Source organism: Nocardia arthritidis NBRC 100137, from assembly GCF_001612765.1.
GTDB lineage: Bacteria > Actinomycetota > Actinomycetes > Mycobacteriales > Mycobacteriaceae > Nocardia > Nocardia arthritidis.
This window is the reverse complement of record NZ_BDBB01000028.1, coordinates 56,725-106,586: the sequence shown is the minus strand read 5'-3', so window position 1 is coordinate 106,586 and position 49,862 is coordinate 56,725. Positions and strand designations below refer to the sequence as shown.

Annotated in this window: 43 protein-coding genes, 1 tRNA gene, 1 other RNA gene and 1 pseudogene (1 of these 46 running past the window's edge); 22 read left to right on the top strand and 24 right to left on the bottom strand. The window is 69.0% G+C overall.

Translation table 11 applies throughout. From position 1 onward, the window contains the following. Positions 1 to 12: 12 nt before the first annotated feature. Positions 13 to 100, bottom strand: a tRNA-Ser gene (locus NA8_RS21155). A gap of 127 nt (positions 101 to 227) precedes the next feature. Here NA8_RS21155 and ffs point away from each other — a divergent pair. Both ffs and NA8_RS21145 read left to right on the top strand, forming a co-directional pair. Continuing rightward, an RNA gene (gene ffs, locus NA8_RS21150) (signal recognition particle sRNA small type) lies at positions 228 to 322 on the top strand. 242 nt (positions 323 to 564) lie between these two features. Next, on the top strand, positions 565 to 1,854 hold the full coding sequence (locus tag NA8_RS21145) for an aspartate aminotransferase type Ic (RefSeq protein WP_063052097.1): 1,290 nt from the start codon (positions 565 to 567) through the stop codon (positions 1,852 to 1,854). A 104-nt stretch (positions 1,855 to 1,958) separates the two neighbouring features. Here the strand turns inward: NA8_RS21145 and NA8_RS21140 are convergent, their stop codons facing one another. Together NA8_RS21140 and NA8_RS21135 are read right to left on the bottom strand one after the other, a co-directional pair. Further along, positions 1,959 to 2,399 carry an SRPBCC family protein gene (locus NA8_RS21140; protein WP_063052096.1) on the bottom strand — a complete coding sequence of 147 codons (441 nt, stop codon included), beginning with the start codon at positions 2,397 to 2,399 and terminating at the stop codon, positions 1,959 to 1,961. Positions 2,400 to 2,406: 7 nt separating this feature from the next. Next, on the bottom strand, positions 2,407 to 3,213 hold the full coding sequence (locus tag NA8_RS21135) for a methyltransferase domain-containing protein (RefSeq protein WP_063052095.1): 807 nt from the start codon (positions 3,211 to 3,213) through the stop codon (positions 2,407 to 2,409). A 216-nt stretch (positions 3,214 to 3,429) separates the two neighbouring features. On the opposite strand from NA8_RS21135, the gene NA8_RS21130 reads away from it, so the two are divergent. Beyond that, on the top strand, positions 3,430 to 4,005 hold the full coding sequence (locus NA8_RS21130; protein WP_063052094.1) for an HhH-GPD-type base excision DNA repair protein: 576 nt from the start codon (positions 3,430 to 3,432) through the stop codon (positions 4,003 to 4,005). A 26-nt stretch (positions 4,006 to 4,031) separates the two neighbouring features. Here NA8_RS21130 and NA8_RS35230 read toward each other — a convergent pair whose 3' ends face one another. Further along, the gene (locus NA8_RS35230; protein WP_245663933.1) at positions 4,032 to 4,280 is read right to left on the bottom strand and encodes a hypothetical protein; all 249 of its coding nucleotides are present in this window, start codon (positions 4,278 to 4,280) and stop codon (positions 4,032 to 4,034) included. Between NA8_RS35230 and NA8_RS21125 the strand changes: the two genes are divergently transcribed. Both NA8_RS21125 and NA8_RS21120 read left to right on the top strand, forming a co-directional pair. Continuing rightward, a complete protein-coding gene (locus NA8_RS21125) occupies positions 4,186 to 4,842 on the top strand; it encodes a DUF8020 domain-containing protein (RefSeq protein ID WP_245663932.1) in 657 nt (218 codons plus the stop codon). The genes NA8_RS35230 and NA8_RS21125 overlap by 95 nt on opposite strands. Positions 4,843 to 5,184: 342 nt before the next feature. Beyond that, positions 5,185 to 6,459, top strand: coding sequence for an ROK family transcriptional regulator (locus tag NA8_RS21120; protein WP_063052092.1), 1,275 nt, complete (start codon positions 5,185 to 5,187; stop codon positions 6,457 to 6,459). 59 nt (positions 6,460 to 6,518) lie between these two features. Here NA8_RS21120 and NA8_RS21115 read toward each other — a convergent pair whose 3' ends face one another. After that, entirely contained in the window at positions 6,519 to 8,150 is a 1,632-nt protein-coding gene (locus tag NA8_RS21115) for a DUF2207 family protein (RefSeq protein ID WP_063052091.1), read from the bottom strand. A 355-nt stretch (positions 8,151 to 8,505) separates the two neighbouring features. Here NA8_RS21115 and NA8_RS21110 point away from each other — a divergent pair, with 355 nt between their 5' ends. Beyond that, on the top strand, positions 8,506 to 9,348 hold the full coding sequence (locus tag NA8_RS21110; RefSeq protein ID WP_245663930.1) for a neutral zinc metallopeptidase: 843 nt from the start codon (positions 8,506 to 8,508) through the stop codon (positions 9,346 to 9,348). 15 nt (positions 9,349 to 9,363) lie between these two features. On the opposite strand, the gene NA8_RS21105 is transcribed toward NA8_RS21110, so the two are convergent. The 4 genes from NA8_RS21105 to NA8_RS21090 form a co-directional block, all read right to left on the bottom strand. Beyond that, positions 9,364 to 10,680 carry an ammonium transporter gene (locus NA8_RS21105; RefSeq protein ID WP_063052089.1) on the bottom strand — a complete coding sequence of 439 codons (1,317 nt, stop codon included), beginning with the start codon at positions 10,678 to 10,680 and terminating at the stop codon, positions 9,364 to 9,366. 85 nt (positions 10,681 to 10,765) lie between these two features. Next, on the bottom strand, positions 10,766 to 11,455 hold the full coding sequence (locus tag NA8_RS21100) for a TetR/AcrR family transcriptional regulator (protein WP_063052088.1): 690 nt from the start codon (positions 11,453 to 11,455) through the stop codon (positions 10,766 to 10,768). Beyond that, a complete protein-coding gene (locus NA8_RS21095; RefSeq protein ID WP_063052087.1) occupies positions 11,452 to 13,698 on the bottom strand; it encodes an MMPL family transporter in 2,247 nt (748 codons plus the stop codon). The genes NA8_RS21100 and NA8_RS21095 overlap by 4 nt, the downstream gene beginning before the upstream one ends. 78 nt (positions 13,699 to 13,776) lie before the next feature. Continuing rightward, positions 13,777 to 14,595 carry a hypothetical protein gene (locus NA8_RS21090; RefSeq protein ID WP_063052086.1) on the bottom strand — a complete coding sequence of 273 codons (819 nt, stop codon included), beginning with the start codon at positions 14,593 to 14,595 and terminating at the stop codon, positions 13,777 to 13,779. A 447-nt stretch (positions 14,596 to 15,042) separates the two neighbouring features. Here NA8_RS21090 and NA8_RS21085 point away from each other — a divergent pair, with 447 nt between their 5' ends. The 4 genes from NA8_RS21085 to NA8_RS21070 all read left to right on the top strand — a co-directional run bounded on the left by NA8_RS21085 (position 15,043) and on the right by NA8_RS21070 (position 22,730). After that, entirely contained in the window at positions 15,043 to 17,706 is a 2,664-nt protein-coding gene (locus tag NA8_RS21085; protein WP_063052085.1) for a DNA polymerase III subunit gamma and tau, read from the top strand. Positions 17,707 to 18,037: 331 nt separating this feature from the next. Then, positions 18,038 to 19,252 (top strand): acetyl-CoA C-acetyltransferase, encoded by a 1,215-nt coding sequence (locus NA8_RS21080; protein ID WP_063052084.1) that lies wholly within the window; start codon positions 18,038 to 18,040, stop codon positions 19,250 to 19,252. Between the two features lie 115 nt (positions 19,253 to 19,367). Then, a complete protein-coding gene (locus NA8_RS21075) occupies positions 19,368 to 21,518 on the top strand; it encodes a 3-hydroxyacyl-CoA dehydrogenase NAD-binding domain-containing protein (RefSeq protein WP_063052083.1) in 2,151 nt (716 codons plus the stop codon). Between the two features lie 114 nt (positions 21,519 to 21,632). After that, complete coding sequence (locus tag NA8_RS21070; RefSeq protein WP_245663929.1) at positions 21,633 to 22,730, top strand: esterase-like activity of phytase family protein; 1,098 nt, start codon at positions 21,633 to 21,635, stop codon at positions 22,728 to 22,730. On the opposite strand, the gene NA8_RS21065 is transcribed toward NA8_RS21070, so the two are convergent. Continuing rightward, on the bottom strand, positions 22,727 to 23,197 hold the full coding sequence (locus tag NA8_RS21065) for a MarR family winged helix-turn-helix transcriptional regulator (RefSeq protein WP_063052081.1): 471 nt from the start codon (positions 23,195 to 23,197) through the stop codon (positions 22,727 to 22,729). The two genes, NA8_RS21070 and NA8_RS21065, sit on opposite strands and share 4 nt — an antisense overlap. Positions 23,198 to 23,290: 93 nt before the next feature. On the opposite strand from NA8_RS21065, the gene NA8_RS21060 reads away from it, so the two are divergent. Then, positions 23,291 to 23,743 (top strand): SgcJ/EcaC family oxidoreductase, encoded by a 453-nt coding sequence (locus NA8_RS21060; RefSeq protein ID WP_063052080.1) that lies wholly within the window; start codon positions 23,291 to 23,293, stop codon positions 23,741 to 23,743. Positions 23,744 to 24,072: 329 nt separating this feature from the next. Continuing rightward, on the top strand, positions 24,073 to 27,654 hold the full coding sequence (locus NA8_RS21055) for a serine/threonine-protein kinase (RefSeq protein WP_063052079.1): 3,582 nt from the start codon (positions 24,073 to 24,075) through the stop codon (positions 27,652 to 27,654). Between the two features lie 10 nt (positions 27,655 to 27,664). Here NA8_RS21055 and NA8_RS21050 read toward each other — a convergent pair whose 3' ends face one another. Beyond that, positions 27,665 to 28,981, bottom strand: a complete 1,317-nt coding sequence (locus tag NA8_RS21050) for a class I SAM-dependent methyltransferase (protein ID WP_063052078.1) — start codon at positions 28,979 to 28,981, stop codon at positions 27,665 to 27,667. Continuing rightward, a complete protein-coding gene (locus NA8_RS21045; RefSeq protein WP_063052077.1) occupies positions 28,978 to 30,420 on the bottom strand; it encodes an FAD-binding oxidoreductase in 1,443 nt (480 codons plus the stop codon). The genes NA8_RS21050 and NA8_RS21045 overlap by 4 nt, the downstream gene beginning before the upstream one ends. Positions 30,421 to 30,619: 199 nt before the next feature. Between NA8_RS21045 and NA8_RS21040 the strand changes: the two genes are divergently transcribed. Continuing rightward, positions 30,620 to 31,054, top strand: coding sequence for an SRPBCC family protein (locus NA8_RS21040; protein ID WP_063052076.1), 435 nt, complete (start codon positions 30,620 to 30,622; stop codon positions 31,052 to 31,054). Between the two features lie 77 nt (positions 31,055 to 31,131). On the opposite strand, the gene NA8_RS21035 is transcribed toward NA8_RS21040, so the two are convergent. Genes NA8_RS21035 through NA8_RS21025 form a run of 3 tightly spaced genes read right to left on the bottom strand, consistent with a single transcriptional unit; the run spans position 31,132 to position 32,986 of the window. Continuing rightward, positions 31,132 to 31,479: a VOC family protein gene (locus NA8_RS21035; protein WP_063052109.1), complete on the bottom strand. Its 348-nt coding sequence runs from the start codon at positions 31,477 to 31,479 to the stop codon at positions 31,132 to 31,134. Positions 31,480 to 31,490: 11 nt separating this feature from the next. Next, positions 31,491 to 32,303, bottom strand: coding sequence for a MerR family transcriptional regulator (locus NA8_RS21030; RefSeq protein WP_063052075.1), 813 nt, complete (start codon positions 32,301 to 32,303; stop codon positions 31,491 to 31,493). Positions 32,304 to 32,353: 50 nt separating this feature from the next. Further along, entirely contained in the window at positions 32,354 to 32,986 is a 633-nt protein-coding gene (locus NA8_RS21025; RefSeq protein WP_063052074.1) for a hypothetical protein, read from the bottom strand. A gap of 191 nt (positions 32,987 to 33,177) precedes the next feature. Between NA8_RS21025 and NA8_RS21020 the strand changes: the two genes are divergently transcribed. The 3 genes from NA8_RS21020 to NA8_RS21010 all read left to right on the top strand — a co-directional run bounded on the left by NA8_RS21020 (position 33,178) and on the right by NA8_RS21010 (position 34,812). Then, complete coding sequence (locus NA8_RS21020) at positions 33,178 to 33,510, top strand: YbaB/EbfC family nucleoid-associated protein (protein ID WP_062972321.1); 333 nt, start codon at positions 33,178 to 33,180, stop codon at positions 33,508 to 33,510. A gap of 13 nt (positions 33,511 to 33,523) precedes the next feature. After that, on the top strand, positions 33,524 to 34,132 hold the full coding sequence (gene recR, locus NA8_RS21015; protein WP_063052073.1) for a recombination mediator RecR: 609 nt from the start codon (positions 33,524 to 33,526) through the stop codon (positions 34,130 to 34,132). A gap of 62 nt (positions 34,133 to 34,194) precedes the next feature. After that, positions 34,195 to 34,812, top strand: coding sequence for a LysE family translocator (locus NA8_RS21010; protein ID WP_063052072.1), 618 nt, complete (start codon positions 34,195 to 34,197; stop codon positions 34,810 to 34,812). Positions 34,813 to 34,818: 6 nt separating this feature from the next. On the opposite strand, the gene NA8_RS21005 is transcribed toward NA8_RS21010, so the two are convergent. Then, on the bottom strand, positions 34,819 to 35,463 hold the full coding sequence (locus tag NA8_RS21005; RefSeq protein WP_063052071.1) for a hypothetical protein: 645 nt from the start codon (positions 35,461 to 35,463) through the stop codon (positions 34,819 to 34,821). Between the two features lie 21 nt (positions 35,464 to 35,484). Beyond that, the gene (locus NA8_RS33005) at positions 35,485 to 35,688 is read right to left on the bottom strand and encodes a hypothetical protein (protein WP_062972314.1); all 204 of its coding nucleotides are present in this window, start codon (positions 35,686 to 35,688) and stop codon (positions 35,485 to 35,487) included. A 156-nt stretch (positions 35,689 to 35,844) separates the two neighbouring features. Here NA8_RS33005 and NA8_RS21000 point away from each other — a divergent pair, with 156 nt between their 5' ends. Together NA8_RS21000 and NA8_RS20995 are read left to right on the top strand one after the other, a co-directional pair. Further along, positions 35,845 to 38,850 (top strand): circularly permuted type 2 ATP-grasp protein, encoded by a 3,006-nt coding sequence (locus tag NA8_RS21000; RefSeq protein ID WP_245663928.1) that lies wholly within the window; start codon positions 35,845 to 35,847, stop codon positions 38,848 to 38,850. Next, entirely contained in the window at positions 38,847 to 39,761 is a 915-nt protein-coding gene (locus NA8_RS20995) for a transglutaminase family protein (protein ID WP_063052070.1), read from the top strand. The genes NA8_RS21000 and NA8_RS20995 overlap by 4 nt, the downstream gene beginning before the upstream one ends. Positions 39,762 to 39,822: 61 nt before the next feature. Here the strand turns inward: NA8_RS20995 and NA8_RS20990 are convergent, their stop codons facing one another. Together NA8_RS20990 and NA8_RS20985 are read right to left on the bottom strand one after the other, a co-directional pair. Further along, entirely contained in the window at positions 39,823 to 40,743 is a 921-nt protein-coding gene (locus tag NA8_RS20990; RefSeq protein WP_157106814.1) for a hypothetical protein, read from the bottom strand. A 550-nt stretch (positions 40,744 to 41,293) separates the two neighbouring features. Beyond that, positions 41,294 to 41,548 (bottom strand): hypothetical protein, encoded by a 255-nt coding sequence (locus NA8_RS20985; RefSeq protein ID WP_157106813.1) that lies wholly within the window; start codon positions 41,546 to 41,548, stop codon positions 41,294 to 41,296. A gap of 143 nt (positions 41,549 to 41,691) precedes the next feature. Here NA8_RS20985 and NA8_RS20980 point away from each other — a divergent pair, with 143 nt between their 5' ends. The 3 genes and pseudogenes from NA8_RS20980 to NA8_RS35925 all read left to right on the top strand — a co-directional run. Then, a complete protein-coding gene (locus NA8_RS20980; protein ID WP_063052106.1) occupies positions 41,692 to 42,021 on the top strand; it encodes an ArsR/SmtB family transcription factor in 330 nt (109 codons plus the stop codon). Next, entirely contained in the window at positions 42,021 to 42,713 is a 693-nt protein-coding gene (locus NA8_RS20975; RefSeq protein ID WP_063052107.1) for a cation efflux transmembrane domain-containing protein, read from the top strand. The genes NA8_RS20980 and NA8_RS20975 overlap by 1 nt, the downstream gene beginning before the upstream one ends. Positions 42,714 to 42,778: 65 nt before the next feature. Continuing rightward, positions 42,779 to 42,895: pseudogene (locus NA8_RS35925) on the top strand (DUF3703 domain-containing protein); the annotation flags it as partial. A gap of 59 nt (positions 42,896 to 42,954) precedes the next feature. Here NA8_RS35925 and NA8_RS20970 read toward each other — a convergent pair. The 5 genes from NA8_RS20970 to NA8_RS20950 all read right to left on the bottom strand — a co-directional run bounded on the left by NA8_RS20970 (position 42,955) and on the right by NA8_RS20950 (position 49,107). After that, positions 42,955 to 43,665: a type 1 glutamine amidotransferase gene (locus NA8_RS20970; protein WP_157106812.1), complete on the bottom strand. Its 711-nt coding sequence runs from the start codon at positions 43,663 to 43,665 to the stop codon at positions 42,955 to 42,957. Next, positions 43,659 to 44,897: a MurT ligase domain-containing protein gene (locus NA8_RS20965; protein ID WP_063052066.1), complete on the bottom strand. Its 1,239-nt coding sequence runs from the start codon at positions 44,895 to 44,897 to the stop codon at positions 43,659 to 43,661. Before NA8_RS20965 ends, NA8_RS20970 begins: the two co-directional genes overlap by 7 nt. 65 nt (positions 44,898 to 44,962) lie before the next feature. Then, positions 44,963 to 45,586 (bottom strand): pyridoxamine 5'-phosphate oxidase family protein, encoded by a 624-nt coding sequence (locus tag NA8_RS20960; protein WP_063052065.1) that lies wholly within the window; start codon positions 45,584 to 45,586, stop codon positions 44,963 to 44,965. A gap of 556 nt (positions 45,587 to 46,142) precedes the next feature. Beyond that, positions 46,143 to 47,915: a hydroxysqualene dehydroxylase gene (locus tag NA8_RS20955; RefSeq protein WP_063052064.1), complete on the bottom strand. Its 1,773-nt coding sequence runs from the start codon at positions 47,913 to 47,915 to the stop codon at positions 46,143 to 46,145. A gap of 241 nt (positions 47,916 to 48,156) precedes the next feature. After that, positions 48,157 to 49,107: an EamA family transporter gene (locus NA8_RS20950; protein ID WP_084466964.1), complete on the bottom strand. Its 951-nt coding sequence runs from the start codon at positions 49,105 to 49,107 to the stop codon at positions 48,157 to 48,159. 102 nt (positions 49,108 to 49,209) lie between these two features. Between NA8_RS20950 and NA8_RS20945 the strand changes: the two genes are divergently transcribed. Then, positions 49,210 to 49,862 carry the 5' portion of a LysR family transcriptional regulator gene (locus NA8_RS20945; RefSeq protein ID WP_063052105.1) on the top strand. 283 nt of this gene lie beyond the right edge of the window, so the window shows 653 of its 936 coding nt (coding positions 1–653); it begins with the start codon at positions 49,210 to 49,212; its stop codon lies beyond the right edge, outside the window.

The window sequence follows — 49,862 nt, the reverse complement described above, 5'->3', positions numbered from 1 at the left end:
CCCGGCCTTTCGTGGCGGAGGATAGGGGATTTGAACCCCTGAGGGCGTTAACCCAACCCGCGTTCCAGGCGAGCGCCATAGGCCACTAGGCGAATCCTCCGTGGAGCAGCATACCGGTAGCCCCCCGTCGGTCGCCAAACAGGGTGGGGGAAGGGGAGTGAATGCCTGCTCGGGTGGGGCGATGGACCCGGAAGGTGGTGTTGCGGGCAGGAGGCGCTACACTGGCCGACGGATCCCGCGCGGCGCGCATCCTGTGAACTCCCCCAGGGCCGGAAGGCAGCAAGGGTCAACGGGCTCTGCCGGGTGCGCGGGGTCCCCTATTCTACGGCTCGCGCGGAGGATGCGCGGTCGCCGAGCCTTCGCTCGATCGATGCGGACTGGGCGTGGCCCCCGGTTCCGGCGGACCGCCGTCCGTCGGCGGATAACGCCTCCAATTCCGGGCACCACACGGGTAACGTGAACACCGTCCGTGGATGCACGTGCGTCTGCATGGACAACTGTTCGGTCGCCGCCCATCGGTCCGGCCAGACCATCGTCCCCTAGCTGCTTGAAAGGCTGCCCAGGATGCCCCGGCAAACGCAGATCGGTTTGATGAGCCATGAGGAGCTCGTGCTCGAGCACGACACCCAGACCGCGAACTACGCGACGCTCAAGACCGAGAAGCTCACGCTGGACCTGACCCGGGGAAAACCTTCGCCGGAGCAACTCGACCTGTCCGCCGCCCTGCTGCACCTGCCCGGCGAGGGCGATTTCCGCGACGGCGCAGGCACCGACTGCCGCAACTACGGTGGCCTGCAAGGTCTCCCGGAGTTGCGCGCGATCTTCGGCGAGCTGCTGAACATCCCGGTGGACAATCTGCTCGCGGGCAACAACGCCAGCCTCGAGCTGATGCACGACGTGATCACCTACGCGATGCTGTACGGCACCAATGATTCCGAGCGCCGCTGGGCCGCCGAGGACACCCTGAAGTTCCTGTGCCCGGCCCCCGGTTACGACCGGCACTTCGCGATCACCGAGGCCCTCGGCTTCGAGATGATCCCGATCCCGATGCGCCACGACGGCCCGGACACCCACGCCATCGCCGAGCTGCTGGCGAAGGACCCGCAGATCAAGGGTCTGTGGGCGGTGCCGAACTACGCCAACCCGACCGGCGTGGTGTTCTCCGAAGACGTTGTCCGCGAATTGGTCTCGATGCCGGCGGCAGCCCCCGACTTCCGGCTGTTCTGGGACAACGCGTACGCGGTACACCCCCTCACCGACACCGCCGCGCCGGTGATCGACGTGCTCGGACTGGCCGCCGCGGCCGGAAACCCGAACCGCCCGTTGGTGTTCGCCTCCACCTCGAAGATCACCTTCGCGGGAGCGGGCGTGAGCTTCCTCGGCGGTTCCACCGCGAACCTGGACTGGTATCTGAGCCACGCCTCGAAGAAGAGCATCGGCCCTGACAAGATCAATCAACTGCGTCACCTGCGCTTCTTCGGCGATGCCGACGGCGTGCGCGCGCACATGCAGAAGCACCGTGCCATCCTGGAGCCGAAGTTCGCCCTGGTGCTGAAGGTCCTCGAGGACCGCCTGGGCGCGTCCAAGGTGGCGTCCTGGACCGAGCCCAAGGGCGGCTACTTCATCAGCCTGGACGTGCTGGAGGGCACCGCGGCGCGGGTGATCGCGCTCGCGAAGGAGGCGGGTATCGCGCTCACGGCAGCCGGTTCGGCCTTCCCGTACAAGAACGACCCGGAGGACAAGAATATCCGGATCGCCCCGAGCTTTCCGAAGCTGCCGGAGCTGGAGAAGGCGATGGACGGCTTGGCCACCTGCGTGCTGCTGGCCGCCACCGAGAAGCTGCTCGGCAAGTAGCAGCAGATCGAGAAACATCGATTGCCCGGCACGGATCCGTGCCGGGCGATCGATGTTTTGCGCTCGATCCGACGCCGAAAAGGTGGTACCGCCGCGACAGCCGCCTACCCGGTCTCCAACAGTTCCTTGAGCCGCGCCAGATCCCCCCGGTTCGCCCGCCGCATCGCTGCTTCCAGTACCGGCGCGGCGAGTTTCCCGAATCCGCTCGGCTCGCCGCGGTTGCGCAGCGTCATGCGGGTGCCGCCCTCCGGCGTGTCCGCCCAGGTGTAGGTCGTCTCCATCGGAAACGGCCCCTGCGCGGTGCGCATCACCAGCCGTATGCCGGGCTCGTAGGCGACCACCTCGTAGGTGTAGGTCAGTTTGTTGCCGAGGAAGTGCGCGACGAACGCCATGCGCGAGCCGGCGCCCAGCGGCGGCTCCGTTTCCCAGGTGACGCTGTGGATGCGCGAATACCAGGCCGGAGCGTGCGCCGGATCGGCCGCGTACGCCGCGACCAGCTCGCGGGAGCGGTCGATCACGACGTCGGTGAGCACATCGACGGCCATCGGCGGGTCAGCGCGGCTTGTGCGCGAGGACGGCGAACATGGTGACCGAGAGGTGGATGTCGCCGTTGGCGGCGCCCGCCTCCAAGTCGGTGAGCAGCTGCTCGCGCTGCGCCTCGGTGATCGCGCCGCGCGCGACCGCCATCGCCGAGACCCTGGTCACCAACGATCCCGCGCCCACGCTGCGGTCCTGCACCAAGGCATGTGAACCGATGTCGTCGACCACCAGGCCCGCCTTGGTGAGCAGTCCGGGGAGCCGGCGGCCGGACAACGGATTGGTGGTGGCCGACACGAGAGTGTCGATCACCTCCCGGACGACCTGCCGGTCACCGGGGTGCATGATCGCCGTTCCCCAGTCGCTGTCCACTACGACGACGCGTCCACCCGGCCGGAGCACGCGCGCGATCTCGTTGGCCGCCCGGGCGGGCGCGGTCAGGTGCTGGAAGACTCGTTCGCACAGGACGGCGTCGAAGCTGTCCGCGCCGAACGGCACGCCGTAGGCGTCCCCGGAGTGGAATTTGGCCGTCGAGCCGGCCTCGGCGGCGCGGCGCTCGGCGGAGGCGAGCAGATGCGGGTCGGGCTCGATCCCGACCGCGCTGCCGTCCGGGCCCACCGCTTCGGCGAAGGCGATCACCTCCGTCCCGGTGCCGGAGCCGATGTCCAGGGCGTGCTCGCCGGGCCGCAGCGCGAGCGCTTCGTGCGCCCAGGTGCGCAAGCGCCGGATACCGGGCAGCGCGGCCTGTAGGTCGCGCACGTCTACGAGCTGATCCTGGCCTGCTCGGTCGAACCGGTCGGGGCGCAATGCGTAGGTGTTCATGGGCCCGTGTCCATCCCTGGCCGTTGCCGTCGTCTTGGTGGGTGTCGCCGTCATCTGAGGCATGGTCTGGAGCCTACGCGGCAGGTCATCTACCCGCGCGTACGCAGTGTGAGGTGAGTCACTCTTTACGCTGGGCGGCGACGACCCGCGCCCTCCCGCCCCTCGAGGCCGGTGAGATGATCGACCAGTCCCAGCACACCGAGCAGGAGGTAGGCGATGACTCGCACGCTATGCCTGGCGCAGGACGCCGAGGCGGACAAGCTGCTGACCGAGGACCACTTCGCCACCCTGCTCGGCATGCTGCTGGACCAGCAGTACCCGATGGAGCACGCCTTCCGCGGCCCGAAGAAGATCGCCGACCGGATGGGCGGCTTCGACATCCAACGCATCGCGGAGGCCGACCCGCAGGAATTCGAGGAGCTCGCCGCGACGCCGCCCGCGATTCACCGCTACGGTAGGTCCATGGCCCGGCGCGCGCAGGAATTGGCGCGCTATGTCATCGAGCACTACGACGGCAAGACGGAGAACATCTGGACGGCCGGAGACCCCGACGGGAAAGAGGTGCTGCGCCGGCTGAAGGACCTCCCCGGTTACGGCGAGCAGAAGGCGAAAATCTTTCTGGCCCTGCTGGGTAAGCAGCGGGGCGTGCAGCCGGAAGGCTGGCGCGCGGCGGCGGGCGCGTACGGCGACGAGGGGTCGCGCCGATCGGTTGCCGACGTGACGGACGCCGAATCTCTCGCGCAGGTAAGGGAATTCAAGAAGCAGGCGAAAGCGGCGGCCAAAGCGAAGTGATACGGCAACTGTAACTCTCCGGTTGCCTATTTGAAATCGTCCTGCGTTTTTTCCTCGTTCTCGCACAGCCGGTGCCTGATGCTTTTTCCTGGAACGGCTCCACCTGAGATGAGGGATAGCAGGAACATGAGGATGAGGAAACTCGCCGTGGTGGCGGCGCTGGTTACCATTGCGACCGGAGTGGCGGCGGGAACATCCGGTGCCACGCCGGCGGAAGAAAGCGCCGAAAGCGCAATCAATTTCACCGCGTACGCGACGGAAACCCAGTCGATCATCGAAACCGACGCGGGCTCACTCGCCGTCGAGGACGAGGTGCTCGAAGTGAAGGCATCCAACGGTACCGTGCTCGCGGCACAGCCGTTGCGGTTTCAGCTGGAGGACTTCGAATTCCCGATCGCCGCACAGATTTCCGGTCGTAGCGCGACGCTGACGCCGCTGTTCGACCGGGACCACGCGGTCTACAGGCCGGTCGCGCTGCCGTACGAGGACAAGGCGCCGTGGAAGACCGAGTACGACCGTGAGGTCGCCGCCTGGACCCGCCTGACCAGCACGATCACCGCCGGTGCGACTATCGGCACGCTCGTCGGCGGCATCGCGGGCGGTGCTGTCGGTTGCGTGCTCGGCGGCATCGCCGGCGCCACCGTCGCCTCCGCGGCGATCGTCGGCCTGTTCGGCGCGTTCATCCCGGCCGCCGCCATCGGCTGCCTCGGCGGCATCGTCGCCGTCGGCGCCCTCGGCACTCTCGCGGGTCAGCTACTGGTCACCGCCCCGGTCGCGATCGGCGCCGCGATCCAGTACTTCACGACGATCAATCAGCCGTTCAACGCTCCGAAGTAATCCTTCCGAGCGAAAATACCCCGCCCCTGTGGAGCTCTCCGGGCAGCGGGGTCTTTTCGCGTGCCCGCGACCTGCGAAAACAATGTGCCTGTGCGCACAACGGCGCGTCGAGGGTTGGTGCGTCGCGGAAATCGGTGTTAATTTTGATGACATGTCTGCCGGCCGATCGAACCTCCTGCGCGTCACTTACGTGACCGCCGCGCTGGGTCTGCGGCTGCCATTGACGCGCGAACTGTGTCGCCTCTCTTGCTGCAGCTGAGCGGGTTTTCCTGCTCATTTGCTGCCTCGCCGCCCATGTAGGCATGCCCCGTCGATTACGGGACTTCAGCAAGGATCCGCACAATGCCCCTTCCTACCCTTGAACGATCCGTCTCCAGGGTTGCCAACGGCCGCGCCCGCGTCCAGCGTCCGGTTGTCGCTCCCGAACTGCGCCTCGCCGACAACCCGGCGGCCGCGGTCCTGCGCGCCGCCACCGCAGGTCCCGTTTCCCGCGACAACGCCGCGCGCACAACGGGTTTGAGCATCGCCACGGTCAACCGCCAGGTCTCCGCGCTGCTCGCGGCCGGCCTGCTGCGGGAACGCCCCGACCTGACGGCCTCGGGCGCGGTCGGACGCCCCCGCGTCCCCTTCGAAATCGACCACGACGCCTACCTCACCATCGGCATCCACATCGGCGCCGCGGTCACCAAGATCGTCGCCGCCGATCTGCGGGGCCGCATCCTCGGTGGCCTGGCCATCGCCACCCCGCAGACCGGACAGGAATTCGCCACCACCACCGTCGCCCGCAGCGCGAAGGCGTTCCTGCAGCGCTGGCACCGGCGCAAGGCGCTGTGGGCCGGCGTCGCGATCGGCGGCCGGGTCGATCCGCTGACCGGCGTCGTCGACCATCCGAAACTGGAATGGCGTGGGGCGCAGGTCGGTTCGGTCCTCGGCGAGGTGCTGGAGCTGCCCGTCTCCGTGGCGCCGCACGTGGAGGCGATGGCAGGCTCGGAGCTGTTGCTGCCCACCGGCGAGCCCAAGGACCAAGCCCGCCTCGAGCGGGGCAGCAGCCTGTACTTCTACGTGCGTGAGACCGCGGGTGTCGCGGTGACCTTGGACGGTCGCGTGCACACCCCGAGCAACGGACCCGGATCGATCGCGCATCTACCCACGGGTTCGGACGTGGAATGCACCTGCGGACGGCGTGGCTGCTTGGAGGTGACCGTCGGTGATCGGTCACTGCACTCGAGGGCCGTCGGGCGCGGCATCATCCCGGCGCACAACGGCACCGCGGGCTCGACCATCGCCGACCTGTACCGGGCCGCGGAAGCCGGATCGGAGTCCGCGCGCGAACTGCTCGCCGAGCGGGCCACCATCCTCGGCCACACCGTGGCGATGGTGCGCGACATGCTCAACCCCGATCGGGTGATCCTCGGCGGACAGGCTTTCACCGGCTACCGCCCCGCGGTCGCGCATGTGGCGCGGGCGTTCAACCAGGGTTCGACACTGCCGCCCACCGATATCCGGATCAGCGGTTTCGGCGGCAAGGTGCAGGAATACGCCGCGGTGGTGACCTCGCTGAGTGTCCTCTACGCCGATCCGCTGGCCGCGGTACGGCGAACCGCATTGCACGACTGAGTAATACGACGAAGGGCGATCGGCCGCAGCGGCCGATCGCCTTTCTCGTGCGTGTGACGCTAGCGGTGTGGATCGCCCGCGATGGCGAAAAGCCCCTCCAGGGCGGTGATGAAGAACGGGAAGTGGCCCGCGAAGCGCTGCAGGTTGCGGTCGCGTTCGAAGCCGCCGAACCAGTAGAGGCCGGGTTGCGCGTCGGCCGAGGGGTCCAGGTCGCGGAAGGCGCGGATCCAGTTGTCGGCGCGTGCGCCGAGCACCATGAACGGCAGGGCGCGGGAGAACACGGTCTCCTGGTCGATCGGCGGGATCTGTTCGCGCCGAGTGGTTTCCAGGCCGCGCTGCAGCGCGCGGATCTGTCTGGCGAGCTCCAGTCCACGCGCCGTCCGCATCGGCAGGTACTTCGGCGAGAGCAGGGTCGCGACACCTCCGAGCGCGATGGCGACACCGACCAGGGCATGGCCGGAGGTGAGCGCGAGCGCCACGGTCGCCGCGACACCCGCGATCACCAGCGCCCCACCGAGCCACAGGGCGAGGCCGGGACGGCGGCGATCGAGGAAGTTGCCGCGGGCGACGGCGTCGGCGACCAGTGCGGCGCGTACCGGTTCGGAGGCCACGCGCCCCGGCTTGCGCAGCTCGCCCAATGTCACCGCGTCGGCGCCTTCGGGCAGCAGCGCCTGGTAGACGGTCTTCTCGTAGTCGCGCAGTTGGTCGTCGAGGGTGTTCACCCGGGTGATCCGCCAGTCGCTGTCGCTGAGCGGCGTGATCCGGATGTACCGGCGTACCGCGAGATCCACCACGGTGGCGGCGATGTCGACCGGATCGACATGTCCGTCCAGCAGCAGCCCGGCCTCACCGGGCAGCGTGCCCTCGGGCGAGGTGAACTGCACGCGATCACCCTCGCGCAGCAGCGGATCGATCGTCGCGGAACCGCCGCCCACCATCGCGTCCAGGCGGCGAGCGCGCAGCACGAAGGCGGCCAAGCCCGCCAGCGCGAGCAGCAGCACGCCGAACGCGACGAGCACCGGGGTGGTGATCGCGAAGGGGCCCGCGTCGCCGCTGTCGCGGACGTCGGCATTGCTCGGCACGGTGCCGGGCGGCAATTGCAGCGTCAGATCGATCGCGTCGCCCTTGTGCAGGTCGGTCTGCTCGAGAAAGAGGACGCCGTCGGTCTCGATCTTGACATCGGCGCACGGGCGGGTGTTACCGGGCGGGCCGAGTTTGCAGTCCACGATGCCCATTTCGAAGCTCGGGCTGATCAGCGAGGCGCTGATGGACGCGATGTCGGTGCTGAGCACACCGAGCCAATGGAAGACCTGGCTGCCCCGCGCGTCGCTGACGGTGTTCTGCACGGAGTACCGGAAGGTGGATTCGCCGGGCCGGGCCTCGATGGTGAACTGGTCGTTCGCGACCGTCGCGGTGCCCGCGCCCTCGGTGTCCACGTCGGTGACCCGGAAGACGCGCTCGGCGTCGTCGCTCACCCGCAGCCGCAGCGGAAGTGACATCCGGAACGAGCCGTCCGGCGGCACCGAGATCTGTTCGACCACTTCGAGGACGCCCTCGCGGCTCAGCTTCAGATCGGCGGTGATGGTCACGCCGTCCGGCGCGGGCTGGGCCTGGGTGACCGGGACCGTCGCGAACATTCCCGCGATGGCGAGAAGCAGCGCGCCTAGGGCGGCCCCCCGAAAAGTCAGCATGGCTGCCTACTCTAGACAGCTTGCTATCCTGCGTCAGCGGCTGTCGGCGATCACTGAGACGAGGGGGTACGGGGGCGTGACACAACCACCGTACGGACACGGACCGGTCCCGCGCGGGGGGCGTCCGGTGCCTCCGCCGCCAGGCTACGGTGCGCCCTACGGCCCGCGCCCGAATTACGGCCCGCCGCCTGGGTACGGTCCGCCTCCCGGATACGCCCCGCCGCCGGGATACGCGCCGCCTGCCTACGGTCCGCCACCGGGTTACAGCCCGCCGGTCCCACCGCCGATGCCCTATGGCCCGCCCGGGCGCCCGCCCTACCCGCCGCCACGCAAACGCGGAGGCGGCGGATGGGTCGTGCTGCTGGTCGTCGTCGTATTCCTGGCAGCGGCGGGACTGGTACGCAACGCGATCTCGGTGGGCCGCGACGCGTCCGGTCCGCAACCGAGCTTCACGTTCGACACGCAGCCGGACGGCTCGGTCGGACCATCGGAAACCGGCAACAACCCGCTGCTGACCGACCCCGACGCGACGCTGATTCCGGCGCAGTGCGACTACTCGCCGTGGGGCACCCAGGTGGACGCCGCCCGCAAGTTCTTCGAAAGCGCCGCGTCCTGCCTGGAAGCGGCGTGGAAACCGGTGCTGCGCAAGGCGAATCTGCCGTTCCAGCCGCCGTCACTGAACGTCAGCGCGACAACGACGGGCATCACCACCCCGTGCACCGGCTCGACCAGCAATTTCGCCGCGTTCTACTGCCCGGCCAACAAGACCGTCTACATGCCGATCAGCCAGTTGCAGACGGACTACTTCAAAGACAACTGGGTGGTCTACCTGTCGGTTTTCGCGCACGAGTACGGACATCACGTGCAGGCGATGTCCGGCATCTTGCGCAAGGCCAACAGCGAGCGGGCCGACGTGGGGCCGCGCAGCGCCAAGGGACTGGAGCTGTCACGCCGAGTCGAATTGCAGGCCAACTGCTTCGACGGCATGTACCTCTCCTCGTCGTCGAAGGGCGGTTCGCTCACCGACCCGCAGCTCACTCTGGCCCGCAAGGACGCCTACGGGCGCGGCGACCAGGCCGGGGACATGCGCGACCACGGGTCGTCCGAGAACGGCGGGCAGTGGTTCGAGACGGGTTTGGACAACAACCGTGCGGCCCAGTGCAATACGTTCACCGCGTCGGCGAGCTCGGTGAGCTGAGGCGCGACGCAGCGCTCATGCCGTCGGATCGTCGTCGAGCGGGCGCTGGGCGTGCGGGCGCCCGAGATGCCCCTCGCCGAGGCGGCGCGGCGCGTGGCCGTGCACTCCTTCCGCATACGCCGTCTCGGCGTGCAGGGCGAAGTCGATCCCGGCGGTCTCGTCCTCCGTGCTGACCCGGAATCCGACGAGCCGGTCGATGCCCTTGCCGAGCGCGAACGAGACGCCGAACGCGTAGGCCGCGACGACGAGCACCGCCACCAGCTGCTTGCCGAGTTGAGCGAGCCCGCCGCCGAAGAACAGGCCCTCGACGCCGCCGGTCATCACCTCGGTGGCGAGCAAGCCGATCAGCACGGTGCCGACGATGCCGCCGACGAAGTGCACGCCGACCACGTCGAGCGAATCGTCGTAGCCCGCCTTGAATTTCCAGCCCACCGCGAACGAGCACAGCACGCCCGCCGCGAGCCCGACCAGCAGCGCACCGAGGGTGTTGACCGATCCGCACGACGGAGTGATGGCGACCAGACCGGCCACCACGCCGGACGCGGCGCCGAAGGTGGTCGGCCTGCCGTCGCGGATCTGCTCCACCGCCAGCCAGCCGAGCATGCCGAGGCAGCCCGCCACCAAGGTGTTGAGGAAGACGGCCGCGGCCAGGCCGTTGGCCGCCAGCGCCGAACCGGCGTTGAAGCCGAACCAGCCGAACCACAGCAGGCCCGCCCCGAGCAGCACGAAGGGCAGGTTGTGTGGGCGCATCGCATCGACCTTGAACCCGATGCGCGGGCCGAGCACCAGCGCGAGGGCCAAGGCCGACGAGCCGGAGGCGATCTCCACCACCAGGCCGCCCGCGTAGTCCAGCGCGCCGAACGAGGCGAGCCAGCCGTCCGGGCCCCACACCCAGTGGGCGATCGGCGCGTACACCACCAGCGCCCAGAGCGGCACGAAGATCATCCACGCCCCGAACTTGGCCCGGTCGGCGATGGCGCCGCTGACCAGCGCGGCGGTCAGGACCGCGAAGGTGAGCTGGAACGTCGCGAACAATAGCTCAGGCACCGAGCCGCGCACCGAGGTCGGATCGATGCCCGCCATGCCGAGGTGGCCGAGGCCGCCGATCAGGCCGCCGCCCGCGTCGTCGCCGAACGCCAGGCTGTAGCCGAAAAGTAGCCAGATCACCGTCACCAGCGGGATCGCGATGAAGTTCATCATCAGCATGTTGAGTACGCCGGTCGAGCGGACCATGCCGCCGTAGAAGATGGCCAGGCCCGGGGTCATCAGCAGGACGAGGGCCGTGCTGACCAGCAGCCAGGCGGTAGCCGCGGGGTCGATGGTTGAAGACACGGGTTCACTCCTTCCGCGCGCGTGCGCTGCGAGGAAGCTACCGAATGGTCGCTCGGGGGCCGACAGCCGATCGGTCGAAAGGCGGTCAGGCCGGGGACGGGCCCTTCCTGACGCGGCGCAGCCACGCCGTCACCGTGTCCGGTGTGGGCGGGTCCGCGCCCACCAGGTCCAGCACGCTGTAGCCGAGGCATGCCGCGCCCATCACGCGCGAGGCGACGGCTTCCGCGTCGGCCCAGGGCAGGAAGGGCTTGGCGAGCAGCAGGGAGGCGATGCCGTGGGCGACCGACCACAGTTCCAGCACGATCGGCAACGGGTCGCGCTGCGCCATCGTCCCGTCGTCCATGCACTTGCGTACGGTGGCCGTGAAATGCTGGAAGGCGCCGCTGGTGAGCACTTCGTCCACCACGCCCCCGGTCTCGGTGGGCGCGGTCGCGAGCCGGTATTGCTCGGGATGCTCGAGCGCGAAGCGGACGTAGGCCATGCCTTGATCGTGCAGCTGGTGCACCGGAGAGGTAGTGGGGTCGGTGGCCGCTCGCATCGCCTCGGCGAGGTCTTCGAAGACCTGGGCGACAACGGCGTCGATGAGCTCGTCCTTGTCCGCGAAGTGCCGGTAGATCGACGGCGCGCTCACCCCGACCTGCTTGCTCACCGCCCGGATCGAGACGGCGTCGGCATGCCCGGTCGTGGTGAGCAGTTCGGCGGTGGCCCGCAGGATCTCCTCGCGCAGCTGGGCGCCGGAGCCGCGCGGCGATCGCGGGCGCCTGTCACCGATCACGCGCGCCCCGCGGTTTCCAGCGGGCGCGCGGCGGCGTCCGGCTCGTCTTCGGTCAGCCCGATCTTGGCGTGCAGGCGGGCCAGCGGTGCGGGCGCCCACCAGTTGGCCGGACCGAGCAGGCGCATCAGCGCGGGCGCGAGCAGGCCGCGGATGATCGTGGCGTCGACGAGCACGGTCAGCGTGAGGCCGAGGCCGAGCAGTTGCATGAACGACACCTTCGCGGTCACCAGCGCGCCGAGCACGATGGCCATCAGCGCGGCGGCCGCGGTGAAGATCCGGCCCGTGCGAGCCAGGCCGACCGCCACCGCACGGGTGTTGTCGTGGGTGGCCAGCCACTCCTCGCGCACCCGCGACAACAGGAACACCTCGTAGTCCATGGACAGGCCGAAGGCAAGGCAGAACATCAGGATCGGCATGGTCGGCACCAGATAGCCGACCGCCGTGAAGTCGAGCAACCCGGACAGATGGCCCTCCTGGAACACCCACACCATCGCGCCGAAGGCGGCGGCCAGCGACAGTGTGTTCAGCACCAAGGCTTTGATCGGCAGCACGACGCTGCCGGTGAACAGGAACAACACGATGAAGGTGGTGAGAGCGATGAGGGCTGCCGCGAGCGGAAGGCGGGCGGCCAGCGCCTGCAGGGAGTCGGCGTTGGCCGCCGCGGCGCCGCCGTAGAGCGCATCGCCCGGGGCCGGAACCGCCCGGATCGCCGTCAGCTGACGGTCCCCGGCGGGGGAGAAGGGATCGAGCTTGGTCGCGACATTCAGGTAGGTCCCGGTGTCGTTGGCCATACCGGGCGGAGCAGGCGCGACTCGCGCGCCTGTCGCGTAGACCCCGGCGGCGGACAGGACCGCGGGCACGCCCTCGACCTTCGACAGTTCGGCGGCGTACCCGCCGAGCGCCGCGTTGTCGCCGTGGTAGCCGTCCAGCACGATCGTGGTGCTCGCGACCGGATCGGCTTGCGGGAACTCGGTGCGCAGGGCGTCGCCGACCTGGCGGCTGGTGGCGCTGACCGGCAGCACCCGGTCGTCGGGATAACCGAACTTCACCGACAGGAACGGTGAGCCGAGCGCCAGCAGCAGCGCGATGATCACGATCGCGACCGGCGCCGCGTGCCGCATCACCACGCCGGCCAGCCGATACCAGCCGCTGTCCTCCGGCGCCCGCGGGCCGGGTGCGGGCGCGCTGCGGCGGAACAGGCGGCGCAACGGAGCCCGCAGGTCGAGGGAGTTCACCCGGTGCCCGAGCAGGACCAGCGCCGCGGGCAGCACGACGATCGATGCGGCCGCCGCCGCGGCGACCACCGCGACGCCCGCGTAGGCGAAGCTCTTCAGGAAGTACAGGTCGAAAACGCTCAAGACGGCCAGCGAGAGCGCGACGGTGAGTGCGGAGAACAGCACGGTGCGCCCCGCGGTCTGCACCGACCGGATGGTAGCGGCGGCCGGATCCAAGCCGCGCGCCAGTTCCTCACGGAAGCGGCTGACGATGAACAGGCTCGAATCGATGGCCAGCGCCAGTCCCATCGCCGTCGTCATGTTCAGGGCGTAGATCGAGACGTCGGTGAACAGCGTGCACAGGCGCAGCAGCGCCAGCGTCGCCAGGATGGCGAACATCCCGATGGTCAACGGGAGGGCCGCGGCGACCAAACTGCCGAACACCAGGACCAGCACGATCATCGACAGCGGTACCGCGACGCCCTCGGCCAGGGTGAGGTCGCGGGTCGTCTGCTCGGTGACGTCGTGGTAGATCGCGGCGATGCCGCCCTGGCGGACCGTGATGCCGTCGGAGACGCCCGAGAACTGCCGTTTCAATTCACTCGCGGTCTGCTGGACCTGCGTTTCGTCGCCGTCGAGGTAGGCGACGACCAGGGCGCTCTTGCCATCGGCGCTGCGCAACGCGTTCGCCAGCGGCTGCGGCGTGGTCCAGTAGGACTGCACGCCTCGCACGTCGCCGCGGGCCTTCAGCGAGTCGGCCAGCCCGATGCCCGCCGCCTTGGTGGCCGGATCGTCCGCGCCGGCGTCCGAACCGACCAGCAGGACGAAGTTGGGCGCGGCGCCGGCGAAGTTGTCGGCGATCAGCTCATTGACGAGGGCGGATTCGGCGTCGTGAGAGGTGAACCCCCCGGACTTCAAGTGCGTGGGCGCGGTGGCGCCGAAGACGCCGCACAGCACGGCGACGGCGAGCGCCGCGGCCAGCACCGCGCGCGGAGATCGGGTGATGAATCGGGCCATCCGGGTCAGCATCGCGGCTCCACTCGATAGGTTAACGGCGTTAGGATAACGTCGTTAACCAAGGTGTCGGGCCCGCGGGAGGCGCCCGAGTCAGCCGCGGGACTTACGGATGGCCCGCAATCCCCTCCGTCCGGGCACGGGCAGATCGTCGCGCATCTCCACCCACTCCGCGGTGGTCAACCAGAGTTGCTGGGCGCGGGCATCGGCGGTGTTGTGGAAAATCCGGCGGCCGCGGTCGTCGCGCAGTTCTTGCGCGACCACCGACCAGCGTGGCGCGCGGCCGTGTTCGTCGAGGTAATCCGCCAGATAGGCCGCGATCGCGGTGCCGATGGTGTTCACCGGACGCAACGAGACCCGGTTGCCGTACTGGGCCGCGTAGAAACGGCGGGCCGCGCACAGAGACCGGGGATTGGCGTTGGAGGCGATCCATCCCGCGCGCTGGGCCCGCTCGATCAGCCAGAGGTGTTTGACCGCCGATGGGGCGATGTTGCCTACGCGGGTGCGGATCAGCGTCATGATCTGCTCGGTGCACAGCACGTCGCGGCGGGTGGGCCCGTAGCCGTGCGCGGTCCAGTGCGCGTCGGCCAGTTTGGCCAGCACCCGGCCGAAGTCATCGATGCTGCGCTGGGCGCGGCGGCCGAGACGTTCGATGCGCTCGGCCTCGCGGCGCATCTCGTTCTGCGCGGTCAGTGTGCGGATCGCGGCCATGGTGGGCACCTGGCCGCGTTCGAGGAGTTCGAGGATGGCGGCTGCGGTGGCCGGATCGGCTGCCGCGGTGACCGGCAGCGAGTCGCGTTTGATCGCGAACTCCTGCGGGCTGATGGCGCGGCTCAAGAGGGCGACGGCGGAGCGGTCGCCTGCGAAATCGGTGCTGGACAGCCAGGCGGCGGCGATGTCGTCACACGACACGGTGGACGGTCCTCCGGTGGAAGTGGGGGAATTGGCGCTGTTCACCCGTGGTGCTCTGAGGTTGTGCCCCGGTCGGGATGAGGGACCGGCCGGGGTCACCAACCTGATGAAGGTTTGGCTACCGAAGTTGCCGACTGCCACGTTAGCCAGACGATTGCATCGATGTCACCCATGGTTGCGGTTTCGTTATCTCCGAAAAGTCGAGGTAAATCGGGGTGTGGGTCCATATTCTCCGGCCTGCGCGGGGTGCCGTGGCGGCTGTGTCCGGACTTCGCTCGTGCAGCGTGAGCGATAGCTCAAGGGTTGCTATCGTGCGTGCGAGGGGTGGTCGCCGAAGAAGGCGTGGCGCATGTTGTGACTTGGCTCACACTTGTGCGTGTGTATCGCCCGCGAACGGCGCAGCGGGCGGGCATGTCCTTTGTCGGAGGTCGCCGGTAACCTCTGGCCGTGGCTCTGTACCGGAAGTACCGACCGGCAACGTTCGCTGAGGTGGTGGGTCAGGAGCACGTCACCGACCCGCTGAGTATCGCGCTCGACACGGGGCGGATCAGTCATGCCTATCTGTTCTCCGGTCCACGCGGCTGCGGTAAGACGTCCTCCGCGCGCATCCTGGCCCGATCGCTGAACTGCGTGTCGGGTCCCACCTCGACGCCCTGCGGCACCTGCCCGTCCTGTGTGGCGCTCGGGCCGGGTGGTACGGGCAACCTGGATGTCATCGAACTCGACGCCGCGAGCCACGGCGGCGTCGACGACACCAGGGAATTGCGGGACCGCGCCTTCTACGCACCCGCCGAGTCCAGGTACCGGGTGTTCATCGTCGACGAGGCGCACATGGTGACCACCGCAGGATTCAACGCGCTGCTCAAGATCGTCGAGGAGCCGCCTGCCCACCTGATCTTCATCTTCGCGACCACCGAGCCGGACAAGGTGCTGCCCACCATCCGCTCGCGCACCCACCACTATCCGTTCCGGCTGCTGCCGCCCGCCACGATGCGCGGACTGCTCGGGCGGATCTGCGAGCAGGAGCACGTGCCGGTCGAAGAAGCGGTGTACCCCTTGGTGATTCGCGCGGGCGGTGGTTCGCCGCGCGATAGCCTCAGCGTGCTCGATCAGTTGCTGGCGGGCGCGGGCCCCGAGGGTGTCACGTACGCCCGCGCGGTCTCGCTGCTCGGCGTCACCGACGTGGCGCTGATCGACGACGCGGTCGAGGCGCTGGCCGCCGACGACGGCGCCGCGTTGTTCGGCACCGTCGACCGGGTGATGGAGGCGGGCCACGACCCGCGGCGATTCGCCGCCGACCTGCTCGACCGCTTCCGTGACTTGATCCTCATGCGCGCGGTGCCCGACGCCACCGAACGCGGCCTGGTCACCGGCCCGGGTGACGTGCTCGACCGGATGCGGGACCAAGCCGAGCGATTGGGTTCGGCCACCCTGACCCGTTACGCCCAGCTGCTGCACGAGGGGCTCGGCGAGATGCGCGGCGCGACGGCGCCGCGACTGCTGCTCGAAGTGGTCTGCGCGCGCATGTTGCTGCCCACGGCGTCCGACGCGGAATCCGCCACGCTGCAACGCTTGGAACGGCTCGAGCGCGGTATGGCCGGGGGCTCCTTCACCGCCGCTCCCGCCGCGTCTCCGGCGCCCGCTCCCGCCGAGCCCACGGCCGGGGCCGGGTCGCCGTCGGAGTCACCGCGTCGCCGAGGTGCCGAGGCGCTGGCCGCGATTCGTCGCGACAACCGCGGGGGTGGTCGCTCGGAGGACGCTGCCGAAGCCGGTGGGGCCGATCCCGCCGGCGGTTCGGCGCACACCGCGGGGCCTGCCGCCGGTGCCGGAACAGCTGATCGCCCCGGGCCGATCGGCGGCGGGGGAAGCCCGACTTCCGGTGCGGCGGATTCCACTGTCGCCGCGCCGGGCGGCGGCCACGGGGAATCCGCGGGCGGCGGGCATCGACCGATGCCCGCCGGTGCTGAGTCGTCCACGAATGCGTCGGCGCCGGGCACGGAAGGCGGCGCGGATCCTGTTGCGCCGGTTGCCGAACCGGACGCCGCCGTTGTGCCCGACGGCGGGTCGGCGCGAACGATGCCGGCGGGAGGACCGAGCGCGATCGCCGCGCCGAGTACTTCGAAGGCCGGGACGGCAGGTGCGTCGGAACCGAATCCTGAGGCGGCCGGGGGGAACGCTACCGGGGCTGATTCGACTGCCACGCGGAGTTTCGTGCGCGATCGCGGGGCCGACGATTCGCCCGGCGTGCAGGAGTCCGCCGTCGGTCAGGGCGATCTGGGGCGATCCGACGCACCGCCGCCCCACGCGTCCGCGCAGGAGTCCGCTGCTCCTTCCTCGGCGCCGAGCGGTGATCTGCTGCGCGAGGTGGAAGCCGCTTGGGCCGATATCCGCGCCAAAGTGCGGGAGTTCGGCGCGGCCGTGCAGGCGATGCTCGCCGGTGCGTCGGTCGCCCGGGTGGAGGGCGAGGTCATCGTCTTCGCGCATCAGCACGCGCCGCTGGCCCAGCGCCTGTCCGATCCGCGGAATCTGGAAGCGGTGCGGTCGGCGGTGCGGGCGGTGCTCGGCCGCGATCACGAGGTGCGCTGGGAAGCGGGCGGCGCGGCGACACGGCCCGCAGCGACCCCACGGGCCGGCGGTACCGGGAACCGTGCCCGCGGACAGGCGGCCGGCCAGCCCGGACGTGAATCCGGCAACGCGACAGGCCGTGCTCCGGATGCCGCCGCCCCGCCGAGGTTCTCCCGCCCGAGCCAGGCGCGCACCGCGGGCGGCGAGAAGCCGGGTAACGCGGGTCGCTCTCGCGCGGGTGGCGCCGATCCGCGCCCATTTCCCGCGGAGGACGACATCCCCCCGCCCGACTATCCCGACCTGCCGGACGATCCCGGCCCCGCGGACTATCCGCCGCCCTACGACGCCGCACCGAGCGGAAGCGACGCCGCGAGCGGCCGGGGCTGGAGCAAAGACGGCGTCGTCCCCGCCTCCACGCCGGAAGAGGAGCAGGAGATGATGGCCGCCGCGGCCGATCCGGTGGCTCCCGGCGACCGGCGCGACCCGGACGAGGTCGCCCTCGAATTGCTGAAGAGTGAGCTGGGTGCCACACGGTTGGATGGTTGACAACCACGGTTCTCACGACGTTAAGTTAACCGGAGTTCGCACTCCGCGGTAGTATGTACGGGTAGCCGGGAGCTTCGGTACGCCGACGTTCTATGGTATGCCCAGGCGTACGGGCGACCGTGATGTGCGATCGCTCTTGCCTGCCTGGTTTTGTACAGCGTTAGGAACGGTCGGCCGCAAGGCCGGTCGGCGAGGTCAGCCGCAGCCACGCCGCACCCGCGGTGTCGCCGCACATCAGCGCTCGGACGGACGCATGTCCGGCCCGGCCGCACAGAAGCGCTCGGACGGACGTATGTCCGGCCGCCGCACATTGAGGAAGGAACACTCCGATATGACCACAGAGGCCTACATTTACGAGGCCATCCGTACTCCGCGTGGCCGTGGCAAGAAGAACGGCTCGCTGCACTCGGTGAAGCCGATCGACCTGACTGTTGGTCTGATCCAGGAGCTGCGCGGCCGCTTCCCGAACCTCGACGAGGACCGGATCTCCGACCTGATCCTCGGCGTGGTCGCGCCGGTCGGCGACCAGGGTGCGGACATCGCTCGTACCGCGGTCACCGTGGCCGGCCTGCCCGACACTGTCGGCGGGTTCCAGCTCAACCGCTTCTGCGCGTCCGGCCTCGAGGCGGTCAACCTGGCCGCCCAGAAGGTGCGCTCCGGCTTCGACGACCTGGTCCTCGCCGGTGGCGTCGAGTCCATGTCGCGCGTGCCGATGGGCTCCGACGGCGGCGCCTGGGCGCTGGACCCGGCCACCAACTACGACACCTACTTCGTCCCGCAGGGCGTCTCCGCCGACCTGATCGCCACCATCGAGGGCTTCAGCCGCGACGATGTCGACGCCTACGCGGTGCGCTCGCAGGAACTGGCCGCGAAGGCCACCACCGGCGGTTACTTCGCCAAGTCGATCGTCCCGGTCAAGGACCAGAACGGCATCGTCGTGCTGGACTCCGACGAGCACATGCGCCCCGGCACGACCGCCGAGGACCTGGCCAAGCTGCAGCCGTCCTTCGCGGTGATCGGTGAGATGGGTGGCTTCGACGCGGTGGCGCTGCAGAAGTACCACTTCGTCGAGAAGATCAACCACGTGCACCACGGCGGCAACAGCTCCGGCATCGTCGACGGCGCCGCGCTCGTGCTGATCGGTTCGGAAGAGGCGGGCAAGGCCTCCGGTCTGACCCCGCGTGCGCGCGTCGTCGCGACCGCCACCAGCGGCGCCGACTCCACCATCATGCTCACCGGTCCGACCCCGGCCGCCAAGAAGGTGCTGGCCAAGGCGGGCCTGACCCTCGACGACATCGACCTGGTCGAGATCAACGAGGCGTTCGCGTCCGTGGTGCTGAAGTTCCAGAAGGATCTGAACATCCCGGACGAGAAGCTGAACGTCAACGGCGGCGCGATCGCGATGGGCCACCCGCTGGGCGCGACCGGGGCGATGATCACCGGCACCATGGTCGACGAACTGGAGCGCCGCAACGGCCGCTACGCGCTGGTCACCCTGTGCATCGGTGGCGGCATGGGCGTGGCGACCATCATCGAGCGGGTCTGAGCCCCAACCGACAGCTGAGAATTCACGGCGGCGTGAGCGTCAGGCCCGGAGGCGGCAGCCTGCGTAACCACGCGGGGCCGCGAACGCCGCTAATTCACCTAGGAGACACAGAGCTGTGAGCGAAACCAACATGATCGGTTGGGAGCAGGATTCGGACGGCATCGTCGTACTGACGATGGACGACCCGAACCAGGGCGCCAACACCATGAACGAGCTGTACAAGAAGTCGATGACCGCCACCGTCGACCGGCTCGAGGCGGAGAAGGACAACATCACCGGTGTCGTCCTGACCTCCGCGAAGAAGACCTTCTTCGCCGGCGGCGACCTGAAGAACATGATGAAGGTCGGCCCGGACGACGCCCAGGCGCTGATGGAGGAGCTCGGCGAGATCAAGAGCGCCCTGCGTCGCCTGGAGCAGCTGGGCAAGCCGGTCGTCGCCGCCATCAACGGCGCGGCGCTGGGTGGCGGCCTGGAGATCGCGCTGGCCACCCACCACCGCATCGCGGCGGACGTGCCGGGTTCGCAGATCGGTCTGCCGGAGGCCACTCTCGGCCTGCTGCCCGCGGGCGGCGGCATCATCCGCACCGTGCGCATGCTGGGCCTGCAGAACGCCCTGATGCAGGTGCTGCTGCAGGGCCAGCGCAACAAGCCGGCCAAGGCCAAGGAGATCGGCCTGGTCGACGAGCTGGTCGGCTCGATCGAGGAGCTGGTTCCCGCCGCCAAGGCGTGGATCAAGGCCAACCCCGAGGGCGGCGTGCAGCCCTGGGACAAGAAGGGCTTCAAGATCCCCGGCGGCACCCCGTCCTCGCCCGCGTTCGCGGCGAACCTGCCCGCCTTCCCGGCGAACCTGCGCAAGCAGATCAAGGGCGCGAACATGCCCGCCCCGCGCGCCATCATGTCGGCCGCGGTCGAGGGCTCGCAGGTCGACATCGACAACGCGTCGCTGATCGAGTCCCGCTACTTCGTGCACCTGCTCACCGGCCCGGTCGCGAAGAACATGATCCAGGCGTTCTTCTTCGACCTGCAGACGATCAACAACGGCGGTTCGCGTCCGAAGGACGTGCCGAAGAAGGAGATCAAGAAGGTCGGCGTGCTCGGCGCGGGCATGATGGGCGCGGGTATCGCGTACGTCTCCGCCAAGGCGGGCTACGAGGTCGTGCTGAAGGACGTCTCGATCGAGGCGGCCGAGCGCGGCAAGAACTACTCCGAGAAGATCGAGGCCAAGGCCCTCTCCCGGGGCAAGACCACCGAGGAGAAGTCCAAGGCGCTGCTGGACCGGATCAAGCCGACCGCGGACGCGGCCGACTTCGCCGGCGTCGACTTCGTCATCGAGGCCGTCTTCGAGAACACCGAACTCAAGCACAAGGTGTTCCAGGAGATCGAGGACATCGTCACCCCCGACGCGCTGCTCGGCTCGAACACCTCCACCCTGCCGATCACCGGTCTGGCGACCGGCGTGAAGCGTCAGGAGGACTTCATCGGCATCCACTTCTTCTCGCCGGTCGACAAGATGCCGCTGGTCGAGATCATCAAGGGTGAGAAGACCTCGGACGAGGCGCTGGCCCGGGTGTTCGACTACACCCTCGCGATCAAGAAGACCCCGATCGTCGTCAACGACAGCCGTGGGTTCTTCACCTCGCGCGTGATCGGCACCTTCGTCAACGAGGCGATCGCCATGCTCAAGGAGGGCATCGAGCCCGCCACCATCGAGCAGGCCGGTCTGCAGGCGGGTTACCCGGCCGCGCCGCTGCAGCTGTCGGACGAGCTGAACATGAAGCTCATGCAGAAGATCGCCAAGGAGACCCTGGAAGCCGCGCAAGCGGGCGACACCACCCTGGGCGTCAAGCGGCACCCGGCGCAGGACGTCATCGACTACATGGTGTCCGAGGGTCGTCCGGGTCGCCTGGAGAAGGCCGGCTTCTACGAGTACGACGAGAACGGCAAGCGCACCGGTCTGTGGGGCGGCCTGCGCGAGCACTTCAAGACCTCGGCGGACTTCGGCGTCCCGCTGCAGGATCTGATCGACCGCATGCTGTTCGCGGAGGCGATCGAGACCCAGAAGTGCTTCGACGAGGGCGTGCTCACCTCCACCGCCGACGCCAACATCGGCTCGATCTTCGGCATCGGCTTCCCGGCCTGGACCGGTGGTGTGCACCAGTTCATCGTCGGTTACCCGGGTGGCCAGGAGGCCTTCGTGGAGCGCGCCGACTACCTCGCCAAGAACTACGGCGAGCGCTTCGAGGTCCCGGCCTCGCTGCGTAAGTAGTCTCGGGCCGGAACGCGGGCGGCGAAGCCCGTCACCGCTTTTCGCGGTGGCGGGCTTCCGTCGTTTCCCAGCCTGTGCATGTTCGCCTCCTTCCGGCCGGATAGGTTGGCAGCCGTGCCGAGACGTAGTCGCCATGTTCTGATCGCCAGTTGTGCCCTCGTCCTCGTATCGGTCCCGGTGGCGGGCGCCGATTCCGCGCCCGCGCCCTCGGTGCGCTTGCTGGGCGAGCAGGTGATCGCGTCGGGCCTGGACTTCGAGGGCACCACCGTGGGCGGCCTCTCCGGTATCGATTACTCGGCACGTACGGGTGAATTCGTGGTGATCAGCGACGATCGGTCGAGCAAGAACCCCGCGCGGTACTACACCGCGCGCGTCGAGGTCGGCGAGCGCGGCGTTGGACCGGTGACGATCACCGGCACCCGGCCGCTGTTGACCGCGACGGGCGCTGCCTACCCGCCGATGTCGGTGGACCCGGAGGAGATCCGGGTCGACCCGTGGACCGGCGACTACTACTGGACCCAAGAAGGCGAACGCGACGGCGACCTACTGGCCGACCCATCGGTGCGGATCGCGCACCAGGACGGCTCCTATGCCGGTGAGCTGCTGATTCCGGAGAACGAACGGATGCGTCCCGGCTCCGGTCCGCGGCAGAATCAGGCGCTGGAGGCGGCGACCTTCCTCGCCGCCGGCGCATTGTTCGCGACCGCGACGGAAGGGCCGCTGCTACCGGACGGACCGGCGGCGACCACGACCAGTGGAGCGCTGGCGCGCATCACCGTCCAGGCTCGATCCGGCCCGCTGCTCGCCCAGTACGCGTATCCGATGGAGCCGGTCTTCGCCGAGTCGCGGCCCGAACCCGGCCGCGGCGGCACCGGGATCGCGTCCGTCCTCGCCGCCGATCCGCTCGACCCCATGAAACTTCTTGTGCTGGAACGGTCCTTCTCCCCGGGCACGGCCAACAAGATCCGCGTCTACGAGGCCGACCTGAGCGGCGCGACCGACATCCTCGATGCACCGATCGGCGCCGCGCACCCGGCGGCCAAGCGGCTGCTGGTGGACCTCGACGACGTCGGACTCGCCGCCGTCGACAACGTGGAGGGGATGACGTGGGGTCCCCGGCTGCCTTCCGGCGAGCGAACCCTGGTCTTGGTCAGCGACGACAATTTCGACAGCCGCCAGATCACCCAGGTCATCGTCCTCGCCGTCGCCTAGTCCGCGGGACGCAACTCCTCGGCGGCGGCCTGGTACGCGGCGGCGGCCCTGGCGAAGTAGTCGAACAGCACCTCGCGCTGTTCGGGTGAGTAGCCGCCGATGATCTCGCCGATGCGCCGCCGCGCCGGGGCGAGGACCTCGTCGAGATCAGCGGGCTTGCCGACCAGTTCGACGATCACCTTGCGCCGGTCGCCCGGGACCGGCGCGCGCCGGACGTAGCCCGCGTCCTCCAGCCGGTCGATCAGCCGGGTGGTCGGGCCGGTGGTCAGGCCGCTGCGAGCGCCGAGTTCGCCCGGCGTCATCGGTCCCGTCAGTCCGAGGATGTTGAGCGCGTAGAGGTCGGTGGCGCCCAGATCGACCGCCCGCGCCCCGGCTTGGCCGTGCAGCATGACCGCGCTCAGATAGCGCCGGTAGACCTCATGGGCGTCCGGTCGAAGGCCATGCGACGCGGCCTCGGGTGTTGACACAGGATCCCTCCATTCCTAATCTCTTCTTAGAAGAAGAGACTTCTTCTAAGAAGAAAGCTCTTACAAGAAGTAATCTACCATGGAGGCACCATCATGAGTGGCGACGAGAGCATCGACCGGCGCGGCATCCTGGCCGTTCTCGCCGAGCTGACAGACGCCTGGGGCCGGGGAGACGCCGAGGCGTACGGCGAGGTCTTCACCGAGGACGCCACCTACACCAGTTACCTCGGCACCCATTACCGCGGCCGCGCGGACATCGTGGCTTCGCACCGAGCCCTGTTCGCAGGCGTCCTGAAGGGCACCCGCCTGGCCGACGAGGTGCTGGACATTCGTTTTTACGGTCCGCACGTCGCCGTGGTCACCAGCCGTGGCGACACCTACAAGGGATCGCCGAAGCGCGCGCCGGCCAAGGTGCAGACCTACACCGTCGCCCACAGGGACGGCCGATGGCGCATCGCCGCTTTTCAGAACACCAAACGCAGGAAGCTCATGGAGCGCATGACCTTCTGGTTCACTCCAGCGACACGTCCCGCCCAGGAGCGCTGATCGCTCCGCGAGGGGTAGCTCATGGGCCCGGTTGGCCGGCTCCTCCTCGGGTATTCGTCCGGTGGACCAGGCGTGGCGGAGGTCACGAGCCGAGGCGGCACCTGCAAAGGTGAGCGCGAGAGCCCATTTCGCGCCGGACATCGAGCCCCGACCAGGGCGCTGAGCGGCGCGGATCACATGGTTCGGCGGCACGAGTCGTCCTGTTCGGAAACGTCACCCACCTGATACCGGGCCGCGCTACGTTGGAGTATGCGCAGGCATATCGGACACGGCGTCCGGGGTCGGCGCGGAGATTGGTCGCCGATTCGATGTGAGTTCGAGGTGATCACATGAATCCACAGACGCGTTCGGGCCGGGTGCGCGCCGAATCGACTGCGGCCGAGACGGACACGCGGCGGGAGGCGCCCATCGACATCGCCGACGAGCTGGAGGTGATGGGCCTGTCCGGTGCGGTGGAGATCGGCCGGGGCGGATTCGGCGTGGTGTATCGCTGCGTGCAGACCTCGCTGGATCGGGTGGTCGCGGTGAAAGTGCTCTCCTCGGAGATCGACCAGGAGAGCCGGGAGCGGTTCCTGCGTGAGGAACAAGCCATGGGCAGGCTGTCCGGCCACCCGAATATCGTCGACATCCTCCAGGTGGACGTGACGGCGACCGGCATGCCGCTCATCGTCATGCCGTACTGCACCCATGGGTCGCTCGAGCAGCTCATCCGTGATCAGGGCCCGCTGACCTGGGCGGACTCGCTGCGAGCCGGGGTCAAACTGGCGGGCGCCATCGAGAGCGCGCACCGCGCCCGGATCCTGCACCGTGACGTGAAACCGGCCAACGTCCTGCTCAGCGGCTACGGCGAACCGCAGCTGACGGATTTCGGCATCGCCCGCATCCCGGGCGGGTTCCGCACGTCCAGCAGCATGATCACCGGCTCGCCCGCGTTCACCGCGCCGGAGGTCCTCAAAGGCGACGAGCCGACCATCCGGTCCGACGTCTACGGCCTCGGCTCGACGCTGTTCGCCTTGCTCACCGGGCACGCGGCCTTCGAGCGGCAGGCGGGGGAGCGGGTGGTGGCGCAGTTCTTGCGAATCACCACCCAGCCGGTGCCGGACCTGCGCGAACAGGCCATTCCGCCGGATGTGGCCACCGTCATCGAACACGCGATGGCTCCGAGTCCGCGAGATCGCCCCGCCAGCGCGTACGAGTTCGGCGAGATGCTGCGCGAGGTGCAGCGCGGCCATGGCCAGTTGCCCGACGAGATGGCGCTGCTGGACACCACGCCGGAGCCCGAACCGACGATTCCGACCGCGGTGGGCATACCGACCGTGGCGTGGACCGGTTCCCGTCCCGCGGTCACCGCGCGGCGCAGCTGGCCGTTGACGCTGCGGCCCGCCGTCTCGCAGCATTCGGCGACCTCGACGACGGCCCCGCCGACGGCCGTGACCAAATTCCGTCCCCCCACGCCCACGCGAGACCCGATACCGCGGCCGCGCCTGCTGGACATCCTGCGCGGGGGCGGGCGGCGCAGACTCGCGGTGATCCACGCGCCCGCGGGATTCGGTAAGAGCACACTGGCCGCGCAGTGGCGCGCCGAACTCACCGAAGGCTCTGCCGCCGTCGCCTGGATCGGAATCGACCGCGACGACGACAACGAGATCTGGCTGCTCGCCCACCTGATCCAGGCGATCCGCCGAGTGCACCCCGAGGTCGGCGCCGGTCTGGACCAAGTGCTGGAGGAGCGGCCCGCCGACGCCGCCGCGTTCGTGATTCCCACGCTCATCGACGAGATCCACGCGGCGGGCAAGACGGTCGTGGTGATCGTCGAGGACTGGCAGCGGATCACCGACGCGGGCGCGCATCGGGCGATGGAAGCCCTACTGGACAACGGCTGCCACCACCTGCGTTTCGTCGTGACCAGCCGAGAGCAATCGGGTCTGCCGACGAGCCGGATGCGGGTGCACGACGAACTGGTCGAGATCGGCTCGGCCGCGTTGCGCCTGACCGAGGCGGAGACCAGGCAGATCCTCGTCGAGCGCAACGGATTCGACCTGACTCCCGAGCAGGTGACCGAAATCCACACCGCTACCGACGGCTGGCCCGCGGCCATCCAGCTGGTCGGACTGTCCCTGCGCGGTAACGCCGACCCCGCTCAGCTGATCGCCACGCTGTCGGAGGGCAACCACGGCATTCGCGAATACCTCGCCGAGAATGTGCTGGACACCTTGGAACCCAAGATGCTCGAGTTCCTGATGTCGATCGCGGTGACCGAGCGGGTCTGCGGCTCGCTCGCCGCGGCGCTGTCCGGTGAGCCGGACGCCGAACAGCTGCTCGAGCAGGCCGAGCAACGTGAGCTGTTCCTGCGGCGCATCGAGCACGATCCGGAGTGGTTCCGGATGCAACCGTTGTTCGCCGAGCATCTGCGGACCCGGCTCGATCGCGTTCACCCGGGGAAGTCGAAGTCGCTGCACCGCAAGGCCTCGCGCTGGTACGCCGAACACCAGCTGCTGCGCAAGTCGGTCGACCACGCACTGGCCGCGACCGATCTGAAGATGGCGCTGGACCTGCTCGAGGGCGGCGGGATGGATCTGATCGACGGATCCCGGCTCGCCACGCTGCTGGGCAGCGTGTCGAAACTGCCGATGCAGCAGGTGGCCTCGCGCTCGAAGTTACTGATGGCGGTGGCCAGGGCGAATGTCAACCTGCAGCAGTCCGGCGCGGCGCGCAACGCGCTGGGCAGACTGTCCAACATCCTGGCTCGCGGCTCCACCGGCGACGCGGATGTGCGCGTGCAGCGCTGTCAGGCGGCGGTGCTCGCCGCTTCGGACCAGATCGCGCGCGACCACACCGAGGGCGTGCTGGATCGGGTCGCGGACTGCCTGCAGGAGCCGGACGATCTACCGGCGTGGACGGTCTCGACCGCGGCGAACCTCACCACGTTCGTGCGCCTGTGCGGGTTCGACTTCGAGGGCGCCAGGAAGATCCAGGAATGGGCCGAGGACTACCACAAGGACTCGAAAGACCCGCTGGGGCTGGTATTCGGCCGCTGCGGCCAGGGCGCGGCCGCCTACGAGCAACTCGACGTCGCCACCGCCACCCGCTGTTTCCAGCAGGCGTGGGAGTCCGCGCGCGAGCGCTCCGGACCGCGCTCGCACGCGGTGCGCGTGGCCGCCGCTCTGCTCGGCGAAACGAGTTATCGCCGAGGTGATCTGGAGACCGCCGACCGGCTGCTGGACGAAAGCCACGAGCTGGTCACCCGGGTCGGACCGGTGGACTTCCTGATCTCCACCTTCGTCGTCGGCGCGCGGGTCAAGGCGGTCGGCGGAGATCTGTTCACCGCGGCCACGCGGCTGGACGAGGGCGCCCGCATCGCCGCCGACAACCGCTTGGCCCGACTGGCCGCGCACATCCGCGCCGAACGGCTGCGGCTGGGGCTGCCGCTGGAGGCCGGGGAGCGCCGCTACACCGATCTCAGCGAGTCCACGCCGCTGCAGGTAGGGCATCGGCTGACCGGCGCAGCCCTGCTCACCGCCGAGGCGGAGGAACTCGCCGCGATCCGCGCGCTGCTCGCCGAGCACCGGCCCGGCTCCGACGACCGGGCCGTTCGCCGCGCTCGCGCGCTCTACGACCACACCCTGCAAAAGCACCGTCCGCGCGCCCAATTGGACGCCGCGCTGCTCCTCGCGGAATGCCTGGCGACCGCTGGCTGGGTCGGCGAGGCCACCAACCTGCTGCTGCCCGCGGTCACCACCTGCGCCGGCCTCGGCTGGACCAGGCCGCTGCTGGACGCGGGCCCCGGCGTGGTCGGCATCCTGCGCGTGCTGCGCGCCGACCTACCCGCCTCGGCCCAGGTCGGTGACATCGAACTGCCCGCCCCGTTCCTGGATGAACTCCTGAACGAGGCGGGCAGTCAGGCCTATTGAACGAACCGGTTTACGGCTGCCACCATGGGCGCAGCGGCACGGTCCAGTCACCGTCGGCGGGGAGCTTGACCCCCAGCACCTGGTGCAGCTGAACCACGTTGCGCTGGAAGCCCAGCCGGCAGCCCGCCATGTACAGGCCCCACACCTTCGCGGTGCCCTCGCCGACCTCGGTGACGCAGGCGTCCCAGTTGGCGACCAGGTTCTTGCACCATTCGTGCAGGGTCAGGGCGTAGTGCTCGCGCAGGTTCTCCTCGTGCAGCACCTCGAGCCCGACGTTCTGGATCTCGGAGATGATCCGGCCGGAGCCGATCAGCTCCCCGTCCGGGAACACGTAGCGGTCGATGAAATCGCCCGCCTTGGTGGTGCGGGTGTTGTCCGGGCGGGTGATGCAGTGATTCAGGAACAAGCCGCCGTCGCGCAGCTTGCTCTTGATGTAGTCGAAGTAGAACGGGTAGTTGTGCACACCGATGTGCTCGGTGAGGCCGATCGAGGACACCGCGTCGAACTCGCCCTCCGGCACATCGCGATAGTCGGAATGGCGCACCTCGGCCAGATCGGCCAGGCCTTCCTCGGCGATCTTCTTCTGCGCCCAGTCGGCCTGCTCGGCCGAGAGCGTCGCGCCGATCACCTTGACGCCGCGCTTGGCGGCATAACGCACCATGCCGCCCCAGCCGCAGCCGATATCGAGCAGCCGGTCGCCCTCCTTCAACCGGAGTTTCTCGAACACCAGGCGGTACTTGTTCTCCTGTGCCTGCTCGAGCGTCCAGTTCTCGTCGCCGTAGACCGCGCAGGTGTAGGTCATCGACGGGCCGAGTACGTACTCGTAGAAGGCGTTCGAAACGTCGTAGTGGTGGTGGATGGCTTCGGCGTCGCGCGTCTTGGAGTGGCGCAGGCCCTCGAAGGCGATCCGACGCCAGCGCGGCAGGGTCTCCTGCGGCGGCGGGGCGACCGGCTTGAGCCGCTCCCAGCCCAGCGAGCGCGCGATGGTCACCAGGGCCAGCGCGGACGGACGGCGGAACTTCAACCCGTCCAGCGCCTTCAGGATCTCGTACGGATCACCCGGGTGCACGCCGGTCGCGGTCAGGTCGCCGGAGATGTAGGCGCGGGCCATGCCCAGGTCGCCGGGGGCCGTCGCCAGATAGTTGATGCCGCGTGGGGTACGGATGTCCAGTGCGAACTCCGAATCCCGCGGTCCGGTCGCGCTGCCGTCGTAGGCCGTCAAGCGGATCGGGACTTCGCCCTCGACGAGGGTCTCGAAGATCTCGGCAATGCTGAGTTTGGTCCCGAGATCGGCGAAGACATCGGAACGGTCCTTGAATGTCGTCATCTGCGTTGCACCGCCTTCGAATACAAATCCAGCAGGCGCTGGTTCGGGTCGTAGCGTTTCTTCAGTTCGGTATAGGTGTTTCCGCCGTAGAGCGCCGCGAACTCATCCTTGTCGTAGAAGGAATCCGAGTACAGCGACTTATGACCGTCGAACTCGGTCACCGTGCGCTCGATCGCGCGGTTGGCCGCGCCCTCTCGCTGCCCCGGGGTGGTGGGCACGGCCGACCAGAATCCGACATTCACGTAGGTCCGGTCCGGCTCCAGGGGGTACAGCGGCCAGGTGCGTCCGCCCGGCCCATTCGGGTCGCCGCTCTCGCGCAAACGCAGCGGGCACAGCCAGATCGGCTCGATCGGGATCTCGCGCAGAAACCATTCCACGAAGTCGGCGGTGCGGTCCACCGGTACCTCGATGTCCTGAACGACCCGCTCGCGCGGGGGGTTGCCCTTGCGCGCCTCCAGCTTGTCCGCGATGGCGTACTTGTGGTCCAGCGCCACGAGCTTCCAATAGAAGCTGCTGCGCCGGTAGCGTTTCGGCCACAACCGGCGGATCCTCGGGTGCTGTGCGCCGAAGGCGCGTGAGCACCAGAACCAGTCGGTGTCCCAGCGCCACAGGTAGTCATGGATGGTCAGGCGGTCGCGCTTGGGCGTGTCGCCGTCGTGCTGGATGGACCGGTAGTAGATGTCCATTCCGGTGTAGTCGCTGACCGGGCCGGGCTCGTCGGTGCGGCGGCCCAGCGTCAGGTAGCTCTCCTCGGCGGAGAAGACGACGCCGTCGAGGTAGTCGACGGGCTCATCCTCGAAGGCGCGGTCCGTCACGATCGTCGCGAGGGCCGCCTCCAGTTCGCGCAGGTCTCGGAACCGCACGTGCCGCAGCGCGACGTACGGCCGCACTTCTTCCAGCTCGATCTTCAACCGCACCGTGTAGCCCAGCGTGCCGTAGGAGTTCGGGAAGCCGCGGAACAGATCGGCGTGCTCGTTGTGCGGCGTGGCGGTGAGGATATCGCCCGTGCCGGTGAGCACGTCCATCTCCAGCACCGACTCGTGCGGCAGGCCGCTGCGGAAGGACGTGGACTCGATGCCGAGGCCGGTGACTGCACCGCCCAGCGTGATCGTCTTGAGCTGGGGGACGACCAGCGGCGCGAGCCCGTACGGGAGGGTGGCGGCGACCAGCTCCTCGTAGGTGGTCATGCCTGCGACATCGGCGGTCTTGGCGACCGGGTCGACGGAGATGACCCGGGTCAGTCCGGAGACGTCGAGACCGGGCGCGGGGTTCTTCGCCCTGGCGCGGAATAGGTTCGACGTTTTCTTCGCCAACCGGACATTGGCGTGCTCGGGTATCGCGCGGTAGCTCGCCAAAAGACGGTCCACGCCCGCTCGATGCGCGGCAAATCCTGATTCGCGTGCGGCCGGTGCGTGTCCGGCCTTCCCCAACAGACTCACTGCCACCCCTCGACGCTAGTACGGACCAAACGGCGGGGCCACCGCGCGGGCACGGTGGCGGAGAAATGTCACGCATATGTTGCGAAATGGAATACCGAATTGTCTGGAGTAGTTCGCCGCACCCTCGGCGCTTTCCTCCGGCGCCGACAGGGCAGGATGGAGATCGGTCGAGACATCGCATCCGGACAAGGAGCTCATTGTGGGACAGGTCAGCGCCAGTAGTTCGATCGACGTGCAGGCGGATCCGCAGCGCGCGCTGGAGGCCATCGCCGACTACGACACGGTGCGTCCGCGCATTCTTTCGTCGCACTACCGCGACTACAAGGTGGTCGAAGGCGGCAAGGGGGCGGGCACCGTCGCGGAGTGGACGTTGCAGGCCACCGAGAAGCGCTCGCGCAACGTGCACGCGGTCGTCTCGGTATCCGATTCCATTGTCACCGAGCGCGACTCGAATTCGACGCTGGTGAACACCTGGACCGTCACGCCGGAGGGCGCGGGCGCGCGGGTCACGCTGCGCACCACCTGGAAGGGCGCGGGCGGCGTCGCGGGCATTTTCGAGGGCATCTTCGCGCCGCTCGGCCTGAAGAAGATCCAGGCCGAGGTGCTCGGGAACCTGCAGCGCGAACTGGCCTGATCGGACGGCGCGACGACGGTCCGTGCGGGCCGTCGTCGCGGTGTCGAGCGGCCTACTCGGCCGCAGTGTCGAGCGGCCTACTCGGCCGCGATATCGAAGAGGTTCCCCTCGGGGTCGGCCAGCGTCGTCCACTTCGTGCCCCACTCGTCGAAGTCGCCGACGTGCTTCGCGCCGAGGTCGATCGCGCGTCCGACTTCGTCCCGGTCGGAGGCGAGCAGGTCGAGATGGATCACGTTCTTACCGGGGTTCTTGTCGGGCACCCGGAGGAACATCAGCGCGGTCGCCGCGCCTGTGGTCCGGCCGACGGTGGCGAATTCCGGCGTGGGGCCGGGATCGACGGGCGTCTCCAGCAATCGCGACCAGAATTCGGCGAGCGCGCCCGCGTTCTCGCAGTCGATGGTGACGTGGGCGATAGAGAGCGTCATGGATGTCTCCTTCACGGCTGGGCGATGGGCCAGCACACTTCGGTTCGGTAGGTGGCGGGATCGTCGGACACATCCGGTCCGAGCAGGTACAACTCGCGGATCGGTTCGGGCAACGCGACATCGTGTTCGGCCACATGACTGCCCAGCGCGCCGTAGGTGCGGTCGAAATCCTCGAACGGTCCCTCGTGCACGGTGACGGCGAACCGGCGCGCGGGTAACTCGATCGCCGAAAGTACTGAGGGCAAGACGATATCGGCCCCGGCGACCGGGACGAACGCGACGACCGCGCCCTCGTCTTGTTCGAAGAAATCGGTGCTGTAGGTGGCGCCCCCGACCCCCGCGGGTGCGATATCCGCGGCGGCCAGCGCCTCGTACAACGCCGGAAACGTCGACGCGCACCACTCGTCGATGTGTTCGCGCGCCACCGTCGCGCCGATCGCCGCGGCCGGGAACGCGGGAACCACGCGATACTCCACGGCGATCGGGGGTGCGGGCGTCAGCAGCGAGCGCAACGACGCCACGACCGCACGGGTGCGGATCAGCTCCGCCTCCATGCGCTCCAGATGCCCGCGCAGCGTGGCGTCACGGGCGTTGTCGTCCGGCGCGGCGAGGACTGCGCGGATCTCCGGGACCGGCATGTCCAGCTCGCGCAGCCGCCGGATCAACTGTGCCTGCGTGACCTGCGCCGTCGCGTACCGTCGATAGCCCGAACCGGCGTCCACGCCGACCGGAGTCAGCAGGCCGATCTCGTGGTAGTAGCGCAACGTCTTCACGCTGAGATTGCTCAGCCTGGAGAACTCCCCGATGGGGACGGTGGCCGTCATGGCACCAGCCAACACCCTCCAGCGACGGGAGGGTCAACGACACCCGGTGTTCAGGCGAGCGCGAAGGTCAGCAGCAGGGTGGTCTGGAATGCGCCGCGCCACCACGAATAGCCGAACCACACGCCCGGGGTGACCTCCCGGATCTCGTCGTAGACCGGCGGCGTCGGCGATGGCGCGTAGTTCAGGGCCCAGGCAGGCAGCCCGTCGGTCAGGGCGGGCGCCGCGTAGACGTCGGCGCGCCAGCCCTCGATGCCCGCACCGGTGAGGCGGTTCATCAGATAGCCGCCGTCCGGTCCGGTGTAGAAGGTCTTGCCGATCCACAGCGGGGGCGCGACGGTTTGCATCACCGGCGGACGAGTGACCCAGCCCGACTTCACACCGGAGGGAACGGCGCCCAGCGGCGCGGCGCGGAAGATGGCGTCCTGCTGCTCCGCCGAGCACCGGAAGCGCAGCGAATCGAGAGTCGCGGCCTTGTCGTCCGGATAGAGGACGCAACCGTCCCCATAGTCCGCGACCGCCGGGGTGGTTTCGGCATCGATGACCTCTTGGGCATCGATCACCTCGGTCGCATCGATGATCTCCGTGTCCGCGGACGCCGTTGGCGCCGTAGCGCCGAGAAAGATGCTGGGAACACCGAGCGTGAACACCAGGGTGCTCAGAAAACGTGCACGAACTGCGATCATCTTTGTCTCCAGATTTGCACACCGGCCCCGACTCGGTGTCGATGGTAAGGCGCGCTCGGTCGGTCTCCACCGGAACTACCCAACCTGTTATCCACCATGCGCCGCGACATCGGACCCGTCGGGCCGCGCCGGGGACACGGTGCGGCAGGACTAGGCTGGCCGATGACACCTTCTCCAGAGAGGACCCTCCCGTGCAGCCAGGTGGCCAGTTCGACATGCAACAGTTGCTCGCCCAGGCGCAGCAGATGCAGCAGGCGGTGATGGAAGCCCAGGAAGAGATCGCGGCGACCGAGGTGGAAGGCGAGGCGGGCGGCGGCCTGGTCCGGGTCACCATCAAGGCCAGCGGTGAGGTGGTGTCGCTGACCATCGACCCGAAGGCCGTGGATCCCGACGACGTCGAGACCTTGCAGGACCTGGTCATCGGCGCGGTCAACGACGCGATGGCCAACGCGCAGCGCGTCGCCGCGGAACGGCTCGGACCGCTGTCCGGTGGCCTCGGCGGCGGTTCGCTGCCCGGTTTCTGAGCCGGGGTAGCAGTTGTACGAGGGTCCGGTCCAGGATCTGATCGACGAATTGGGCAAGCTGCCCGGCGTCGGTCCGAAGAGCGCCCAGCGCATCGCCTTTCACCTGCTCGGGGTGGAGCCGCCGGAGATCGATCGGTTGCAGGCCGCGCTGCAGAAGGTGCGTGACGGTGTGCAGTTCTGTGTGACATGCGGGACGGTCTCCGACGGAGAGCTGTGCCGTATCTGCGCCGACCCGCGCCGGGACCGGACCATGATCTGCGTGGTCGAGGAACCCAAGGACGTGCAGGCGATCGAGCGCACCCGGGAGTTCCGCGGTCGCTACCACGTGCTCGGCGGCGCGCTCGATCCGCTCAGCGGCATCGGTCCCGACCAGCTGCGCATCCGGGAGTTGCTGGCGCGCATCGGAAGCCAGGAGGACGGCGTCGACGTCAGCGAGGTGATCATCGCGACCGATCCGAACACCGAGGGCGAGGCCACGGCCACCTATCTGGTCCGGATGCTGCGTGACTTCCCCGGCCTGAGCGTGACCAGGCTGGCCTCGGGCCTGCCGATGGGCGGCGACCTCGAATTCGCCGACGAGCTGACCCTCGGCCGCGCGCTGTCCGGGCGGCGCGCGCTGTAGCAGGCGCAAACGCTCTCGCGAGCGGGATTGCGCCGCGCCCGGCGTGGGTTACCGTGTCGCAGATGAGCATCGAATTCTTGCTGACGACGCTCGTCATCGTCGCCACCCCCGGAACCGGTGTGCTGTTCACGCTCGCGGCCGGACTGTCCAGGGGCGTGCGGGCCGCGGTGATCGCGGCTTTCGGCTGCACGCTCGGCACCGTCCCGCACCTGATCGCGGCGATCACAGGACTGGCCGCGCTGCTGAACGCCAGCGCGGTCGCGTTCCAGACGCTGAAGTACCTCGGCGTCGCCTATCTGGTGTACATGGCCTGGAGCACCTTCCGGGACAAGGGCGCGCTCGCCGTGCCGGAACAGACCGGGCACACCGCGCCCTCGGTGCGGAAGGTGATCACCTCGGCGGTGCTGCTGAACCTGCTCAACCCCAAGCTGACCATCTTCTTCTTCGCGTTCCTCCCGCAGTTCGTGCCCAGCGGCGCGCCGAACGCGGTCGCGCGCATGCTCGAGCTGAGTGGCATCTTCATGCTCGCGACCTTCGTGGTGTTCGCGGTCTACGGCGCCTGCGCGGCCGCCGTCCGCGACCAGGTCGTCTCCAGGCCCGCCGTCGTCACCTGGACGCGACGGGTTTTCGGCGCCTCGTTCCTCGCGCTGGCAGGCCGGCTGGCCATCCAGAACCAGTGATCGGCGCTACAGATCGACGCGAGACCAGGGTAGGCCGGGGAAACGGCTGCGGTCGTCGTTGGCCCAACCCCAGATGAGGGCGGCCACGGTGGCCGGGTCGGAGACGGTGGTGCCGAAATGCCTGTCGGGATCGCCATCCCGGTATTCCACGGTGTACGCGCCGGAATTGTCGCGGTAGGTCTGGATGTAGAACTGGTCGCCGCGCTCGACCACGAGGTACGGGTTGGGCGGGCTCAGCTCCGGGATCCACCGGTGGACAAGCGCTTCGGTCAGGTATGGGAACTCGCCCGCGCCACCGTGCGTGACCATGGCCCTGACGTGCCCGGCGGGATCGATCAGCCAGGCCAGCTGCGGATCGTAGACGGCGTAGTTCAGCGGTGTGGCCAGTTCGAACAGCAGGTGGCGGACGAAACCGATCGCGTCGTAGGGACACGGCACGTGCAGCACCGCGCCGGTGGCCGCGCCGCCGACCGGCACGGTGCTGAGAAAGCTGTCTTCCTCGGGCAGTTCCGCGTTGCGTCTGTTCAGTTCGGCCGCGATCCGCGCCACCGTCCCCGATTCGGGGGCGCCCTGCTGGGTGCTCAGGTAGGCGTCGACCTCCGCGATCGACGACGCGACACCGGACGGCAGCAACACGTGGTCATAGCTCACCGGGCCAGGGTACGGAACCGTTCAGGCGCGGCGGCGGACCGTGTCGTCGGTGCACCGGCAGCCGCCCGCGAGGTCTCGGCAATCGAGGACGAAGGCGTGCCGGTCATGGCTGAGCTCGAGGCACTGCTCGTCGGTGCATTCCGCGATCCGGCTCGCGTGCACGATCAGGGTTCCGTGGCAGTGGTCGAACGCGGATTCACACGATGAACAACCTGGTGTACGCATATGACCTCCTGACGAGATCGTTGTCGTGGTTCGGTGATACCACCGGCTCGCCGGACGCGGTGGGACCTCGGCCCGTGTGTCGCCGTGTCCGGCGCAGGTGCGACCACGCCGCGCGGGCTGCCGGTTCGCCCGGTGCCGGGACCGCGACATGCGAAAATGGTCACACAGCCCGCCGGGCGCGGACCGCCCGGAGCGTTCGACGACCGTTGGTACGGATGGCGCGGAAGCGAGGTCGGCGCGGTGATGTTGCGCGATGAGCGGCGGAAGCCCGCGACCGGCGCCACGGTGCGCGAGCAGTTCACGCGCTACCGTTCGGAGGGCGCCGAAAGCGCCGCCTACGACGAATGCGGTGCGCCCGTCGCGGGTTACTACGACGAACTGGTCGACGCGGACGGCAACGTGCGCCGGATGTGGTCGGAGCTGTCCGCCGACTTCGCCGAACTCGGCGGGGACGGCCTCGGCAGGCTCGACAGCCGGGTGCGCAGGCTGATCGATGACGACGGAATCACCTACCTCGAGGCCGGCGCAGCGGCCGAAACCCCGGCGCCGTGGCGCCTCGACCCGATTCCCCTGCTGGTGGCCGCCGACGATTGGACCCGGCTGGAGGCCGGGTTGGAGCAGCGCTCTCGCGTGTTCGACGAGGTGCTCACCGATATCTACGGGCCGCGCAGGACGCTCGGCTCGGGACTGCTCGCGCCGGAGGCCGTGTTCGGCAACCGCGGCTATGTCCGGGCCGCGCACGGCATCACGGTGCCGGGGCGGCACCAGCTCTTGCTGCACGCCTGCGATATCAGCCGTTGGAGCGACGGGCGGTTCCGCGCGCTCGCCGACTGGACGCAGGCGCCCGCGGGCGCCGGATACGCGCTGGCGGATCGCAGGGTGGTGTCGACCGCTGTCCCGGAATCGTTCGAGCACGCCAATCCACGTCCGCTCACGCCGTTCGCCAGGGCGATGCGATTGATGTTGATCGAATCGGCGCCGACCGACGACGACGAGCCGGTGGTCGTGCTGCTCAGCCCCGGAGCGCACTCCGAGACCGCGTTCGATCAGGCGTATCTCGCTTCCACGCTCGGTTTTCCGCTGGTGGAGAGCGCCGATCTGGTGGTGCGCGACGGCGCGCTGTGGATGCGGTCGCTGGGCACGCTGAAGCGGGTGGACGTGGTGTTGCGCCGGGTGGACGCCGAATTCTCCGATCCGCTCGATCTGCGGCCGGATTCGCGACTGGGCGTGGTGGGACTGGTCGAGGTACTGCGGCGCGGTGCGGTGACAGTGGTGAACACGCTCGGCAGCGGGCTGCTGGAGAATCCCGCGCTGGCCGGTTTCCTGCCCGCCTTGTCCCGCGCGCTGCTGGGCGAGGACCTGCTGCTGGAGAGCGTGCCGTCGTACTGGGGTGGGCACGAGCGGGAACGCGAGCACTTGATCGCGAAGCTGGACAAGCTGATCCTCCGCTCCGCGGTCGACGGGGCCACGGTGTTCGGCCCCGAGCTGAGCCGGGATCAGCGCGCGGAGCTGAAGGCCAGGATCGATGCGCACGGGTGGCAGTGGGTGGGCCAGGAACCGGCGCAGTTCTCCGTCACGCCCGCCATCCGCGATCACGGCGGCATCGGCGCGGCTCCCGTCGGCATGCGATTGTTCTCGCTCGCCCACCGGGGCGGCTACACCGTGATGTCCGGTGGTCTCGGCCAGCTGCGTCAGCGCACGCCTGATCGTGCCGCGCGCAAGGTCGCCGCCAAGGACATCTGGGTGCGGGCCGCGCCGACGCCCGCCGCCGCGATCAGCACCGAGCCGCCCCGCGAGCGCGAACGGCGCACCGCCCCCACCGTGGCGGCGATCAGCTCACCGCGCGTGCTCAACGACCTGTTCTGGATCGGCCGTTACGGCGAGCGCGCGGAGGATGCCGCCCGTCTGCTGATCGCCACCCACGAGCGCTACCAGGAGTTCCGTTATCGCCCCTGGCTGGAAGGCGCCGAGGCGCTGCCGATCCTGCTGGCCGCCCTCGGCCGGGTCACCGCCACCGCGGCTCCGACCGAGGGACTGTTCGGCCCGGAAGTGCGAGCCCTTGCGCCGCAGCAGAGTTCGGCCGATCGCGGCACGCCCGCGCCGGGCGTCGCCGTCGACGGGGCAGTCGCGCGATACGGCGACGAGCGGGCACACGCCGGGGCCGGCTCGACCGCGCATGCCGAAGGGCAGCCGAGACCCGTTCCGGCACTGCCCGGTGCGGGAGGGGGCGCTCGCGAGGAAGCCGTTGCCGGTGCCGATGCGCATCCGGTCGCGGCCGGCGTCGAGGCCGTCGCCGGGCGATCGGACAGCGACGAGACGACCAGCGCGGCGGAGGACAACGCGCCGCCGGTGCCCGGCGCGTCCCGCGCCGGCCACGACTACCTCGTCGCGCTGACGATCGACCGGGAGCTGCCCGGATCGCTGGCCTTCGCGATCGACCGGTACGGCAACGCCGCGCGCGCCGTGCGCGACCAGTTGTCGGTGGACACGTGGATGATCCTCGGTGCGGTCGACCGCGCGCTGGCCGGCTATCCGGCCGGGGTGGACGACCTGGAGGCGGAGTTGTCGGACGTGCATTCGCGTACCCTGGCCGGGTTGCTCGCGCTGTCCGGAATCGACGCAGAGTCGCTGATCCGCGACACCGGATGGCACGTCAGGGACATCGGCAAGCGCATCGAGCGCGGTCTCGCCATGACCGCGCTGCTCTCGGCCGCGCTGACCAAGCGGTATCCGGAGCAGACCGAGCGAGAAGTCACGGACTGGGTGTTGCGAGCCACCGAGTCCTCCGTGAGTTACCGTCGGCGGCATCAGGATTCGGTGCGCCTGTCGAACGTCGCCGAACTCCTGCTGTTCGACACCGCCAACCCGCGATCACTGGCTTACCAGCTGGAGCGGCTGCACGCCGATTTCCACGCGTTGCCCGGCGCTTCGGCCTCCTCGCGTCCGCAGCGGCTGCTCGCGGACGCACGCCGCATGCTGCGCCGCCTCGACCCCGACGACTTGGAGGTCACCGACGCGGACGATCGGCGCACCGAACTGGCGGAGTTGCTGGAGGGAGTGCACTTGCGTCTGCGCAAGGTATCCGAGTCCTTCGAGACCACGACGCTGTCGCTGCCGGTCGGCATCCAGCCGCTGTGGGGTAGCGCGCAGGTTGTCGAATGACCGGTCCGGGCGGTGCGGTGCGCCGCTATCAAGTGGAGCATCGCACCAAGTACTCGTACTCCGGGGAGGTCACCAATTCGTACGGTCGCGCGTACCTCACGCCACGTGACCTGCCCGGCCAGCGACTGCTGTCCCACGACATCCGGATCGACCCGGCTCCCTCGGACCGGTCGGTCGGCGCGGACGTGTACGGCAACATCACCTCCTATTTCCACGTCGCCACCGAACATCGTGCTCTGACCGTCGTCGGCCAATCACTGGTCGAACTCGACGCTCCCCTTCTGGACGACGTCGGCCCGGCCGCCGAGCCTTGGGAGAAAGCGCGGCCGACCGGTGCGAACGGACCGTTCGCCGTGGAGTTCGCCCTGGACCTGCACCCGCCGGAGATCACTGCGGAGATCGTCGCGTACACGGCCGAATCCTTCCCGCCGGGCAGGCCGCTGCTGGAGGCGGTGGCCGAGCTGAACACGCGTATCCACGACGACTTCGCCTACCGGTCCGGCGCCACGACGGTGTCCACCCGGGTGGCCGACGTGTTCGCCGCACGCGCCGGCGTCTGTCAGGACTTCGCCCGCCTCGCCATCGCCTGCCTGCGGTCGCACGGTCTCGCCGCCCGTTACGTGTCCGGCTACCTGGCCACCGATCCGCCGCCGGGCAAGGAGCGGATGGTCGGCGCCGACGCCACGCATGCCTGGGCGGCCGTGTGGACACCCGCCGCGCACGAATCCGACCGCACCGGCCACTGGCTCGACCTCGACCCCACCAACGACCAGTTCGGCGGCGAGCGCTACATCACCGCCGCGTGGGGCCGGGACTACGCGGACGTCCCTCCGCTGCGCGGCATCATCTACACCGACGCCAAGGACAGCACGATCACCGTCTCCGTCGACGTCATCGAGGTCGGAATCTGACCGGCCGACGTGAGTTCGACATTCGGGCGGCGATTCGCCGGACACGTATCGGAGTGCGCGGCTACGGATGATCGGGTTGTTTCGGGGCGCGTCGTGGTGCGAGGTCGATGCGGATGTTGTCGGAGGTGGTGATGACGAAGACCCGGTCACCGCGTTCTTTGTCCCAGTCGGCGGGGATCAGGAAATATCGGTCGTTGGCGCGAGCGAGCAGCAGGAGTCCGCTGTATTGATAGCGATATCTGGTGTCGGGCAGCGTGATTGCGTCGATTCTGGACCTTCCGCCTGCGATGGCGAGTCGGTCGACACTGAACACCACGACCGCGGGCTGATGCCCCAGACCATGGTTCTCCTCCTCGGTTGCGCTACGGCTGCCCTGCACGCTGGCGTAGTACCCGATGGCCCAGAATCCGGCGAGGAAGGCCAAACCCAATAACGTGACCAGCAGTGGTACCGACCGACGGGGTGGGGAGTCGCCGGGTCGCCGGTAGAGCAACCGGTGGTAGGTGGTGGACAGTTCCTGGGCGTACCAGATCAATGCGACGCCGGTGATGAGCGTCAGCGGCAGGCCCAGACTCATCCAGCTGGGCAAATGCTTACGTAGCACAAGCCCTGCCGCGACCCCGGTGCACAGCAGCACCCCGACGACAGTGACTGCCCGCACCCACAGCCGCAGCGCCCGCCGCGGCCGTCGAGTGCGCATGACCGCGACGAGCGGAACCTGCCGTAGTGCGATCACCGCGGCAGCGATCAACAACGCCAGCACGACCGGGAAGAAGGCGCCGTCGAGGCTCTTGATGACGTAGTCGGACACACTGAAGTCCAGCAGACGAGCGTCGATTCCGAAATGCCCGTACCAGGAGCGGGTGTATACCGACCCGACGTAGTAAAGGACCGCCAGGGTCAGGGTCGCTTCCGACGTCGCCACCGCGAAAGCCATCGCGCGCCGAGACGGTGACATCTCATCGGTGCGCGCGCTGCTCATCGTGACGGCGTAGTGGCAGGGGGACTGGTGAAGGGGGATGTCGGGGGCGTGGTGAGCCGAGCCCCTTCGTCGGGCGTGGTCGCCCCGATATCGGCTGTCGTCGGCAAGCTTTCGGTCAACGGGACGGTTGTGAGTGATACCGAGGTTTGGGGTACGTTCGCCGAGCTGGAGTTTCGGGCCGGCTGAGACTGGATCACCGTTACCGTCGGCTGGTCCGCCGACGACGGTACGGGTTCGGTAGTCGATATGGGCGGCGCCGCCGCTGATGACGTCGGCACAGTTGTGGTTGCCGGGCTGGGAGCGGGCTCGGGTGTGCCGCAGGCGACCAGGCTTAAACCCAACGCGACGAGCAGTGGCACCGAACGCAACAGTCCCCCCTTGCATCTGGAGAATCAAGCGATTGTCCCACGAACTCGTTGTGTCGGCAGGGCTCTGAACACTTGGACGGGCGCCGATTCGGAACCACCCTGCGCCGCAACCAGCAGGCGTAGCCGATCTCGGCGCGACGGCGGCCCGGGCGGTTCCAGCCAGGACGGACTCCCCAGTGTGATCATTCAGCCGAAACTCCGGCGGCGATCAGGACGGGGGCCGGCAGCACCCGAGGCGCGGGAGCGCGTCCAGTCCGATCGGCGTCCACCCGGGTGGCGAGCGCGTCGAGGACCTCGATCCGGGTCTCGGGCACCTCGATGTGCATCACCGACCCGGCGAAGAACCGATCGAACTCCGCGACCCGGACAGGCTGCTCGACAGTGGGCAAGGTGCATGACTCCGGCACCCGATCCCCAGAGGAAGGCGAGATCATCATGTGGCCACGGTAAGCCTGTACCCGGGTACGGGATGCAACCCCGACCAGCGAAATCGGGCCCGCTCGCCAGCGCTTCGAGTCACGCGGGACCACTTTGACGATTCACTGGTTTATGAATACAGATTCTGATGTACTTTTACTGTGTGGAGACGTTGCCGCACACCGACGCGCTGGCCCGATTCGGACACGCCCTGTCGGACCCGACCCGCACCCGGATCCTGCTCGCATTGCGTGCGGCCCCGGCCTACCCGTCGGAAATGGCCGAACGGATCGGGGTCACGCGGCAGATCCTGTCCAACCATCTGGCCTGCCTGCGCGGCTGTGGCCTGGTCGTCGCGGTTGCGGAGGGGCGGCGCAGCCGCTATGAACTGGCCGATCCGCGCATAGCCGCGGCTTTGGCGGATCTGCTGGGCTTGGTGCTCGCGGTGGATCCGGCGTGCTGCCCGGAGGCCGATATCGAGGGTTGCTGCTGATGTCCGCGCCCCTGGGCATCCCCTCGCTCCCGGCCGCGGCGAATCAGCCGTCGCGGCGACGGGAGCTGCTGGCCCGGCGAATCCGCTGGTTGGTCGCCGGGACGATCACCTACAACGTGATCGAGGCGGTCATCGCGCTCACCGAAGGGGCGCGGGTGTCATCGACCGCGCTGATCGGGTTCGGGCTGGACTCGGTGATCGAGGTGTCCTCGGCCGCCGCGGTCGCGTGGCAGTTCGCCGGCCGCGACCCCGGGGCGCGGGAGAAGATCGCGCTGCGGATCATCGCGTTCTCCTTCTTCGCCCTCGCCGCGTACGTGGTCGTCGACTCCGTGCGCGCACTGCTGGGTGCGGGAGCGGCTGTGCATTCCCCGGTCGGCATCACCCTGGCGGCGGTGAGCCTGGTGATCATGCCGGTGCTGTCGGCAGCGCAGCGCCGCGCCGGGCGCGAACTCGGATCCGCATCCGCAGTCGCCGACTCCAAGCAAACTCTGCTGTGCACGTACCTTTCGGCGGTGCTGCTGGCGGGGTTGCTGATCGACAGCGTGCTCGGCCGGTCGTGGGCCGACCCGATCGCCGCCCTGGTCATCGCCGCCATCGCGGTCAAGGAAGGCGTCAACGCCTGGCGCGGTGACACCTGCTGCCCGGCCCCGGCCAGCGCCACGGACGCGAGCGGCTGCGACTGCTGCGACTGACGCTCCCACGAGCGAACGCGCGGTGCCCGTATGCGGCACAGGCCCGCGCCCGCTACCACCGAGAAATGCGTGCCCCTGCCACCACGACCTCGCAGCTGTGGACGCGTGTGGAACGCGCCCACAGCCTGTCCCCGTCCGATGCCTGGCCGCACACCCGTAATCACGTCGCGATGCGCGCCGCGGCGGTGGGTCGCGTTGACCTGCTCACGGAGCCGGACTCAGGCGAGCCCACCCGCCGAACTCAGGCGCGCAGGCGCTCCCGGCGGAGCTGGTCGACCTCGGGGAGGTCGAGGGGAGCCAGCTCGGTGACGCCGAGGGCGCGCATCAGCAGCAGGTCGGCGAGTTCGGGGTTGCGGGCCAGCGCCGGGCCGTGCATGTAGGTGCCGATCACCGAACCCTGGACGACGCCCTCCAGCCCGTCGCCGACGCCGTTGCCGACGCCACGGGTGACGCGCGCCAGCCCGTGCGCTTCACCGCCGAGTTTCGTACCGCCCCGGTGGTTCTCGAAGCCGGTTAGCGGCGCGGTGAGCCCGTCGAGCAGCGGTGCGGTGGTCACCTCGCCGATCGCGCGTTCGGTCTGTGGCGAGGTGGTGACGTCGATCAGGCCGACGCCGTCCACCCGCTCGCCCACAGAGGTCTCGTACCACTGGCCGAGCACCTGGATGGCCGCGCAGATCGCGAGCACCGGAGCTCCTTTCGCGGCGGCGCGCTGCAAGCCGGGATAGCGCTGCAGGTGCCGGGTGGCCAGCCGCTGGGCGGAATCCTCCGCGCCGCCCAAGGTGTAGACGTCCAGGGAATCCGGCACCGGGTCGGACAGCGTGATCTCCACGATCTCGGCGTCGTACCCCCGCATGCGCAGTCGCTGGCGCAGCACGAGGGCGTTGCCGCCGTCGCCGTAGGTGCCCATCACGTCCGGCAGCACCAGGCCGATGCGGAAGGTCGAACTCATGATGCCTGCTCCTCGAGGTCACGATTGAGATCGCGGAACGCGGTGTAGTTCGCCAGCACTTCGACGTGGCCGGCGGGGCACGACGCGATGGCGCGCACCGGATCGGGCACCAAGGTGTGCTCCACGCCTGCGTAGGTCAGCCGCACCGCGAGGTCGGTGGCGCGCTCGCCCGCGGCCACCACCTGCACGCCTTCGAAGTGCTCGAACCGCACGTCCCACAGCCACGACAGGTCCTCGCCGTCGGGCACCTGGCCGTTCACCGCGATTACCAGCCCCGCGGAGGTCGGCTCGATCATCGACAGCGCCTCCTGCCAGCCGGCCGGATTCTTCGCCAGCAGCAGACGCGCGTCGTGCTCACCGACCTGCACGGTGCGGTAGCGACCCGCGATCTCGCGGACCGTGCCCGCGGCCGCGACGGCCTGCTCCGCGTCGGCGCCCAGCGCGACGGCGGCCGCCACCGCCTGTGCCGCGTTGCCGCGATTGGCCCGGCCCGGCAGCGCGAGCCGCAGCGGGAACCGCGCGCCCTCCGGCCCGACCAGGTCATCCCCGTCGAGCCACCAATCCGGTTCGGGGCGTTGGAAATCCGCACCGGTACTGCGCCAGTGCGTGCCCTCCCAGACGATCGGCTCACCGCTGCGCGGGCAGCTGGTCGCGTCCATCGCCCAGCCGCTGCCCGCGGACACCCACACCACGTTGGGGTGGTCGTAGGCGATGGAGGTGACCAGTACGTCGTCGCAGTTGGCGACCACGACGGTGGCGGGGTGCCGGGCCAGCCCGGCGCGCAGCTTGCGCTCGATCATGTTGATCTCGCCGACCCGGTCGAGTTGGTCGCGGCTGAGGTTGAGCAGCACCACCGCCGAGGGGTTCAGCGAATCGGTGACGTGCGGCAGGTGCAATTCGTCCACCTCGATCGCGGCCAGCGGCGCGCCCCGGTGCGCGTTGAGCGCGGCGACGATGCCCGCGTCCATGTTCGCGCCGTCGGCCTGGGTCGCGACCGCGCCGAGGGTGCTGAGCGCGGCGGTGGTCATCCTCGTGGTGGTGGACTTGCCGTTCGTGCCGGTCACCAGCACGGTGCGCCGCCGCCGCCCCAACTGGTCCATGACGGTCGGATCGATCTTCAACGCGATCAAGCCGCCGATCATCGAGCCCTTGCCGCGACCCGCCTTCTGCGAGGCCCAGGACGCCGCTCCCGCCGCCGCCAGCGCGAGCCGTCCGCGCACCGATATGTCTGCCACGTCGCGAGTCTATGTTCGCCCCGCGCTCCGGGCGCGCCGCGGTCGGGTGGCGTGGGCCACGCGGCTCAGTCCCGGTAGAGCTTGGCCGCGTAGTTCTCCGGCGAGTAGTAGCGCTCCAGTTCCTCCACCGTCTCGGTCACGTTCGTCTGCACCTCTTTGACCAGGCACGCAGCGCTCGGCAAGGTGTCCTCCGGCCACTGCTCGGGCTCCCACAGGTGGCTGCGCATGAATGCCTTGGCGCAATGAAAGAAGATCTGGTCGACATCCACCTCGACCGCGAGGATCGGGCGATGACCGCGCACCACCATGTCGTCGAAGTATGGCGCGTCGCGCACCAGCCGGGCGCGGCCGTTGATCCGCAGCGTCTCGCGGCGGCCGGGGATCACGAACAGCAGGCCGACATGCGGGTTGGCCAGGATGTTGAGATAGCCGTCGGCGCGCCGGTTACCGGGGCGCTCCGGCACGGCGAGGGTGGTGTCGTCGAGCACCCGCACGAACCCGGCCGGATCGCCTTTCGGGGAGGCGTCGCAGTTGCCGTTCGCATCGCTGGTGCTCATCACCAGGAACGGGGAGGCGGCGATCCACTCCCGGTCCCTGGCGTGCAGCGCGGCCCGCTCCTTGGTGGCGGTGCGCGGCGCGACTTCGCCGAGCAACGCCCGTAGATCCGCCGGGTCGGTGATCTCGCTCATGATTCGATTCAAGCACCGTCCCCGCGGCGATGGCGATCGAATTCGGTTCCGCCACCGGGAGATCGATCACATCGGTTCAGACCGGGGTGTCGAACGTGTTCGGCTGTCCGGTCGCGTCGATCCGGCGCACGGATTCACACAGTGTGGCCTTCAGCTGTGGGCCGCATTCCAGGTGTGTACCCCCTTCTGCCGGTCGGCTCGGAGATCCTGACGAGGTCAGGGGTCTCGATCACCTGGCGATGAAGTCGACAGCCGTTTCCGCATTTCCCGGCTGCATTCCGGTATCGGTCAGCACCTTGAAATCGCATCTACTACGTAGCGCTCGAATGGAGGAGGTATGTACACAACGTTTTGAGTCGCGGACAGTAGGTTCAACGACCATGCGAAATTGTTCGAACTGTAGCCCACCTGGCCGGTGAACTTTGCGACAGTATCCGGATACGCGCGATATGCAGAATTCGCTGTGAATTCGAGGACGGCTGGATCGGGTTCAGCGGCGGAGTTTCCCCTCTTCCTCATGCAGATCTCTCACCTTGCCACGTCCATCGATCGCGATTCAGACCGGGAGGTCGAACATATTGGGCTGTCCCGCCGCGTAGCGGTCGGCGTCGATCCGGCGCAGCGGTTCCAGTTCGGGCGCGCGGAAGAGGGTGTACGTCCGGCAGCGCTCCGCGTTCGAACCGGCCACGTCCAGCAGCGCGTTCACCGCGGCGCGCGCGGACTCGTTGGCGCCCTCCATGGTCGCAAGATCGACATTCGTGCGCACGTAGTCGCCTGCCAGGAAGAGGTTTTCCAGGGCGCCGTGCGCCTGCGGACGGTATTGCCAGGACCCGGCGGTGTTGATCAGCAGCGGATCGGCGTTGGCATTGCGCCGCTGCCCCTCCTGCCACGAGATGCCCGGGTCGAGGAACCAGGAGTGCAGGTCGGCGTCGCCCAGCACCTCGCCGCGGTCGTCCAGGTGCGCCCGGATCTGTGCCCACGCCTCGCGCGCGATTTCCTCGTGCGTGCACTCTTTGGCAGGCTTGCCGAAAAGGATGCCGGGGGTGTTCCAGTCGGAGATATCCACCGACAGGCAGTCCCGCACAGTGCCGTCGCCGAACTCGGTCAGCTTGCGGCGCCACAGCTGGTTCTGACTGATCGAGGTGAGTGACCACGGCGCGTCGATATAAGCGGTGTGGCCGCGCGAGATGTCGGCCGACCTGCGCAGATAGAACTGAATGCCGTTCATCCAGTCGGTGACGAGGTTGTCCATCCCCGCCAATTCCGGCTGGACGGCGAGCACCTGCGGCGACCATAGGGTGCGCGCTCGTTCGGCCGGCAGCGCGACGACGAAATAGTCCGCCTCGATCGTGCGCTGCGCGCCGGTTTCGGCGACGACGCGGGCCGCGACGATCCTGCGGTCGCGCACCTCCAGCTCGCGCACCTCGGTGCCGAGCGCGAACTCGGCCCCGAGTTCACGGATCCGCCGCATCCACGGCTCGATCCAGACCGCGGTGGTCGGGCCGTTGAGCACCCGGTCCAAGCCGCCGTCGTTGCCGATACCCAACGGATTGCCGAGGAACTGCTCGCCCATTGTGCCGATGGTGCGCACGCTCGCCACGTTCTCCTTCGCGGCGACCATGATGCTGGTCAGCGTGCGGGACAGCAGCGCGCGGAACTCGTGCGAGCGGGCGTGGCCACCGACGAAATCGTGCCAGGAGGTGCGCTCCCACTGGCCGACGCGGCGGGCATCGCAGCTGGTGTTGAAGACCAGCAGGCGTTCGGCGAAGTAGATGCCCTCGTCGGGGGGCATCTTCAGCGCGGTCGACAGCGCCGCGCCGAGCGTTTCGCGGAAACTGTCCGGCGAGAATTCGGCGCGGGAGCGCGGACCGAGCGGGACGCGGAAGTCGTCGCCGCCGCGGCGGGCGAATCGCGCCTCCGGTACCGCGACGAGGTTGTCCCATACGCCGTTAGCGTTGCCCGGGAACGGGATTCGGCGCATGGTGTCGGGCACGTGCTGATAGAAGCCCGGAAAGAAGCGGAAGCCGTGTTCACCGGGCAGGTCCGGTCGTCCCCCGGCTCCGGTGCCCGGTACGCCGACGCTGCGGGCTTTGCCGCCCCACGCGCGCTTTTCGTAGACGGTGACCTGGAATCCGCGTTCGGCCAACTCGTGCGCGGCGGTGAGACCGGCGACGCCGCCGCCCAGCACCGCGACCCGTCTGCCGCCGGGATTCGCCGCGCCCGGCGTCGGTCGCGCCGCACCCGCCGCCAGCGCACCCGCTGCCACTCCCGCCGCGACCGTGTTACGAAGCAGTGTTCTTCGCGATACGGTCCATCGATTTTCTGCCATGCGCCGCTCTGTTGCTAGAACCGGGACCAACTTCCACGCCGGGCACTACTGTAAGACGGCGATTCGAGGATCTCGCACCGACCCCGCGAAGCGATCGGTGCGACGTACGGAACTCGTGCGGCCGAGCACACGCGGGCGCGCGCTTCGGCGTCTTCGGGGGTCGGCGTCGATCGGGTTGCGCGGGCCCCTCCGGCCCGGCGTCGCTGCCGTCGTCGCCGGCGGATCCGGGCGTGACCGCCCGTCAGGCCGGGCGGGCGGAGTCCGCCAGTGCGGGCGCGCTCGGCGCCCCGGTGCGGATGTCGGTCGTCACGGCACGCGGCCTGCTCGACGTGGCGGCGAACGCGCCTGCCAGCACCACCACGCCTCCGACCAGTGACAACGGAGTCGGAGTCTCGCCGAGTGCAGTCCAGGCGGCGGCGATCCCGACGACCGGAACGAGCAGCGAGAACGGCGCGACCAGCCCGGCGGGATAGCGCCCGAGCAGGTAGGTCCACAGGCCCGTGCCCACCACGGTGGCGAGAACGGCGATGTAGGCGAGGGCCAGCAGCGCGGGCAAACCTTCGGCTGTGAGCGAGTCGGCCAAGGCGCGAGCGCCCGTGGTCGGCCCTTCGGCGACCAGGGACAACGCGAACAGCGGCAGCGGCGGAACGGCGGTGGTCCACAGCATCAGATGCAGCGGGTTGACGCCCGGGGTCTCGGTGCCCGCCAGGCGCGCGCCGATGTTGCCGAAGGCCCAGCCGAGTCCGCCCGCCAAGGTGAGCAGCACCGGCAGCAGGGTGGCGTGTTCCAGCCGGTCCCAGCCGATCACCGCCATGCCCACCACCGCGACGCCGATCCCCGCGACCTGCGCCGGGCGAATCCGCTCACCCAGCAGCAGCGTGCCGAGCAGCACGGTGAACGGCGCCGAGGACTGCAGGACCAGCGAGGCCAGACCGGTCGGCATGCCCACCCGCATCGCGGTGAACAGGAACGCGAACTGCAGGATGCCGAACCCGGCGCCGTACAGCAGGATCCAGCGCATCCGCACCGGAGGGCGCGGAACGAACAGCAGCGCGGGCACCGCGAGCACCGCGAAGCGCAGCGCCGCGAAGAAGAACGGTGGAAAGTGGTCGAGCCCTACCCGGATGGCGAGGAAGTTCAAGCCCCAGAGCAGGACTACGGTCAAGCCGAGCAGGCGGTCACGGTTGGTCACGCACTCCATCGTGCGGCGCGCTAATCATCAGAACAATCGAATAATATTGGACCAATGATGTAAATTATCTTAATGGATGATCCTGTCACATCCGGTCCGCCCATGGCGCTGGAGCGGCTGCGCGTGCTGCGTGAACTGGCCGATCGAGGCACCGTGGCCGCCGTCGCCGGGGCGCTGTCGATGACGCCTTCCGCCGTTTCCCAGCAGCTCAAGGTGCTGGCCAGGGAAGCGGGCGTGGCCCTGCTCGAGCCCGATGGCAGACGCGTCCGGCTCACCGACGCGGGCCGCGCCCTGGTGGTGCGGGCCGACGAAGTGCTGGCGGCCATGGATCGCGCGGTCGCCGAGATGGCGCACTATCGCGGCTCACCGCGCGGACGGGTCCGCGTCGCGGTGTTTCCCTCCGGCGGCGCCCTGCTGCTGCCGCATGTGCTGCCCGGCATGGTGGACAGCGGTGTCGAGGTGGTTGCGCGGGATGAGGATGTGCCACCGTCGGAGGTGGCGCGACTGCTCGCCGACTACGACGTGGTCCTGACCCATCGCGACGAACGCGCCGCGCCGATCGCCGATCCACGCGTCGCGACGCGGGTGCTCATGCGCGAGCCGATCGATGTCGTCGCGGCGCCGACGCATCGGCTCGCGGGCCGCTCGGCCGTGGCGCCGGAGGAGTTGGCCGACGAGACCTGGCTGAGCGTGCGGGGCGGATTCCCGGTCGACGACGTGCTGCGCTCGATCGCCACCGTGACCGGCGTGCAGCC

Coding starts and splice junctions, on each gene's coding strand:
- NA8_RS21145 (WP_063052097.1), top strand. CDS start 565: ATGCCCCGGCAAACGCAGATCGGTTTGATGAGCCATGAGGAGCTCGTG.
- NA8_RS21140 (WP_063052096.1), bottom strand. CDS start 2,399: ATGGCCGTCGATGTGCTCACCGACGTCGTGATCGACCGCTCCCGCGAG.
- NA8_RS21135 (WP_063052095.1), bottom strand. CDS start 3,213: ATGAACACCTACGCATTGCGCCCCGACCGGTTCGACCGAGCAGGCCAG.
- NA8_RS21130 (WP_063052094.1), top strand. CDS start 3,430: ATGACTCGCACGCTATGCCTGGCGCAGGACGCCGAGGCGGACAAGCTG.
- NA8_RS35230 (WP_245663933.1), bottom strand. CDS start 4,280: ATGATCGACTGGGTTTCCGTCGCGTACGCGGTGAAATTGATTGCGCTT.
- NA8_RS21120 (WP_063052092.1), top strand. CDS start 5,185: ATGCCCCTTCCTACCCTTGAACGATCCGTCTCCAGGGTTGCCAACGGC.
- NA8_RS21115 (WP_063052091.1), bottom strand. CDS start 8,150: ATGCTGACTTTTCGGGGGGCCGCCCTAGGCGCGCTGCTTCTCGCCATC.
- NA8_RS21095 (WP_063052087.1), bottom strand. CDS start 13,698: ATGCTGACCCGGATGGCCCGATTCATCACCCGATCTCCGCGCGCGGTG.
- NA8_RS21080 (WP_063052084.1), top strand. CDS start 18,038: ATGACCACAGAGGCCTACATTTACGAGGCCATCCGTACTCCGCGTGGC.
- NA8_RS21060 (WP_063052080.1), top strand. CDS start 23,291: ATGAGTGGCGACGAGAGCATCGACCGGCGCGGCATCCTGGCCGTTCTC.
- NA8_RS21055 (WP_063052079.1), top strand. CDS start 24,073: ATGAATCCACAGACGCGTTCGGGCCGGGTGCGCGCCGAATCGACTGCG.
- NA8_RS21050 (WP_063052078.1), bottom strand. CDS start 28,981: ATGACGACATTCAAGGACCGTTCCGATGTCTTCGCCGATCTCGGGACC.
- NA8_RS21035 (WP_063052109.1), bottom strand. CDS start 31,479: ATGACGCTCTCTATCGCCCACGTCACCATCGACTGCGAGAACGCGGGC.
- NA8_RS21030 (WP_063052075.1), bottom strand. CDS start 32,303: ATGACGGCCACCGTCCCCATCGGGGAGTTCTCCAGGCTGAGCAATCTC.
- NA8_RS21025 (WP_063052074.1), bottom strand. CDS start 32,986: ATGATCGCAGTTCGTGCACGTTTTCTGAGCACCCTGGTGTTCACGCTC.
- NA8_RS21010 (WP_063052072.1), top strand. CDS start 34,195: ATGAGCATCGAATTCTTGCTGACGACGCTCGTCATCGTCGCCACCCCC.
- NA8_RS33005 (WP_062972314.1), bottom strand. CDS start 35,688: ATGCGTACACCAGGTTGTTCATCGTGTGAATCCGCGTTCGACCACTGC.
- NA8_RS21000 (WP_245663928.1), top strand. CDS start 35,845: ATGGTCACACAGCCCGCCGGGCGCGGACCGCCCGGAGCGTTCGACGAC.
- NA8_RS20995 (WP_063052070.1), top strand. CDS start 38,847: ATGACCGGTCCGGGCGGTGCGGTGCGCCGCTATCAAGTGGAGCATCGC.
- NA8_RS20990 (WP_157106814.1), bottom strand. CDS start 40,743: ATGAGCAGCGCGCGCACCGATGAGATGTCACCGTCTCGGCGCGCGATG.
- NA8_RS20985 (WP_157106813.1), bottom strand. CDS start 41,548: ATGATGATCTCGCCTTCCTCTGGGGATCGGGTGCCGGAGTCATGCACC.
- NA8_RS20975 (WP_063052107.1), top strand. CDS start 42,021: ATGTCCGCGCCCCTGGGCATCCCCTCGCTCCCGGCCGCGGCGAATCAG.
- NA8_RS20960 (WP_063052065.1), bottom strand. CDS start 45,586: ATGAGCGAGATCACCGACCCGGCGGATCTACGGGCGTTGCTCGGCGAA.
- NA8_RS20955 (WP_063052064.1), bottom strand. CDS start 47,915: ATGGCAGAAAATCGATGGACCGTATCGCGAAGAACACTGCTTCGTAAC.